The organism is Xanthomonas sp. NCPPB 3005, from assembly GCF_041228095.2.
GTDB classification, from domain to species: Bacteria; Pseudomonadota; Gammaproteobacteria; order Xanthomonadales; family Xanthomonadaceae; genus Xanthomonas_A; species Xanthomonas_A bonasiae.
The window spans coordinates 4,430,339-4,486,827 of sequence record NZ_CP166096.2; the positions used below are offsets into that span (position 1 = coordinate 4,430,339).

Genomic DNA, 56,489 nt, shown 5'->3' on the forward strand with positions numbered 1-56,489 from the left:
TCAGAGGCCTCGTGTTTACCGTCAATTTTCTCGCAGTGCTCGGCCTTTGGATCCTGGCAGTGGTGGCCGCGGACAAAGTGACTGCGAGCTGACATGCGACCGAGGGCTAGCGGCCTCTCTCACCTGTCATCTTCTCCCATCCGCGAGCAACTCGCAGAGATGGCCGATACGCTTTATGGCCGCCAATTCGCATTGCTCTCCCAGAACGCCACGCTGCGCCGGTAGGCCTCACGATCCAGCGCCACGCCCGAGCCGCCCTCTTCCACGCCCAGCGCGTTGCGCAGCATGGTGATCGGTGCCATCGGGATCTCCTGCGGTTCGGCGGTGTAGAGGCAACCGACCACGCCCCATTCTGCGTCGATCGGCGCACCCTCGCGCGCCAATTGTTCGCGGCTGTAGAGGATCGGCAGCAGATATGAAGCGACCGGCGGCTCGACGCCTTCGAACCAGCGCACCAGCACCGGCAACTCTTCCCTGCTGCGCGCTTCGTAGCCGGAACGCAGCAGGTGGCGATTGGCCTCGGTGATCGGCACGGTCAGGCAGCGGGTGGAGGTCCAGTTGGGATGCACGTGCAGCTTGCAGAACGGCGCGTAGCCGTCCAGCACCCGCAGCGGCGTGGCGTCGTTGAGCTGGCGCTCGAACTGTTCCGGCGTGCAGTCCTGGATCGCGTTGCGGCGCGCGTCGCGCGGGAACAGGCGGGTGCGGGCGAAGGGGGTCAGGACGATGGACATGGCGGCGACGGTCACGAGGAGAGATCAAGCGTAGCGCGCTCACCGGGCGATGCACACCATGGCCACCGCCCCCAGGCGGGGAGCGTCATCGCATCGATTCGGCCAGGCCGCCGTTGCGCACCGCGTTCTGCAGGAGGGGTTTCAACCCGGACGCCTTGCCGCTAGAGCCCCTGGTCGAAACCGATCCTGCAAAAGAGTCGGCGCGGCGATGCCTGCCAGTGCGCAGCCACGCAGCATGTGCCGACTTAAACGCCCCGCGTCTATTGCGGATGCGCCAACGCGTAGCCGATCGCCGCACGGATCGCCGCCACCTGCGCGGCATTGCATTGCTCCGGCGTCGCTGTTGGGCTGTCGGGGTAGACCTCGGTGGTCGTGGTGTAACGCGCATCGCTGATGCCCGCGCACAAGCCCAGCTTTTTCACCGGGTAGTTGATGACGCCATGCGCCACCACCGGCGAACCGATGATCTCGCCCTCGGCATCGGCGGGCGCGATATGAGTGACCTGCGCGACCGCGGCCACCACCGCCTGCTGGAACGCCGGCTGCGGATTCTCGCTGTCGCCGACCAGATAGAAGCCATCGGGAATGCCGCCAGGCTCGTAGGCGACGCCGTCGCGCGCGGCCAGCGCCGGCCGGAACTCGGATTCGTCGCTGTCGGTGGTTTCGTGCAGGTCGATGTGCATCGCGACGCGCCCGCGCAGCGGCGCGACCAAGCGCAGCAGCGCGGCCGATTCCTGCGCCGGGCTGTCCTCGCGGAACGACCGGTTGGGATCGATGGCGTCGGCATTCCAGCGATGGATGCGCTCGTAGGCCCATGGACTCACGCACGGCACCACCAGCAGGTTGACGCGGCCGGCGTGCTCGGACGCGTGGCGGTCGGCGAACTGCAGCGCACCATGCACGCCGCTGGTTTCGTAACCATGCACGCCGCCGGTCACCAGCATGCACGGCAACGCGTCGTCCCACGCGCGGCTGCGCAACGCCAGCAGCGGATAACGCTCCCCGGCGTACTCCAGCACACCGTACTCGACGATCTCCAGCGGCCCGCGCAAGCGTTCGATCGCCGCCACCACGTCCGTTTGATAGCTGCGCTGGCGACGCTGCCGCGCCAGCCACGCCGCCTTTTCCCCTTGCCCCCAGGGAATGCCGGGCGTGCCGATCGGATAGAAGGGATCGAGTGTCATCGTGCGAGTCCGCATGTACAGGTGAGGCGGATGACTTTAGCACCGGGAAACGCCGGCCACCGCGACCATGCAAACTCGCGGCGGCATCGACATGCATGCCTCGCATGCAATGCGCTCGCGCGTCGCACAGCGCCGACAGAACCGGATGCCGGTCCCGCTTTGCATCGGCCAATGCGATGAATACGTATGTAGCCCGCGCATGCTGCGCCGCGATGCGCGCTTAGCATCCACGCAGCGCCGCACGCCGTGTGCGGCGCGTCCGGAAGGGGGCCGGATTTCCCGACGCCACGCAGCGCGCACGGCATGCGCGGCGTCCCGACCGAAGGAGATCTGTGTGATGCGCGAACTGCCCGCCGCTGCAATCGCTCCATTGCGCCCGCACCGCTGGCGCCTGTTCCTCGTCGGCCTGCTGCTGACCCTGGCCACCGCCAGCGCCCAGGCCGATGTCATCCTGCACGCCTTCAACTGGCCCTATGCCACCGTGGAAGCGCGCGCGGCGCAGATCGCCGCGGCCGGCTATCACAAGGTGATGGTGGCGCCGGCCTACCGCTCGCAGGGCAGCGCCTGGTGGGCGCGCTACCAGCCGCAGGACATGCGCGTGATCGACAACCCGCTCGGCGACACCGAGGACTTCGCCAGCATGGTGCAGGCGCTGGCCGATGTCGGCGTGGAAACCTATGCCGACGTGGTGCTCAACCACATGGCCAACGAGGCGGCGACGCGCCCGGACCTGAACTATCCGGGCAGCGCGGTGCTGTCGCAGTACGCCGCGGATCCGTCGCGCTACGCATCGCTGCGGCTGTTCGGCGACCTGTCGGTGAACTTCCTCGGCGCCGGCGATTTCGGTCCGGCGCAATGCATCACCGACTACACCGACGCCTACCAGGTCCGCACCTACCGCATCTGCGGCGGCGGCAGCGATCCGGGCCTGCCCGACCTGGTCGGCAACGACTGGGTGGTGCAACAGGAGCGCAGCTATCTGCAGGCGCTGAAGGCACTGGGCGTCACCGGCTTCCGCATCGACGCGGCCAAGCACATGACCTTCGACCACCTCAACCGCGTGCTCGATGCCGGCATCCGTTCCGGGGTGCACGTGTTCGGCGAGGTCATCACCGGCGGCGGCAGCGGCAACGCCGACTACGACCAGTTCCTCGCGCCCTACCTGCAGGCCACGCCGCACGCGGCCTACGATTTCCCGCTGTTCAATTCGATCCGCAACGCCTTCGCCTACGGCGGCAGCATGGACCTGCTGGTCGATCCGGGCGCCTACGGCCAGGCGCTGCCCGGCAACCGCGCGGTGACCTTCGCGGTCACCCACGACATTCCCAACAACGCCGGCTTCCGCTACGCGATCCTCGACCCGGTCGACGAGACCCTGGCCTACGCGTATCTGCTCGGCCGCGACGGCGGCGTGCCGATGGTGTACTCGGACAACAACGAGAGCGGCGACAACCGCTGGGTGGACGCCTACCAGCGCGACGACCTCAAGCGCATGATCGGCTTCCACAACGCCGCGCAGGGCAGCGACATGCAGGTGCTGTCGCACGATGCCTGCCACCTGCTGTTCCGCCGCGGCGATCTGGGCATCGTCGGCATCAACAAGTGCGGTACCGCGGTCAGCGCCACGGTGGCGATGAGCGGCAGCGTGCTGCGCTGGAACGTGGACTACAGCGACGCGCTCGGCTCGGGCAGCGTGGTGCGCATTTCCAGCAGCAGCTACACCTTCAGCCTGCCGCCGCGGCAGGCGCGGATGTGGAAGCGCTGATCCTGGCGCACCTTGCGTAGCCGTGCGGCGGCGCCCGCTGCCGCACGGCTGTGCCGCAGCCGGTGCCATCCGCGCGATCCCGGCTGGCGTTTGCAGGCCGGCACTCACGAACAGCGGCGATTCGTGCGCACGCCATGCACATCGGTCGCAGCCGACTGCATTGCGCGCTTGCCACGGCGCCCATCGACCGTGCGATGACGCATATGGGCGGCATTTCGATCATCTTCCATGCAGCACCGCCGCTCGTGAGCCGGCCGGCCAGCGGACAGCCGGAATCAGACCTGATCGCACATCCATCCGGATGAAGAGATATACTCCGGCAATCACCTGACGCGCCGCGCCCATGACCGCCATCAGCTTCGAGTTCTACCCGCCCAAGACCGACGAACAGCGTGCGCAGCTGGACCGCACCGCCGCACGCCTGAAGACCTACGCACCGGAGTACGTGTCGTGCACCTTCGGCGCTGGCGGCTCGACGCTGAGCTACACCTCCGAGACGGTGCGCCATCTGAAGCAGCACCACGGCTTCGAGGCCGCGCCGCACCTGTCCTGCGTCGGCGGCAGCCGCGAAGAGATCCGCGAGTTGCTCAAGCTGTACCGCGCGATCGGCTGCCGGCGCCTGGTCGCGCTGCGCGGCGATCTGCCCTCGGGCATGGGCCACCCCGGTGACCTGCGCTACGCCGCGGACCTGATCGCCTTCATCCGCGCCGAGCACGGCGACGCCTTCCATCTGGAGGTCGGCGCGTATCCGGAGACGCATCCGCAGGCCAGCGACGCGTTGAGCGACCTGCGCCACTTCAAGGCCAAGGTCGACGCCGGCGCCGACGGCGCGATCACCCAGTACTTCTACAACGCCGACGCGTATTTCCATTTCGTCGACGCGGTGCGCAAGCTCGGCGTGCAGATCCCGATCGTGCCGGGGATCATGCCGATCTCCAATTTCAGCCAGCTGCGGCGTTTCTCCGAGCAATGCGGCGCGGAGATCCCGCGCTGGATCGGCAAGCGCATGCAGGCCCTGGGCGACGATGCCGAGGCGATCCGCGAGTTCGGCGCCGACCTGGTCGCGGCGCTGTGCGAACGCCTGCTCGCCGGCGGCGCGCCGTCGCTGCACTTCTACACGCTCAACCTGGCCAAGCCCACCGTCGGCGTGCTGTCGCGTTTGGCATGAGCGGCGTCTGCAGCTTCGGCGGCAATCGGCGAAGCTGCAGGCATCCCGATGTTGGACAGCGTCGGGACTGAAGTCCCTCCCACAAAAGCCTTCGCAGCGCCGCGCACAATCCCCTGTAGGAGCGGCTTCAGCCGCGACAAACGGAGTGGGAAACTTGGCCGGCGTCGGAACCGATCGGTCGGGGCTGAAGCCCCTCCTACAAGACTCCTGGCGCCCGCCCGGCCGAACCTTGTAGGAGCGGCTTCAGCCGCGACGAGCGAAGCAGTCAGGCACACGGTCCTCGCGAAGGATCAGGACAGATGCCCTTATCCCGCAGCAACCGCACTGACACGCCTCGCCAACGCTGCCGCCTGCATCTTCACCTGGCGCAGCTTCCCACACACCAGGCCTGCGGCTAGGCTGGCGCGATGCGCGCGCCCCCGTCGATCCTGTTGTTGCTGTGCCTGTGCGCCGCGCCTGCCGCCGCGCAGAAGGTGAATCGCTGCACCGGCGCCGACGGCGCCACGGTGTTCAGCGATCGCCGTTGCGAAGACCTGGGTGCGATCGACCGTTTGCCGCCGCGCACCGCGCCCAGTGCGGCCAGCGAAGGCGCCAGCGGCCTGTACCGGCCGCAATGCGTGCGCCGGCTCAGCGAACTGGCGCAGCAGATCCGCACCGCGGTGGACGCGCGCGACGTCAATCGTCTGTCCACGCTGTATTGGTGGAACGGGGTCTCGGACGAGGCGGCGCGGCGCATCCTCGACCGCCTCGACGCGATCACCCAGCGTCCGTTGGTGGCGATCGTGCCGGTGTTGCCGGACCCGTCGGCGCAGGCGGCTTACCCCGCGGCCACGCTCCCGGCGCCCGGCACGTTGGCCGCTGCCGAGCAACGCCCACCCGATGCCGCCGCCGGAACACCCCAAACATCGGCCGGCGACAACGCCGCACCGCCGCGCGCACGCGCGACCGGCTTGCGCCTGGAGCAGACCCTCGGCAGCAGCGCGACCCCGACATCGACGGTGCTGAGCCTGCGCCGCCAGTACAACTGTTTCTGGATCAGTTTCTAGCGCGCTTTCGGCTTGGGAATTCGCAATCGGCGCGATGCTGGAGGAGTTACTTCGATCGCGGCAGGCATCCCTTGTACTGCCCGTCGCGACTGAAGTCGCTCCCACAACCCCCGCTCAGGCGGCGTCCACGTCCAACGGCCACAGCCCACGGATCGCGGCGATTCCCTGGCCGCCATGGCGGCGCGCTTCGGCCACCTGCGCCGGCAGCAGGCCGCCGATCGGGTACAGCGGCAGCGCCACTTCCTCGCGCAGGCGCTCGAACGCCTCCCACCCCAGCGGCGCGGCGCCGGGATGGCTGGCGGTGGCGGCCAGCGGGCCGACCACGGCGAAATCGCAGCCGAGCCGCTGCGCCGCGTGCAGCTCTTCGACGCGATGGCAGGACGCGGCAACGCATAGCCCCGCCGGCAACGGACGCGCGTCGAACTGCGGCAACTGTTCCGCGCCGAGGTGCACGCCGACCCCCAACTCCTGCGCCAGCGCGAGATCGCGATTGACCAGCACCTGCGCGCCGCGCGCCGCACACAGCGCCGCCGCGGCCCGCGCCAGCGGCTGCCAGTGCCCGGCCGGCAGGCTGCGCGCACGCAACTGCACGCGCTGCACGCCGCCCTGCAGCGCGCGTTCCAGCGACGCCAGCCAGCGCTCGGGATCGACCGGCTCCGGCGTCACCAGATAGCGATCGGGCTGGCGCAGCATCGCCACCACCGGCTGGTCGGCCGGCGGCATCGCGTAGCGGCTCAGCTTGTCCGGCGCCACCCAGGTCAGCGCCTGGCCCTCGCGGCCGCGGGCGGTGCCCTTCCACGACAGTACCTGGCGCATCTCCAGGCGCAGCCGTTTGTCCGGATAGCGCTGCGGCACTTCCATCAGCTGCGCGCCGACCGTCGCCTCGATGCCCAGTTCCTCCTGCAGCTCGCGCACCAGGGCCTGCTCGGAGGTCTCGCCCGGTTCGCGCTTGCCGCCGGGGAACTCCCACAGGCCGGCGAGGTCGCGGCCCTCGGTACGCCGGGCGAGCAAGATACGGCCGCGGGCATCGGTGATGACCCCGGCGACGACATGGATGGATCTGAGCGGTTCGGACATGGCGCAAGCTTGCCGTCTTCGGCGGTGCCAACGCAATGAATCCGGTTCACATCGTCGGCGATCCGCGTATCGCGGCAGCGATCCGCACGCATTCGGCCAACGTACGGCGAGGCGACGGCCTGGACGACGCGGCAACAACGACGAAACCGACCGCATGCGGCCATGCGAATGGATACACCCACGGACAGCTGTGCCGGCGGTACCGCCACCGCCCGGACGCCCGCTCCCCGCTCACCCGGGCAAGTCGTGCCCGATCCGCCACAGCACCCCGCCCGGATCGTGCAGGGTGAAGTCGCGCATCCCCCACGGCCGATCCTCCGGCTCACCAAGGCGCGCGCCAAAGCGGCCGGACAGATCCGCGGCACCCAGCCGCCGCCACCAGGCATCGGCATCCTCCACCCACAGGTGCAGCATCAGGTTGTGCGCCAGTCCCTGCTCGTAGGAATCCTGCAGCAGGAACGCACAGCGCTCGCCATGGCGAAAACAGACGAGTCCGTCGCCAAGCGGCTCCGCCACGAACCCCACCTCGCGATAGAAATCCACGGACAGCGCAAAGTCGCGCGCCGGCACGAACACCTTCAATTCAAGACTGGCGGAACGCTCCACGGCATGCATCCAACGGCAATGGCGACACCCGGCACCCTACCCGCAGAACGCGCGACACGCCACACAGACAAGCCCCCGTCCGGGCCGCCCCCAAAACAAAGCGCCCCGCACAAGGCGGGGCTGCAGATACAAGGGTTTGACCAATCACCGCACCCCGTCTGGAGCCGAGCCCCCTTTAGTAAAGGGGGCGCGCCGATAGGCGCGGGGATTTGGGGAGAGATGAGCCGGGACCCACGTTTTGCGAAGCCAAACGTGGGGCTGTTGCGCGATTGCGCAACAGCGCTCTTAACTCAACTGCCCATGGCAATGCTTGTACTTCTTGCCGCTGCCGCACGGGCACGGATCGTTGCGGCCGACCTTGGGCGCCTCGCGGGTGACCTGCGCCACCTGCGGCGCGTTGGCGCCCAGCGCGACCTGCTCGGCTTCCTCGTCGGCGCTGTAGCCGCCGACGTCCTGGTGCTGGAACTGCGCCTGGCGCAACTGCGCCTCCATCTGCTGCCGTTCCTGCGCTTCCAGCGCCGCCACCTCTTCCTCGCTGCGGATGCGCACGCGCGCCAGCAAGGTCACCACCTCGCGCTTGGCGTGCTCGAGCATCTCCGAGAACAGTTCGAAGGCTTCCTTCTTGTATTCCTGCTTGGGCTGCTTCTGCGCGTAGCCGCGCAGGTGGATGCCCTGGCGCAGGTAGTCCATGCGCGCCAGATGCTCCTTCCAGCTCTGGTCGAGCACGGTCAGCATCACGTGCTTCTCCAGCGCGCGCATGGTCTCGCCGCCGACCGCGGTCTCCTTCTCCTGGAAGTGGCGATCGACTTCCTCGCGCACCTTCTCGGCGATGCCGGTCGCGTCCAGTTCCTCGTGGCGCTTGACCAGGTCGGTCAGCGACAGCGACAGGCCCAGGTCGCTGGCCAGGGTCGCTTCCAGCCCGGCCAGGTCCCACTGCTCGTCGATCGAATTCGGCGGCACGAAGCGCGCCACCAGGTCGTAGATCACGTCGTCGCGGATGCCGTCGACGTTGTCCTTGACCGACTCGGCGTCGAGCAGTTCGTCGCGCTGCGCGTAGATCACCTTGCGCTGGTCGTTGTTGACGTCGTCGAAGTCGAGCAGGTTCTTGCGGATGTCGAAGTTGTGCGCCTCGACCTTGCGCTGCGCCTTCTCGATCTGGCGGCTGACCATGCGGTCCTCGATGACGTCGTCTTCCTTCATGCCCATCATCCGCATCGCCTTCTGCACCCAGTCGGAGGCGAAGATGCGCATCAGGTTGTCTTCCAGCGACAGGTAGAAGCGCGAGGAACCCGGATCGCCCTGGCGGCCGGAGCGGCCGCGCAGCTGGTTGTCGATACGCCGCGACTCGTGGCGCTCGGTGCCGATGATGTGCAGGCCGCCGGCGGCCTTGACCGCGTCGTGGCGCTCCTGCCAGGCCGCCTTCAGGCGCGCGCGCTCGGCGTCGCTCAGGTCCTCGCCCAGCGCGTGCAGCTCCGCTTCCAGCGAGCCGCCGAGCACGATGTCGGTACCGCGGCCGGCCATGTTGGTGGCGATGGTCACCGCGCCCGGCTGGCCGGCGTTGGCGACGATCTGCGCCTCGCGCTCGTGCTGCTTGGCGTTGAGCACCTCGTGCTTGACCCCGGCCTTGCGCAGGTGCTCGGACAGCATCTCCGAGGTCTCGATCGAGGTGGTGCCGACCAGCACCGGCTGGCCGCGCTTGGCGCAATCCTCGATGTCGGCGAGCACCGCGTTGAACTTGCCCTGGCGGTTGAGGAACACCTGGTCCGGCCAGTCCTTGCGGATGGTCGGGCGGTTGGTCGGGATCACCACCACTTCCAGGTTGTAGATGCTCTGGAATTCGTAGGCTTCGGTGTCGGCCGTACCGGTCATGCCGGACAGCTTCTTGTACATGCGGAACAGGTTCTGGAAGGTGATGCTGGCCAGGGTCTGGTTCTCGCGCTGCACCGGCACGCCTTCCTTCGCTTCCACCGCCTGGTGCAGGCCGTCGGACCAGCGCCGGCCCGGCAGGGTGCGGCCGGTGAATTCGTCGACGATGACCACTTCGCCGTCGCGCACGATGTAGTCCACGTCGCGCTGGTAGATCGCATGCGCGCGCAGCGCGGCGTTGAGGTGATGCACCACGCTGAGGTTCTGCGCGCCGTAAAGGCGGTCCTCGTCGTTGGTCAGGATGCCGGCGGCGCGCAGCAGCTCTTCGGCGTGCTCCATGCCCGCCTCGGACAGGTGCACCTGCTTGCCCTTCTCGTCGACCCAGAAGTCGCCCTCGCCTTCCTCGGACTCCTGCTTGGTCAGCTGCGGCACGATGCGGTTGACGCGGATGTACAGCTCCGGCGAATCGTCGGCCGGGCCGGAGATGATCAGCGGGGTGCGCGCCTCGTCGATCAGGATCGAGTCCACTTCGTCGACGATGGCGTAGTTCAGGCCGCGCTGGTAGCGGTCGGCCTTGGACAGCGCCATGTTGTCGCGCAGGTAGTCGAAGCCGAATTCGTTGTTGGTGCCGTAGGTGATGTCGGCGGCGTAGGCGGCGTGCTTGTCGCTGTGCGGCATGCCCGGATAGACCACGCCCACGCTCAGCCCCAGCCAGTTGTACAGCTTGCCCATCTGCGCGGCGTCGCGGCGTGCCAGGTAGTCGTTGACGGTGACCACGTGCACGCCCTTGTCTTCCAGCGCGTTGAGGTACACCGGCAGCGTCGCCACCAGGGTCTTGCCTTCGCCGGTGCGCATTTCCGCGATCTTGCCCAGGTGCAGGACCATGCCGCCGATCAGCTGCACGTCGTAGTGGCGCATGCCGAGCACGCGGCGGCTGGCCTCGCGGCACACCGCGAACGCTTCCGGCAGCACCTTGTCCAGGCTCTCGCCGCCGGCGATGCGCCCGCGCAGTTCCGGGGTCTTGGCCTGCAGCTGCGCGTCGGAGAGCTGCTCCATCTCCGGTTCCAGCGCATTGACCTTGGCGACGATACGGTGGAGCTGACGCAGCTGGCGTTCGTTGCGACTACCGAAAACGCGAGTAAGCAGACTGTTGATCATTGAAGGAACCGGTTGGAAAGGAACGCCCATACGGCCCGATCCCCCAGGGAATCGGCGGGCCGCAAACGAAACAGGGCGCGAGGCGCCCTGTCGTGGCAAAGCCTATTGTAGCTTGGGGCGGGCTCCGGCGATTCAAGCGCCGGCATCGCCGCCCCAGCGCTGCGTCAGCCGCGGCCGCGGCGGCCCACCGGCGTGGCGCCATCGCCGAGGAACTTGGCCGGATTCATCACCACGCCGTCCTTCCACACCTCGAAATGCACGTGCGCGCCGGTGGAACGGCCGGTGGAGCCGGCCTTGGCCACTTCCTGGCCGACCCGCACCAGGTCGCCGACCTTCACCGACAAGCGCGAATTGTGCGCGTAGCGGGTGACATACCCGTTGCCGTGATCGACCTCGACCACGTTGCCGTAGCCGCCGCGCACGCCCGAGTAGCTGACCACGCCATCGGCCACGGCCAGCACCGGGTCGCCGACGTTGGCGTGGAAGTCGATGCCCTTGTGGTTGCCGGCGCCGCGGCCGAACGGATCGGCGCGGCCGCCGAAACCGGAGGTGATGTAGCTGTTGCGGATCGGCATCCGCGACGGCACCGCGTTCTGGTCGAGCTGGTGGTCGAACAGCAGCGATTCGAGCACCGACAGCTGCTGGCCGGAGGTGGCGAACTGCTGCTGCAGCCCGTCCAGTTCCTTGCTCAGCTGCGGCGCCGGCATGTCCTGGCTGACCTCGTCGTCGCCGCCACCGACGCCGACCGGCTGGTCGAAGTCGAATTCGCCGTCCTGCAGCTTGCCCATGCGGGTCAGGCGTTCGCCCAGCGCGTTCAGGCGCGTGGCCTGCGCCTGCAGCTCGCCCAGCCGCGCGGCCAGCGCGTTGACCTGGGTCTGCGCGTCGCGGCGCACCTGCGCCAGCTCCGCGTCCTGCCGCTCCACCTTGGCCCGCAGCTGCGCCGAACCGACGAAACCGGTCGCGGCACTGACGCCGATGCCGAGTACCATGCCCACCGCCAGCACCGTGCCCAGCACGGCCAGGGGACGCCGGTCTGCGAACTCGCGCAGCCGCCACGGCAGGTCCTTTATCCCCTTTTCACGCGAATTGATTACGATCTTCTTAAACGCCATATGAGTTTTCATGTCTAAGCGAAAGTCCGGCGAGGGCCATACCACCGCGCCGATGCCGGCGTTGGACGCCGCATTGGCGGACAAGGTGGGCGACCCGTTGCGGCGTGCCTTGTGGCTCGACGCGCTGGACCGACAGTTGCGCCCCCATCTGCCGCCGAACCTGGCCTCCCGGTGTCGGTTGGCCAATGTGAACGGCGAACAGCTCGTTTTTCTCGTTGACTCTCCGGTCTGGCACGCCCGGGTAAGGCTCGCCGAGGCCGATATCCTCGCTGCGGCCCGGTCCCTCGGGCTGAAGGCCACCAGGGTGACCGTCAAGATTGCGACTGCATCCGCGCATTCCCCAATGCAACAGGCAAGAAGCAAGCCAGCACCGGTTTCCGCGGCGACGCACAAGGGATTGCGCGACGCGCTGGCGTCCTTGCAGGACGTCGATTCCACGACGCCTGAAGCAGCGACGGCCTCCGGCCGGCGCGGTCTGCGTACGTAGACACGCACGTCACGACCCGACGCATCCTAGCGGGCGCCGGCGTCGAGGTCGTTATCGATTCGTTAAATAGAAGTTAAGAGGGGTCAAAGGTGCGACGGATCGCCCATTCCGTGATCCCGGACCGCCCCCGGCCGCGGGGCGGAAAACTTTAGGCGTAAGCCACGGCCCCGTAGGCCACCGGTGCCGGCACGGCCTTGGAATCGAAGCTCACCCACTCCCACGCGGCCTGCTCGGCGAGCAGCGCGCGCACCAGCTTGTTGTTCAGCGCATGGCCGGATTTGTAGCCTTCGTAGGCACCGAGAATGGCGCCGCCGGCCAGGTACAGATCGCCGATCGCATCGAGGATCTTGTGCCGCACGAACTCGTCGGCGTAGCGCAGGCCATCGTCGTTGAGCACGCGGAACTCGTCGAGCACGATGGCGTTGTCCATCGACCCGCCCAGGCCCAGATTGCGCTCGCGCATGTACTCCAGGTCGCGCATGAACCCGAAGGTGCGCGCGCGGGAGATTTCCTTGATGTAGGCCATGGTCGAGAACTCGATTTCCTGGCGCGACTGCTTGGCCGGGATCATCGGGTGGTCGAACTGGATGGTGAAGCCCAGCTTGTAGCCGTCGTACGGCTCGAAGCGGGCGATCTTGTCGCCGTCGCGCACTTCCACCGGACGCTTGATGCGGATGAAGCGCTTGGGCTTGCCCTGCTCGACGATGCCTGCCGACTGCAGCAGGAACACGAACGGGCCGGACGAGCCGTCCATGATCGGCAATTCGGCCGAGGACAGCTCGACGATGGCGTTGTCCACGCCGAGGCCGGCCATCGCCGACATCAGGTGTTCCACCGTCTGGATCTTGGCGTCGCCGCGACTGAGTCCGGTGCACAGCGTGGTCTCGGTGACCAGTTCGGCATCGGCCGGCACTTCCACTGCCGGTTCCAGGTCGACGCGCCGGAACACGATGCCGTGATCGGCCGGCGCAGGACGCAGGGTCATGTACACCTTGTCGCCGCTATGCAGGCCCACGCCGGTGGCGCGGATCGTGTTCTTGAGGGTGCGTTGCTGGGTCATGGGAGACAGTCTGGGAACGTCCGCTCAGACGGGAACTGAACGGAATTGAGAATATCACGCGTTTAGCCAAATTTTAACAAGACGGTCACAGCGTCCTATTTGCGCAACGCTGGCGCAGGCCGGCGTCGCGGTCGCAAAAACCTGCCGGGTCGAAACGACCCGGCAGCAAAGGACACGGCGCGCCGCCCGGGCGGACATGCCCGATCGGCGGTGTTGCGGCCGGCGCAGGGCCGGCCTGGCGAAACGTCAGTCGGCCTGGCGGCGCAGGGCGGGCGGCGTGCTTGCGAAGCACTGCTTCGCACGCCGACCCGCGCCTGGCCACGGATGGCCAGGCTGGGCCATCCGCAAGCCGACCTGTCGCGCCAGGGACGGCATCAGTCGGCCTGGCGACGCAGGAACGCGGGAATATCCAGGTAATCGTTGGGCAGATCGGCCGCCGCCGGTGCCGGTGCCGAAGACCCCATCGCATCGCTGCTCGGGCGCCGCAGGCCCAGGCCCATCGCGCCGCCGACCGCCTTGGACACGGCGTCGCCGCCATGCTCGAAGTCGCCGAATTCCGGCTGGCCGGTGGTCGCGTTGCGCACCAGCTTGATCGGCGCGCGCTGCTCCGGACGCTGGGTCTGGCGCGACACGGCACGGTTCAGGCCGGTGGCGACCACGGTCACGCGCACTTCGTCCTGCATGTCCGGGTCGAGCACGGTGCCGACCACGACGGTCGCGTCTTCCGAGGCGAAGCCTTCGATGGTGCGGCCGATCTCGTCGAACTCGGCCATGGTGAAGTCCGGACCGGCGGTGATGTTGACCAGGATGCCGTTGGCGCCGGCCAGGTTGACGTCGTCCAGCAGCGGATTCTGGATCGCCGCTTCGGCCGCGGCCTGCGCGCGGTCGTCGCCGCGGGCCGAGCCGGTGCCCATCATCGCCAGGCCCATTTCCGACATCACGGTGCGCACGTCGGCGAAGTCGACGTTGATCAGGCCCGGACGCACGATCAGGTCGGCGATGCCCTGCACGGCGCCCTGCAGCACGTCATTGGCGGCGCGGAACGCCTGGATCATGGTGGCATTGCGGCCGAGCACGGTGATCAGCTTCTCGTTGGGGATGGTGATCAGCGAGTCGCAATGCTGGCTCAGTTCCTCGATGCCCTTCAGCGCGACCTGCATGCGCCGGCGGCCTTCGAACGGGAACGGCTTGGTGACCACGGCGACGGTCAGGATGCCCATCTCCTTGGCCAGCTGCGCGACCACGGGGGCAGCGCCGGTACCGGTGCCGCCGCCCATGCCGGCGGTGATGAACACCATGTCCGCGCCCTGCAGCGCGTCCATGATGCGCTCGCGGTCTTCCAGCGCGGCCTGGCGGCCGACTTCCGGGTTCGCGCCGGCGCCCAGGCCCTTGGTGACGTTGGTGCCAAGCTGCAACTGCAGCTTGGCGCCGCAGTTCTTGATCGCCTGCGAGTCGGTGTTGGCGGTGATGAACTCCACGCCGTCCACGCTGCTGCTGACCATGTGCGCGACCGCGTTGCCGCCGCCGCCGCCCACGCCGACCACCTTGATTACCGCGTTGGGTGCCATCTTTTCAATCAGTTCGAAATGCGCCATGTCCGTGTCCTCTTTGAGCTGTGAATGGGGAATCGGGAATGGGGAATCGGATCGCTCCGTTCGCCGGCCCGACACCCGCATTTCAGCGAGTGTTGTTGTTTGAAAGCTGGGGGTGGGGAATCGGGAATGGGGAATCGCAACAGCGCATCTCCAATCCCGTGCCCGCTCCTCAGCGGAATCACTAAAAAACTAGTCTTACCTACCGTCTCTCTCTCACCGCTCTCCACCTATCTCCACCGCAGCACCGCGTTTGCCTTGCTTTTGCTCTTACCCATTCCCAATTCCCGATTCCCCACTCACGGCCCTCAGAATTCGCCGCGATACCAGTTCTTCAATTTCTTGAACAGGCTGCCGGCGCGCCCGGTGGGCAGCGAGGGGCGGCGCGGGTGTTCGATCTGGCTGCCCATCAGCAGCAGGCCCACGCCGGTGGCGTGCACCGGGTTGCCGACCACTTCGCCCAGGCCGGTGACGTGCTGCGGGATGCCCACGCGGACCGGCATCTGCACCATTTCCTCGGCCAGTTCGACCACGCCTTCCATCTTCGAGGCGCCGCCGGTCAGCACCATGCCGGCACGCACCAGTTCCTCGAAACCGGAGCGGCGCAGTTCGGCCTGCACCATCTCGAAGATCTCCTCGTAGCGGCCCTGCACCGCCTGCGCCAGCGAATGGCGCGGCATGCGCCGCGGCGGTCGGTCGCCGACGCTCGGCACCTGGATGCTTTCCTCGGCGGTGGCCAGCTGCGCCAGCGCGCAGGCGTAGCGCACCTTGATCTGCTCGGCTTCCGGGGTGGGCGTGCGCAGCATGTGCGCGATGTCGTTGGTGACGTGGTCGCCGGCGATCGGCAGCGAGGCGGTGTGGCAGATCGCGCCCTGCACGAACACCGCCAGGTCGGTGGTGCCGGCGCCCATGTCGACCAGCACCACGCCCAGCTCGCGCTCGTCGGCGGTCAGCACCGCGACCGAGGACGCCAGCGAGGACAGGATCAGATCGTCCACCTGCAGGCCGCAGCGCTGCACGCACTTGCTGATGTTAGCTGCGGCCGACTGCGCGCACACCACCAGGTGCGCGTGCACCTCCAGGCGCACGCCGGTCATGCCGACCGGATTGCGGATGCCTTCCTGCGAATCGTCGAGCACGTACTCGCGCGGGATCGCGTGCAGGATGCGCTGGTCGGCCGGGATCGCCACCGCCTTGGCCGCTTCCAGCACCCGGTCCAGGTCGTTCCAGGTGACCTCGCCGTCGCGGATCGGCACGATGCCGGGCGAGTTCTTGCATTGCACGTGGTTGCCGGAGATCGACGCGTACACCGAGCGGATCTCGCAGCCGGCCATCAGCTCCGCCTCCTCGACCGCGCGCTGGATCGACTGCACGGTGGATTCGATGTCCACCACCACGCCGCGCTTGAGCCCGCGCGATTCGTGCGAACCGATGCCGATCACCTCGATCGGATTGCCGGGCGAGTACTCGCCGACCAGCGCGACGACCTTGGAGGTGCCGATGTCCAGTCCAACGATTAGGGATTTGTCGCCTTTGCGGTTCATGTCTTGGAGCCGGGAATAGAGAATGGGGAATGGGGAATGGGGAAGAGCGGGCTCATGCGCGGGGATGGAGGGTCGGCCAATGCCGCATGGCGCGCGGGTTGGGTCGGAGCCGTGGGCTTTTTCTCCATTCCCGGTTCCCGATTCTCGATTCCCCGCTCCACCGTGAATCCATTGGTGTAGCGCAGGTCGGCGCGCGCGATCGGCGCCTGTTCCGGCGTGGCCAGTTGCGGCAGCACGCGGGCGAAGCGCGCCAGGCGGGCGCGGGCGTCGTCGCGGCCGACCACGACCTGCACGCCGTTGCCCAGCTGCAGCGACCAGCTGCCGCGCGCGTCCATCGCCACGCCGTCGACCTGCAGCCCGGCCGGCGCGAACAGCGCGCGCGATTCGTTGTACAGCGCGACCACGTCCTGCGCCTTGGCGTCCGGGCCGGCCAGTTGCGGCAACGCCATGCCGCGCAGTTCGCTCGGCAGCGCGAAGATGCGGCCCTGCTCGGACAGCATGCGGTCGCTGCCCCAGCGCGCGAACGGACGGTGTTCGGTGACGCGCACTTCCAGCACGTCCGGCCAGCGCTTGCGCACCCGCGCGCTTTCCACCCACGGCAACCGTTCGATCGCGTCCTGCGCGTCCTGCAGGCGGACCGCGAAGAACCCGCGGCGCGCATACGGCAGCACCACCTGGCGCAACTGCTCGGCCGGCACGCGCTTGAAATCGCCGCTGACCTGCAGCCGGCTCAGCGGCCAGCGCTCGGCACCGACCCAGCCGTTGAGCACCGCCACCACCGGCAGCGCGACCAATGCCAGCGCCAGCAGCCAGGCGAGGATGCGCAGGAGGGCGCTCATCGGCGCACCTCGCGGTGCGCGGGAATGGGGAATCGGGAATAGGGAATCGGCAACGCGAAAGCCGGCGCGCACAGCGCACCGCTCTTCCCCATTCCCTTTTCCCGATTCCCGATTCCCTGCTTCACAGCGTCTGCTCCAGCACGCGCCACACCAGCTCTTCGAAGCCGATGCCGGCCTGGCGTGCGGCCTTGGGCACCAGCGAGTGGCTGGTCATGCCTGGGGCGGTGTTGGCTTCCAGCAGGGCGAAATCGCCGCTGGCGCCGTCGCGCATCACGTCCACGCGGCCCCAGCCGCGGCAGCCGGCGGCGCGGAATGCGGCCAGCGCCAGTTCGCCCAGGGCAAGCTCGTCCTCGCCGTCCAGGCCCGGGCACAGGTACTGGGTGTCCTCGGCCACGTACTTGGCGTGGTAGTCGTACCACTGGCCCTTGGGCACGATGCGGATCGACGGCAGCGCGGTGTCGCCGAGGATGGCCACGGTCAGTTCGTCGCCGACGATCATCTGCTCCATCAGCAGTTCGCCGTCGTAGCGCGCGGCCAGCGCCACCGCCTCGTCCAGCTGCGCTGGCTCGAACACGCGGGTCACGCCGACGCTGGAGCCTTCGTTGGCCGGCTTGACGATCACCGGCAGGCCCAGCTGCGCGGCCGCGGCGCGGATCGCGTCCGCCTGCGCGGTCGCCGCCAGGCGCACGTAGCGCGGCGTCGGCAGGCCCAGCGACAACCACACCTGCTTGGTCCGCACCTTGTCCATGCTCAGCGCCGAGCCGAGCACCGGCGAGCCGGTGTAGGGCACGCCGAACGCGTCCATCAGACCCTGCACGATGCCGTCTTCGCCGCCGCCGTTGTGGCCGTGCAGCACGTTGAACACGCGGTCGAAGCGCTTGTCGACCAGCGCCTGCGCCAATGCCGGGATGCCGTCCACCGCCACCGCATCGACGCCGCGCGCGCGCAGCGCCTCGAGCACGTTGCGGCCCGAATCCAGCGACACCTCGCGTTCGCTGGAAGTACCGCCGAGCAGCACCGCGACGCGGCCGAACACGGCCGGGTCGGTGTGGCGCGGCGGCGGGAAGTTCTGCGCGCTCATGACTTGGCTCCGACGACGAACCCGTCCTGCGCGATGTGCTGGGCGACGTAGCCGATATCGCCGGCGCCCATCATCAGCAGCAGATCGCCGTCCTGCAGCACGTCCGGCAGCACTTCGCTCAGTTCGGCGACCTGCCCGACCACCACCGGCTCGCTGCGCCCGCGCGCACGGATCGCGCGCGCCAGCGAACGCGCGTCGGCGCCGGGGATCGGCGCTTCGCCGGCCGGATAGACCTCGCTGAGCACCAGTGCGTCCACTTCCGACAGCACCGCGGCGAACGCGTCGAACTGGTCGCGGGTGCGGCTGTAGCGGTGCGGCTGGAACGCGACCACCAGGCGCTTGTCCGGCCAGCCGCCGCGCGCGGCGGCGAACACCGCCGCCAGTTCGCGCGGATGGTGGCCGTAGTCGTCGACCAGGCGCACGCGTGCGCCGGCGGCGGTGGTCACTTCGCCCAGGTCGTTGAAGCGGCGGCCGATGCCGGCGAAGCCCTGCAGCGCGCTGGCGATCGCCTCAGGCGCCACGCCCAGCTGCCAGCCGATCGCGGCGGCGGCCAGCGCATTGAGCACGTTGTGCCGGCCCGGCAGGGCCAGCGTCACCGGGGTGCTGCTGCCTTCCGGCAGGCGCAGGGTGAAGCGCATGCGCGGGCCGTCCTGGACCACGTCCTCGGCGCGCACGTCGGCGTTCTCGCTGAGCCCGTAGCTCATCACGTGGCGCGGGGTCTTGGCGGCCAGCGCGGCCACTTCCGGATCGTCGATGCACAGCACCGCCAGGCCATAGAACGGCAGGCGCTGCAGGAATTCGGCGAACGCGGCCTGGACGCGGGCGAAATCGTTGCCGTAGTTCTCCAGGTGATCGGCGTCGATGTTGGTGATCACCGAGATCAGCGGATTCAGGCGCAGGAAGCTGCCGTCGCTCTCGTCGGCTTCGGCCACCAGCCACTGGCCGCCGCCAAGCTTGGCGTTGGCGCCGGCGGCGAGCAGCTGCCCGCCGATCACGAAGGTCGGATCCAACCCACCTTCGCTGAGCACCGCCGCAGCCAGGCTGGTGGTGGTGGTCTTGCCGTGCGTGCCGGCCACCGCGATGCCGCGGCGGAAGCGCATCAGCTCGGCCAGCATCGCCGCGCGCGGCATGATCGGGATGCGCTGGCTGCGCGCCTCCATCAGTTCCGGGTTGTCGTCGCGGATCGCACTGGACACCACCACGCAGTCGGTGCCGAGCACGTTGGCCGCCGAATGCCCGCGCATCACCCGCGCGCCGAGCGTGACCAGCCGCCGCGTCGCCGCGTTGTCGGCGTTGTCCGAGCCGGACACCTCGTAGCCCAGGGTCAGCATGACCTCGGCGATCCCGCTCATGCCGGTGCCGCCGATGCCGACGAAATGCACGCGCGGAAACGCGCGGACCAGGTCGCCGGTGTCGTGGAGACGGCGGATCATTGTTTGCCTCCTGCGGAGGCGGGAATCGCGAATGGGGAATGGGGAATGGGGAAAAGCGAAGCGCCGGCGGCAATCCGCGCCTGCCGCGTGCTCGTGTCTGCGTGCATCACTGTGTGTTCCTGCGTTTGATCTGGCTTGTACCCATTCCCCATTCCCGACATCCCATTCCCAGCCTCTTCCAGAATGATGTCCGCGATCCGCTCGGCCGCATCCGGCTTGGCCAGGCTGCGGGCGGCGTCGGCCATCGACAGGCGGCGTGCGGGGTTGCCGAGCAGGTCGCGCAGCACGCCCTGCAGGTTGGTCGCCAGGGCGTCGTCCTGCTTCAGCAGCACCGCGGCGCCGCGCTCGACCAGGTATTCGGCATTGCGGGTCTGGTGGTCGTCGACGGCGGCGGCGAACGGCACCAGCACGCTGCCGATGCCGACCGCGCACAGTTCGGCCAGGGTCGAGGCGCCGGCGCGGCACACGATCAGGTCGGCCCAGGCGTAGGCGGCGGCCATGTCGCCGATGAAGGCTTCGACGCTGGCGGCGACGCCGGCCTCGGCATAGGCCTGGGCCGCTTCGTCGCGCAATTTCTCGCCGCACTGGTGGCGCACTTCGACCTGCGCACCGAGCGCGGCCAGCGCGCGCGGCAGCGCCTGGTTCAGCGCGCGCGCGCCCTGGCTGCCGCCGAGCACCAGCAGGCGCACCGCGCCGTCGCGCGCGGCGAAGCGCTGCGCCGGCGGCGCCAGCGCGGCGATCTCGGCGCGCACCGGATTGCCCACCGCTTCCTCGCGCGCGGCGAAGCTGCCCGGAAACCCGGTCAGCACGCGCCGCGCGACGCGCGACAGCACCTTGTTGGTCAGGCCCGGCGCGCGGTTCTGTTCGTGCACCAGCAACGGCAGTTTCAGCAGGCGCGCGGCGATGCCGCCGGGGCCGGCGGCGAAGCCGCCGAAGCTGACCACCGCGCGCGGCATGCGCCGGCGCAACACGAAGCCGGCGGCGCGGATCGCGCGCATGACCCGCAGCGGCGCGCCGAACAACGCCAGCGCGCCCTTGCCGCGCAGCCCGCCGATTTCGATGGTGTCGATCTCGATGCCGTGCTGCGGCACCAATTGCGTTTCCATGCGCCCGGCTGCGCCCAGCCACACCACCGGCACGCCGCGCGCGCGCAGCACCTTGGCCACCGCCAGCGCCGGGAAGATGTGCCCGCCGGTGCCGCCAGCGAGGATCATCACCGGACGCGACGCAGCGTCGGTCATGGCGGTGCCGGTCATCGGCACGGACACACTCATCCCAGCCTCCCGAAGGTCGGCTCGACCCGCGGCTGCATGCGGCTGGTGCCGCGCGCCGGGGTGCCGGCCTGGATCGCCGCGGCCACCGCGCTGGCGCTGGCCTCGCGTGCGGCCTGCAGGTCCTCGGCGCTGTCCACGGTCTGCCTGACCGGCGGCGCGGCATCGCTGCGCACCTTCGCCACCTGGCGTTCGGCGCGATCGAGTTCGTAGGACACGCGCAGCAGCAGGCCCATCGCCACGCAGGTCATCAGCACGCTGGAACCGCCGGCGGAGATCAGCGGCAGGGTCAGGCCCTTGGTCGGCAGGATGCCCAGGTTGACGCCGACCGAGACGAAGCTCTGCAGGCTGATCCACAGGCCGATGCCGAAGGCGATGTAGCCGGAGAAGTGGCGCTTCATTTCCACGCAGCGCATGCCCAGCCAGAACGCGCGCCCGACCAGCAGCGCGTACAGCGCGATGATCAGGCACACGCCGGTGAAGCCCAGTTCCTCGGCGATCACCGAGAAGATGAAATCGGTATGCGCCTCGGGCAGGTAGTTGAGCTTCTGCACCGAACCGCCCAGGCCGACCCCGAACAGTTCGCCGCGGCCCACCGCCATCAGCGCATTGGACAACTGGTAGCCGGAACCCAGCTGGTCGGCCCACGGGTCCAGGAACGAGGTGATGCGGCGCAGGCGATACGGTTCCAGGATCGCGATGAAGGCGAACACCGGCAGCCCGATCACGATCGGCATCGACATGCGCGGCAGGTTGACCCCGCCCAGCACCAGCATGCCGGCGGTGATCGCCAGCAGCAGCGTGGAGGAACCGAAGTCCGGCTGCAGCAGCAGCAGGCCGACCAGCGCCACCGCCACGCCCAGCGGCTTGAGCATCGCCGGCCAGGTGGCGTTGACCTCGTCGCGGAAGCGCACCAGGTAGCTGGACAGCCACACGATGTACAGCACCTTCACCGCTTCCACGGTCTGGAAGCGGGAGATGCCCAGGTTGATCCAGCGCCGCGCGCCGTTGACGGTGCTGCCCAGCCCCGGCACGAACACCACCAGCAGCAGGCCGAAACAGGCCAGCAGCAGCAGCTGGTTGTACTGCTCGATGTTCTTCAGCTCGGTGCGCATCGCCCAGATCGCCAGGCCGATGCCGCCGGCCAGGAACAGCAGGTGCCGGGTCAGGTAGTAGAACGGGCTGACGGTCAGCTCGATCGAGCTGGAACCGACCATCACCACGCCCAGCGACGCCAGCGCCACCACGGCGCCGAGCAGCCACGGGTCGTAGCGGCCGCCGATGGCCTCGAGTCGGGTTGCCTGGCGCGCGGCGTCGTTCATCAGCGCACCTTCAACGTGGCCAGGCCGACCAGCACCAGCACCACCGAGATGATCCAGAAGCGCACGATCACCCGCGGCTCGGGCCAGCCCTTCAGTTCGAAGTGGTGGTGGATCGGCGCCATGCGGAACACGCGCTTGCCGGTGAGCTTGAACGAGGCAACCTGGATCATCACCGACAGCGTCTCGACCACGAACACGCCGCCCATGATCACCAGCACCAGTTCCTGGCGCACGATCACCGCGATGGTGCCGAGCACCGCGCCCAGCGCCAGCGCGCCGATGTCGCCCATGAACACCATCGCCGGATAGGTGTTGAACCACAGGAAGCCCAGGCCCGCGCCGGCGATCGCCGCGCAGATGATGATCAGCTCGCCGGCGCCGGGGATCGAGGGAATCTTCAGATAGGCGGAGAACACCGCGTTGCCCGAGGCGTAGGCGAACACGCCCAGCGCGCAGGCCACCAGCACGGTCGGCATGATCGCCAGCCCGTCCAGGCCGTCGGTCAGGTTGACCGCGTTGGAGAAGCCGACGATCCAGAAGTAGGCGATGGCGACGAAGCTGATCCCGGCCAGCGGCAGCGCGATCGACTTGAACATCGGGATGTAGAAGGTGATCGCGGCCGGCACGTCGGCGCTGTAGTACAGGAACAGGCCCGCGGCCAGGCCGAAGATCGACTGCAGCAGGTACTTCCAGCGCGACTTCAGCCCGTTCGGGTCGCGGCGCACGATCTTGATCCAGTCGTCGTACCAGCCGATCACGCCGAACGCCAGCATCACCGCCAGCACCAGCCACACGTAACGGTTGCGCAGGTCGCCCCACAGCAGCACCGACAGCAGCACGGTCAGCAGGATCATCGAGCCGCCCATGGTCGGCGTGCCGGCCTTGGAGAAATGGCTCTGCGGGCCGTCCTGGCGGATCGGCTGGCCGCCCTTGAACTGCGCCAGCTTGCGGATCACCGCCGGGCCCAGCCACAGCGACAGGAACAGCGAGGTCAGCGCCGCGAGGATGCCGCGGAAGGTGAGGTAGCCGAACAGCCCGAACAGGCTCTCCAGCTGCTGCAGCCAGCGGGACAGTTCAAGCAGCATGCGGCGCCTCCTCTCCCTGCGCCAGCAGCGCGCTCACGATCTTGTCCATGGCGCTGCCGCGCGAACCTTTGATCAGGAGGGTGGGAGGAGCCGGGAATCGGGAATCGGGAATCGGGAGTCGGGGGGGCAAAACGTCGTCTGCCACCGCGCCGGTGTTCTCATCCATCAGCTCTGTTTCCTGCTCTTGATCTTGCTCTTCACGAATCCCCAATCCCGCTCGCTGTTCGACAGCCGCAGGCTGGCCATCCCTACTCCCGGCCGCACGCAGATCCGCACGCAGCGCGGCGATCAGCGCCGCATGGCTGTCGAACACGCGTCCGTTCTCGCCGAAGGCCTGCGCGGCGACGGCGCTGAGCGGGCCCAGCGCGTACAGCCGGGTCAGGCCGGCGTCGCGGGCGCGGCGGCCGCCGCTGGCGTGCAGCGCTTCGGCACCGTCGCCGAGTTCGCGCATGTCGCCCAGCACCAGCCAGCGCTCGCCGCCGGCGGCGGCCAGCGCGTCGATCGCCGCGGCCAGCGAACCGGGGTTGGCGTTGTAGCTGTCGTCGATCAGCACCGCGCCGCCGGGCAGCGTATGCGCGATCTGCCGGCCCGGCACCGGCTGCACCTGCGCCAGGCCCGCGGCGATCAGCGCCGGCGCGATGTCCAGCGCCAGCGCCAGCGAGGCGGCGGCCAGTGCGTTCATCAGGTTGTGCCGGCCCGGCAATGGCAGCGTCGTTTCGATCTCGCCCTGCGGGGTGACCAGCACGAACTGCGAGCGGTCCGGCCGCATGCGCAGCTGCGTGGCGGTGACCTCAGCGCTGGCCTGCAGGCCGAAGCGCAGCACGCGCGGGGCCAGCGGCGCCGGCAGGCGCTGCTCGAACCACAGCCCGAACGCGTCGTCGGCATTGATCACCGCGGTGCCGTCGGCGGTCAGCGCGGCGTAGATCGCGCCCTTGGTCGCGGCGACGCCGAGCAGGCTGCCCATCCGCTCCAGATGCGCCGGGGCGATGTTGTTCACCAGCGCCGCATGCGGGGCCACGATGTCGGTCAGGTAGGCGATGTCGCCCGGCTTGCCCGCGCCCATCTCGTAGATCGCGTAGTCGGCCGCGTCCGGCGCTTCGATCACCGCCAGCGGCAGGCCGATCTCGTTGTTGCGGTTGCCGGGATTGGCGTAGACGCTGCCGCCCTGGACCCGGCAGGCATGCTGCAGGATCGCCAGCAGCAGCGCCTTGACGCTGGTCTTGCCGTTGCTGCCGGTGATCGCAGCCACCCGCGTGGCGCGGCCGCGCTGCATGCCGGCGGCGATCCGCGCCAGTGCCAGCTGGGTGTCGGCGACCAGGATCTGCGGCAGTTCGCTGTGCGGCTGCAGCAGCTCCACCAGCAACGCGCTGGCGCCGCGCGCGGCGGCATCGGCGACGAAGTCGTGGCCGTCGAAACGCTCGCCGCGCAGCGCCACGTACAGGCTGCCCGGCGCCAGCGTGCGGGTGTCGTGGGCGATCGCGTCGATCGCCACGTCGTCGCCGTGCAGCTCGGCGCCGGCCCAGTGCGCGATCATCGACAGCGGCAGACGCTTCATCGGGCGTGCTCCACTGGCATTGCGGCGCGCGCCTGCAGCGCGTGCGCGGCGATCTCGGTGTCGTCGAACGGATGCTGGATGCCGGCGATCTCCTGGTACGGCTCGTGGCCCTTGCCGGCGATCAGCACGATGTCGTCGGGGCCGGCTTCGGCTACGGCCAGGGCGATGGCCTGCGCGCGGTCGCGCTGCACGCGCACCGCCTGCAGGTCGGTGAACCCGGCCAGGATGTCGGCGACGATGCGGTCGCCATCCTCGCCACGCGGATTGTCGTCGGTGACGATCACCGCATCGGCCAGGCGCTGCGCGATCGCCGCCATCTGCGGGCGCTTGCCGGTGTCGCGCTCGCCGCCGCAGCCGAACACGCACAGCAGGCGGCCGTGGGCGTGGCCGCGCAGGCTGTCCAGCGCCTGCTCCAGCGCGTCCGGGGTGTGCGCGTAGTCGATCACCAGCAGCGGCTGCGCGTCGCTGCCGCCGAGGCGGTTCATGCGCCCGCGGATCGGCTGCAGCTGCGACAGCGTCGCGGCGATGCGCGCCGGCGCCACGTCCAGCGCGTGCAGCGCGCCGGCCACCGCCAGCAGGTTGTCCACGTTGAAGCGGCCGAGCAGCGGCGACTGCAGCGGATGCCGCGCCTCGCCGATCAGCAGGTCGAAACCGATGCCGCGCGCGTCCAGGCGCAGCGCCTCGGCGCGCAGCGTGGCATCGGCCTGGCCGCGCGAGCTGACGCCGATGCGGCGCAGCGCCGGGTCCAGCGTCGCCAGCAGCTCGCGGCCGAACGCGTCGTCGAGATTGACCACCGCCGCCTTCAGCCCCGGCGTGGCGAACAGGCGCGCCTTGGCTGCGCCATAGCCGGCCATGTCGCCGTGGTAGTCCAGATGGTCGCGGGTGAGATTGGTGAACACCGCCACGTCGAAGTGCACCGCATCGACGCGGCCCTGGTCCAGCGCGTGCGAACTCACTTCCATCGCCACCGCCTGCGCGCCGGCGTCGCGCAGCTGCGCCAGCAGCGCGTGCGTCTGCAGCACCAGCGGCGTGGTGAAACCGGTCGGCACCACGTCGCCGTACAGGCCGACGCCGAGCGTGCCGATGCTGCCGCTGCGCGTGCCCAGGCACTGCCAGGCCTGCGCCAGCAACTGCACGGTGGAAGTCTTGCCGTTGGTGCCGGTGACCCCGACCATGGTCATCGTCTGCGACGGATGGCCGTGGAACTGGTCGGCCATCGCGCCCATGCGCGCGCGCAGGCCCGGCACCGCGATCGCGTCGGCCGGCGCCGGCAATTCGGCCGGGGCCGGCGGTTCGAACAGGATCGCCGCGGCGCCCTTGGCCTGCGCCTGCGCGACGAAGCCCAGCCCGTGCGCGCCAAACCCGGCGATCGCCACGAACGCATCGCCGGCGCGCACCGCGCGGCTGTCCATGACCAGCCCGGACACCTGCACGTCGCGCGCCAGCGCCACGTCCGGCAGCAGCTGCGACAGCGGCAGCGCGCGGCTCACTGGCGGGTCTCCTGCAACGGCACCGGCTGCGCGGCCGGCGGCGGCGTGACGGCACGGGCGATGGGCAGCGCCGCTTCCACTTCGGCGGCGGCATCGGGCACCACGGCCGGATCCGGCTCCACCGGCGCCGGCGGCGGCGCATGGCCGCTCTTGCCGGCGGCCTGCGCCGCCAGCCACGCCTGGATGTCGTCCGGCGGCACGTCCATCAGCCGCAGCGCGCCTTCCATCACGTTGTGGAACACCGGCGCCGAAACCAGGCCGCCGTAGTACTTGGCGCCCTGCGGATCGTTGATCACGATGACCGTGGCGAAGCGCGGATTGGTCGCCGGCACCAGGCCGGCGAACAGCGCGTTGTAGTGGCCGCGGATATAGCCGCCGGGACCGTTCAGGCGCGCGGTGCCGGTCTTGCCGGCGACGTGGTAGCCGAGGATCGCCGCGCCCTTGGCGCCGCCCTGGGTCACCACGGTTTCCATCATCGACACCACTTCCTTGGCGATCGCCGGGCTCAGCACTTCCTTGGTGTCCTCGTGCTGGCCCTTGACGAAGGTCGGCGTGACCAGCTTGCCGCCGTTGCCCAGCGCGCAGTACGCGCGTGCGATCTGCAGCGGCGTCACCGACAGGCCGTAGCCGTAGGACATGGTGGTCTTGGACGACCCGCTCCAGCGTGCCGGCGAGGGCAGCACGCCGGCCGATTCGCCGGGGAAGCCGCTGTGCGGGGCGCTGCCGTAGCCGTAGCTGTGGATCTGGTCGTAGAAGGTCTGGTCCGGCAGCTTGGCCGCGATCTTGGCCGCGCCGATGTTGGAGCTGCGGGTGATCACGCCGGTCACGGTCAGCACGCCGTTGTTGCGCGGCACGTCCTTGATGGTGAAGCGGCCGATCGCCATGTAGCCCGGGTTGGTGTCGATCAGCGTGTCCTTGGTCACCACCCCGGCCTTGAGCGCGGTGGAGATGGTCAACGGCTTCATCGTCGAACCCGGCTCGACCAGGTCGGTGACCGCGCGGTTGCGGCGCGCATCGGAATTGACCCCGGTGACCGAGTTCGGGTTGTAGGTCGGCAGGTTGACCATGGCCATGATCTCGCCGGTGGCCACGTCCATCACCACGATCGAACCGCCGGCGGCGTTGTTTTCCACCAGCGCGTTGCGCAGTTCCTTGTAGGCCAGGAACTGGATGCGGCGATCGATGCTGAGGGTCAGGTCCTTGCCCGGCTCGGCCGGCTTGACCAGATCAATGCTTTCCACGATCGCGCCCTTGCGGTCGCGGATCACGCGCTTGGAACCGGGCTTGCCGCGCAGCCATTCGTCGAACGCCAGCTCCAGCCCTTCCTGGCCGCGGTCGTCGATGTTGGTGAAGCCGAGCACGTGCGCCATCGCTTCGCCCTGCGGGTAGAAGCGGCGGAACTCGCGCTGCGAGAACACGCCCGGGATGCCCAGCGCGACCACCGCATGCGCCTTGTCCGGATTGATCCGGCGCTTGAGGTACATGAACTCCTTGTCCGACTTCTGCGACAGCTTGGCGGTCAGCTCGTCGCTGGGCAGTTCCAGCGCCTGCGCCAGCTGCGGGATGCGGTCGGGATTGCGCAGCAGCTCCTGCGGATTGACCCAGATCGACTCCACCGGCGTGGACACCGCCAGCGGCTCGCCGTTGCGGTCGGTGATCATGCCGCGCGAGGTCGCGATCGGCAGCTCGCGCAGGTAGCGCGCCTCGCCCTGGCGCTGGTAGAAGTCGCTGTTGATGATCTGCACGTAGGCGGCGCGACCGATCAGGGTGACCGAGCACAGGCTCAGCGCCGCACCGACCAGCACCAGCCGGCCACGGAGATTGAAGTTGCTGCGCGGGCGGTTGCGGCCGGTCTTGCTCATGGCCGCACCACCACGATGTCGCCGGTTTCCGGAAACTTCATGCCCAGCCGCTCGCGCGCGACCTGGTCGACGCGATTGCTTTCGGCCCAGGTCGCCTGCTCCAGCTGCAGCCGGCCGAACTCGATGTTCAGCTCGTCGCGGTTGTGCTCCAGCCGCGACAGCTCGACGAACAGCTGGCGATGGCGATGGCGCATGTACACCACCCCGATCGCCGAGGCGATGGTGCAGGCGAGCAGGACGATCAACAGCAGCCGGCTCATGGCGCGCTCCTGTGGAGCGCGTCATGTGCCGGCGGGAATGGAGAATGGGGAATGGGGAATGGGGAAGAGCCGGTGGCCTGCGCCCGGAAACCGTCCGCGCCGGGAAGCGAGCTCTTGCTTTCGCCTTTACCGATTCCCGATTCCCGATTCCCGATTCCCAGCTTCTCGGCCACCCGAAGCACCGCGCTGCGCGCGCGCGGATTGAGCGCCAGCTCGGCGCCGTCGGCCTTGATCGCGCCGCCGTGCAGTTGCAGGGTCGGCACGAACGGCTGCGCCTCGGGCAGGCGGCGGTTGCTCGGCGGGGCCTTGGCGTGGCGGTTCATGAACTGCTTGACGATGCGGTCTTCCAGCGAATGGAAGCTGATCACCGCCAGGCGCCCGCCCTGCTTGAGCTTGGCCAGCGCCGCGTCCAGCCCGGCTTCGAGGTCGGCCAGTTCGCGGTTGATGTGGATGCGGATCGCCTGGAAGCTGCGCGTGGCCGGATGGGTCTTGCTGTCGCCGCGCGGCATCACGCTGGCGATCAGGTCGGCCAACTGCGCGGTGCGGGTCAGCGGCTGCTCGGCGCGGCGCGCCACGATCGCGCGGGCGATGCGCCGGCTCTGGCGTTCGTCGCCATAGGTCCACAGCACGTCGGCGATGTCGCGCTCGCTGGCGTGAGCCAGCCACTGCGCGGCGCTCTCGCCGGCGTCCGGATCCATGCGCATGTCCAGCGGGCCGTCCTTGCCGAACGAGAAACCGCGCTCGGCCACGTCCAGCTGCGGCGAGGACACGCCCAGGTCGAACAGCACGCCGTCCAGATCGGCGGCGGCGTCCCACTGCGCCAGTTCGGCGAAGCTGCCGCGGCGGATGCGCACGCGCGCGTCGCCACCGAACGCATGTTCGGCTTCGGCGATCGCCTCGGGATCCTTGTCCATCAACAGCAGCCGGCCTCCTGGGCCGAGTTTGTGCAGCACCCCGCGCGCGTGTCCGCCACGCCCGAACGTGCCATCCAGATAGATTCCGTCTTCGATCACCTGCAGCCCGTCCATGACCTGCGCGAACAACACCGGCACATGCGCCGCCGGCGGTTGCGACACCGGAAGGTGACCGGCCTGCGCCTGTCCGCGCATCCGGACACCCCGGCTCACAACTTCAGATCGAGCAATCCATCGCCCAGATCCTCGTCAGACAATGTCTGCTGGATCAGTGCGCGATGAGCCTGCTCGCTCCATAGTTCGAACTTGTCGCCCATGCCCAACAGCACGGCGCGCTTTTCGATGCCCACCGCGGCGCGGTGGCTCGGCGGGATGGTGATGCGGCTGTTGGCGTCCAGCTCCAGCGCGGCCGAGGAACCGACCAGCTTCTGCTGCAGGACCCGCACCACGCGCTGGGTGTTGGGCTTGGCCATGACGTCGTCACGGACCCGCTCCCATTCCTTTTCCGCGTACAGCCACAGGCATCCGGCCTCGAACGGGTTGTAGGTCAGCACCAGCCGATTGCCGCTCGCACGCACGACGAGGTCGCGGTACGCGGTGGGAACCGCCATACGCCCCTTGTCGTCCACTGTGATTGCGGTCTCGCCCTGAAACACGACGCCTACACCTTTCAAATCCGCCTGGACGGTCATTGAACCACGAAAAACCACAAAAAACCCGGTTTTCCCTCGAGTGCCCACCTTAGCAGCGCGCGAAAGGTTGTCAACAACTTTGCGAGCGATAAATCGCTAGCCACATCAATGGCTTGCGCCATTCTTTAGAGACTTGTTCAAAGCTTATCCACAAGTTGCTGTTTCGTCTCATATTTTGAGATTGAGCGGAAATTCAGCCCTGTGCACAAGGCGTTAAGACAGCGGCCAGCTGTCGCGGCCACGACCGACCGGCTCGCCTGCCGCTGCGCAAAACCGCACAATCGGCGGCCTATGTGCCTCGTCGCCCTCGCCCTCGAATCGCACCCGCGCTGGCGCCTGCTGCTGGTCGGCAACCGCGACGAATTCCATGCCCGCCCGACCGCGCCGCTGCAGCGCTGGGCGGCGCCGGCGCAGCGCGTGCTGGCCGGGCGCGACCTGCGTTCCGGCGGCAGCTGGGTGGGCCTGGACGACGCCGGCCGCTGCACCGTGGTCACCAACGTGCGCGACCCGCTGGCGTCGATGTCCGGCGCCTCGCGCGGCGCCCTGGTCGCCGACTACCTGGCCGGCGCCGCGCCGGCGGGCGCGTTCGCCGACGCACTGGCGCTTCGCGCCGACGCCTACCCGCCGTTCAACCTGCTGCTGGCCGACGCCGAAGGCGCGCAATACCTGGGCAACCACCCGCCTGCCCGGCAGCGCCTGGCGCCCGGCATCCACGGCATGTCCAATGGCGCGCTGGACGCGCCATGGCCGAAGACCGTGCGCCTGTGCGAGGTCCTGGCGGGATGGATCGCCGCTGGCGACGAGGACCTGTCCCCGCTGTGGCGCGCGCTGGCCGACGAGACCATCGCCGCCGACGCGCAGTTGCCCGACACCGGCGTGGGCCTGGAACTGGAGCGGCGCCTGTCGCCGGCCTTCATCCGCGGCCACGACTACGGCACCCGCGCCAGCACCATCGTCGCGGTGGACGGCGACGGCCGCGGCTGGATCCACGAGCGCCGCTTCGGCGCCGATGGGGTGTTCCTGGGGGAGACGCGGCTGGAAACGCCCTAGCACTCGGCAGCCTGGGGTGGCGGTCGAGCGTCGCAGCGAGCCGCATGAGCATCCGCGCAAGCAGCGCCATTGGCGGATCAGCCTCCTGCAGCCGCGGGACTGAAGCCCCTCCCACACAAAGCGAAGCCAGAGCGGCGATCAGTCAACGGAAAGCGCCATGGCAACGGCGCGCCGCATCTGAGCAGATGCCACGCCAAACATGGCCTGGAGCGAAGCACTACACCACGTCGCTGCTTCTGGACCAAAGCCCCCTTTAGTAAAGAGGGAGCGGCGAAGCCGCGGGGATTTGGCAGGTCAAGGGCCTGGGGCCCAAACTTTTGCCACGCAAAAGTTTGGGGATTTTTTCGCGCGACGCGCGAAAAAAGCGGCGGAGCCGGCCGATAAGCCGGGTTCTGTCGTGGACAGTCATTCTTCTAGGCGCCGCGTCACCGCGGCGCTCGAGCAACCTACCCGGACCCGACGCGGGCAGCGCCATGAGGTCCCTATTTGGTCTTGCTCCAGGTGGGGTTTGCCGTACCGGTCCGTTACCGGACTCGCGGTGCGCTCTTACCGCACCATTTCACCCTTACCGGCCTGCTTGCGCAGACTTAGGCGGTATCTTTCTGTTGCACTTTCCGTCGGCTCGCGCCGCCCAGGCGTTACCTGGCACCTTGCCCTATGGAGCCCGGACTTTCCTCGGCACCGCGCTACACCGAAATGCACTGCGATGACGCGACTGTCTGGCCGACTCCGCCGCGCGCATTGTCGCACGTTTCCTAATCAGAAACCGATGCCATCCCCCTCTCGTGAAACAAGCAATACGCGCGAGAAACGGCTTTCCAAGCGCCACTCGGCGGCGTTCCGCGGTATCGACAAACTAGCCGCCATGGGCCACAAATCGCAAACGACCAAGAGCCATACGTTGTCGCAACACCCCAGGTAGCCGTCAATTCTTTTATCTTTCTTGGAAACCGCAGCCTGCAGCATGGCTTGGGTCAAGCTTGGCGTACTCCAAACCGAACCACCGATCCAGCGAGAAGGCTCATCTGATTCTCGAATACAGATCGTTAATCCCTGTAGCCACTCAGGCAGGAGAGTCCGGGCTCGGGCCTCTAACGCAAGCACTTGGAACATGCCGCCCGCTTCAGGGCGATGTCTCTCAATGAGCTCTACCAGTTCGCGAGCCGCTGCCTTATTTGCAGGTGGAGCACCACTCTTGAACGAAGCATTGATGAACAAACGACGTCCATAGAAGGCTTCATACAGCTGTCTGGCCTCAGCGAGAATGTTGCGCTGAGCAGCCTCGATTTCTCGAACAGGGATACGCAACGCTGCGTCGTCGAGCTGAAAGAGCTGAGTGACCTCGATGCCCAGCACCCCGCTGTCGCTTCTAATTAGGAGGTCCGGGGCGGGGGGTTGCAGTTGCTCCACTACCCCATCAGGAATTGCCTCCGGCATGACGGTTCTGGCGAGGTTGAGCCAAGCCAGCTCCCTCGCCTTCTGACGCGCAGCCTTGCTAGCCGCCCCCATACAACGCCTTGCGCGGCGCCCCGGTGATCTCCGCGGCCAGCTTGGCGGCGGTGGACGGCGGCAGGTGCGCGCTCAGCGTGGCATAGACGCGGCGGCCCTCGGCCAGTTGCGCGTCGGCATCGTCGCCGGCGCCCTGCACGATCAGCACGAACTCGCCCTTGCGCTGGTTGTCGTCGGCTTCCACCTGCGCCTGCAGCTCAGCCAGGCTGCCGTCGAGCACGGTCTCGAACAGCTTGGTCAGCTCGCGCGCCAGCACCGCCGGCCGCGCGTCGCCGAACGCGGCGCGGCAATCGGCCAGGGATTCGACGATGCGGTGCGCCGATTCGTAGAACACCAGGGTGCGCGGCTCGCCGGCCAGGCGCGCCAGGCGCTCGCGGCGGCCGGAGGCCTTGGCCGGCAGGAAGCCCTCGAAACTGAAACGGTCGCTGGGCAGGCCGGCCACGCTGAGCGCGGCGATCGCCGCGCAGGCGCCGGGCACCGGGCTGACCCGCACCCCGGCCTCGCGCGCCGCGCGCACCAGCCGGTAGCCGGGATCGCTGACCAGCGGGGTGCCGGCATCGCTGACCAGGGCCAGCGACTCGCCGCCGAGCAGGCGCGCGACGATGCGCTGCGCCAGCGCGTCCTCGTTGTGCTCGTGCAGCGCAACCAGCGGCTTGTCGATGCCGAAATGCGCCAGCAGCTGGCCGCTGCGGCGGGTGTCCTCGGCGCAGATCGCGGCGACCGCGCGCAGCACCTCCTGCGCGCGCGGCGTCAGGTCGGCGAGATTGCCGATCGGCGTGGCGACGACATGCAGGGTTCCGGGCTGGGCGCTCATCTACGGCTTTCCATGGTCAAGGGTAGAATCGTAGCGGTTTTCCCCGGCGCGCCTCGGCGTGCCCTGCCGAATGGACCAGAAATGAACAAGCGATTCGCAAGGATTTCCGCCCTGTCGCTGCTGGCGCTGCTGTTCGCCGGCTGCGCCACCACCAGCGTGACGCAGAGCGCGTCCTCGCCGGCCCAATCCGCGGCGCTGGCGCTGCTCGACCAGGGCAAGCCGCGGGAAGCGGCGCAGCAGCTCGAGGCGCAGGCCGCCACGGCCACCGGCAGCGAGCGCAACCAGCTGCTGGCCGATGCCGCCTTCGCCTGGTACGAGGGCGGCGACGTCGCCCGCGCGCGCAGCCTGGCCGCGCAGGTGCAGCCGCGCCAGCTGTCGGGCCTGAGCAAGGTGCGGCTCGCCCTGGTCAACGCCGAACTGGCCCTGGTCGACCGCCAGCCGGCGCAGGCGCTGCAGGCGCTGGGCAGCGATCCGCAGGCGGTGCCGCAGAACCTGCGCGCGCGCTGGCACCTGGCCCGCGCGCAAGCGCTGGAAGGCACCGGCGACGCCACCGCGGCGCTGGACGAACGCGCCCGCGCCGATATCGGCCTGACCGGCCAGGCGCGCAGCGACAACCAGCGCGCCATCGTGCGCCAGCTGGCGGCGTTGAACGACGCCACGCTGCAGGCGCGCGCCGCCGCGCTGCCGGCCGGCGATCCGCTGTACAACTTCGCCGGACGCGCGCTGATCAGCCGCGGCCTGGCGCTGCCGCGGCCGTTCGACCGCAGCGAGCAGTGGGGCTTCGACACCAGCAAGCGGCCGCCGGCCGAGCGCGACGGCTACCGCCCGCCGGCCAAGCTGGCGGTGCTGCTGCCGCTGAGCGGCACCCTGGCGACCGCGGCCGCGCCGGTGCGCGACGGCCTGCTCGCCGGCTACTACGGCGAGACCCGGCGCCGTCCGGAGATCAACTTCATCGACACCACCGGCACCCCCGCCGGCGCGCTGGCCGCCTACCAGAAGGCGATCGACGGCGGCGCCGACTTCGTGGTCGGCCCGCTCGGCCGCGACGAGGTCACGGCGCTGTTCGCGCGCGACGCGCTGCCGGTGCCGCTGCTGGCGCTGAACCGCGGCACCGGCGCCCCGCCCGCCGGCAGCGCCGGCTTCTCGCTGGCGCCGGAAGACGACGGCATCGCCGCCGCCGAATACCTGCTGGCGCACGAGCGCCGCAACGCGCTGGTGATCGGCAGCAACGACGACAACGGCCGCCGCGCGGTGGCCGCGTTCCGCGAGCGCTTCAGCGAGCGCGGCGGCAAGGTCGCCGCCAGCGTCAGCGTGGCCGAGGTGCCGGGCGATGTCGGCGCGCAGCTGCGCAACGCCGGTGCCGCCGACGCGGTGTTCCTGGCGGTGAAGGGCAGCACCGCGCGCGCGCTGGCGCCGCAGCTGGCGCTGGCCGGTTTCGCCGGCAAGAGCCGGGTGGCGACCTCGCAGCTGGTGCTCGGCACCGGCAAGCCGGAGGACGACCTGGTGCTGGATGGCATCGCCTACCCGAGCGAACTGTGGAGCGTGCGCGGCGTCGGCGGCCTGCCGGCGGCGACCAGCGTGGCCGAGACGCTGCCGACCGCGCGCGGCCCGGCCGCGCGCCTGTTCGCGTTCGGCTACGACGCCTGGCAGATCAGCGCCTACCTGGAGAAGCTCGCCACCGGCGCCGAGGCCAACCTGCGCGGCGCCACCGGCGTGCTGCACCTGGACGGCTTCGGCAACATCCTGCGCACCCCGGCCTGGTCCACCTTCAGCGGCGGGCGCGCGACGCCGCTGCCCGATGGGCGTTGACCGCCGGCAACGCGGCAACGAGGTGGAAGCGGCGGCGCGCGCCGAACTGGAGCGCGCCGGCCTGCAACTGATCGCCGCGAACGTGCGCTATCGCGGTGGCGAACTGGATCTGGTGATGCAGCAGGCGCAGTGCCTGGTGTTCGTCGAGGTGCGCTACCGGCGCAACGACGCGTTCGGCGGCGGCGCCGCCTCGGTCGACCTGCGCAAGCGCCGCCGGCTGGTGTTGGCGGCGCAATTGTTCCTGGCCGCGCATCCGCACTACGCGGACTGGCCGTGCCGCTTCGACGTGGTCGAGGCCGAAGGCGAACCGCCGCGGCTGACCTGGCTGCGCGACGCGTTTCGCGCCGACGACTGCTGACGTGCCCAGCATCTTCACCCACGCCGCGATCCCGCTGGCGCTTTGGGCCGCCGCCGATCGCGGACGCATTTCCGCGCGCCTGCTCGGCGCCGGCATCGGCGCATCGATGCTGCCCGATCTGGACGTGGTCGCGTTCGCCCTGCACATTCCCTACGCCGATGCGTTCGGCCATCGCGGCGCCAGCCATTCGCTGCTGTTCGCCGCGGCGCTGGGCGTGTTGGGTGCCCTGCTGCACCGACCGCTGCGTGCCGGCGCGCTGCAGGCGGCGACCTGGATGTTCGTCTGCACGCTCTCGCACCCGCTGCTCGATGCGCTGACCTCCGGCGGCCTCGGCGTCGCCCTGGCCTGGCCGTGGAGCGAGCAGCGCTGGTTCGCGCCGTGGCGGCCGATCCGCGTCTCGCCGTTCGCCAACGGCTTCTTCGGCGCGCGCGGCATGGCCACGCTGTTGTCCGAGTTGCGCTGGGTGTGGCTGCCGCTGGCGCTGGCGGTCGGCACCTGGAAACTGTTGCAACCGCCGCCCTCTTCCGCTTCGCGATCCCAGCCATGACCACGCCGCTGCCAGCCGCCCTGACCGACACCCTCGCCGCACTGCTCGGCGCCGACGGCTGGCGCACCGACGACGCCAGCCGGCGCAGCTACGGCGAGGACGATTCGCGGCGCTGGGCGCTGGCCGACGCGGTGGCGCTGCCGCAGACCCGCGACCAGGTGCAGGCGATCGTGCGCGCCTGCCGCGCACACCGCGTGCCGATCGTCGCGCGTGGCGCCGGCACCGGCACCGCCGGCGCCGCGGTGCCGTTCGACGGCGGCGTGGTGCTGTCATTCGCGCGCATGAACCGCATCGTGCAGCTGCGCCCGCAGGACCGATGCGCGGTGGTCGAGCCGGGCGTGCTCAACGGCGACCTGCAACAGGCGCTGGCGCCGCACGGCCTGTTCTGGCCGCCGGACCCGTCCAGCGCCGAGATCTGCAGCATCGGCGGCAACCTGTCGACCAACGCCGGCGGCCCGCGTGCGGTGAAGTACGGCGCCACCCGCGACAACGTGCTCGGCGTGGTCGCGGTGACCGGCGCCGGCGAACTGATCCGTTGCGGAGGCGCCTACACCAAGGACGCCACCGGCTACGACCTGACCCACCTGCTGGTCGGCAGCGAAGGCACCCTGGCGCTGATCGTGGAGGCCACGCTGAAACTGTCGCCGCGGCCGCTGGCGCAGGCCGGGCTGCGCGCGTTCTACCGCGATGCCGGCAGCGCCGCGGCGGCGGTGTCGCGGCTGATGGCGCAACCGACCACGCCGGCGATGCTGGAATTCATGGACCGTAGCGCGATCGCGCTGCTACGCCGCAACGGCAGCGACGTGCCCGAGGCCGGCGCGATGCTGTTGATCGAGGCTGACGGCGACCACGACACCCTGCCCTACGCGCTGCAGGCGCTGGGCGCCGCCGCCGAGGGCGACGGCCTGCTGTCGCTGGACGTGGCCACCGACGGCGCCGCGCGCGACCGGCTGTGGGCGGCGCGCCGCGCGCTGTCGCCGGCGCTGCGCACGATCAAGCCGGGCAAGATCAACGAAGACGTGGTGGTGCCGGTGTCGCGCATTCCCGAGCTGGTCGCAGGAGTCGAGGCACTGGCGGCGGAATTCGAGCTGCCGATCGTCGCCTTCGGCCACGCCGGCAACGGCAACCTGCACGTCAACATCATGTACGCACCCGACGATGCCAGCGAGACTGCGCGTGCGCACGCCGCGCTGCCGCGCCTGTTCGCGCTGGTGCTGGCGCTGGAAGGCACGCTGTCGGGCGAGCACGGCATCGGCGTGGCCAAGCGCGACTACATGGCGCAGGCCTTCGACGCGGCCACGCTGGACGCGATGCGCGCGGTGAAGCGCGCGCTGGACCCGGACGGCATCCTCAATCCGGGCAAGGTGTTGCCGGACAGATAGCGGGACTCGGGACTCAGGACTCAGGACTCAGGACTCGCAAGAATCCGCCCGATACCGCGCGCAGGCGACCGGCGACCGCTTTTTGTAGGAGCGGCTTCAGCCGCGACGAACGAAGTGGAAAAAGCTGACGACCTGGGAATCTGTCGGGGCTGAAGCCCCTCCTACAGTGCATCGGCCACCTTGCAGGAGCGGCTCAGCCGCTGCGCTCGCTCACGCCGATGAAGCGCAGGCCCACGCCAGGTTCGGTGGCGATGTAGCGCGGCGCCACCGCGCTGTCGCCGAGTTTCTGCCGCAGTTTGCCGACCAGGATGCGCAGGTAGTGGGTGTCTTCCTGGTGGGTCGGCCCCCACACTTCGCGCAGCAGTTGCGGCTGGGTGAGCACGCGCCCGCTGTGCCGCAGCAGCAGCGCGAGCAGCGCGTATTCCTTGCGGCTCAGCGGCAGCGGCTCGCCGTCCAGGCGCACCTCGCGCAGGCCCAGGTGGATGTGCAGGTGGCCGTCGTCGAACACCGGCTCGGCTTCGCCGGCGGCCGGCTGCATGCGCAGCAGCACGCGGATGCGCGCCATCAGTTCCTGCACGCCGAACGGCTTGGTCACGTAGTCGTTGGCGCCGGCGTCCAGCGCCTGCACTTTCTCCGCTTCGCCGGCGCGCACGGTGAGCATGATCACCGGCACCGCGGACCACTGCCGCAGTTCGCGCAGCACGCTGTGTCCGTCCTGGTCGGGCAGGCCCACGTCGAGCACCACCAGTTCGGCGCCGTGCGCGGCCAGCTGCGCCAGGCCGTCGCCGCCGGTGGCCGCCTGCAGCACGCGGTAGCCCTGCGCGCGCAGGCTGATGTCCAGGAAACGCCGGATCTGCGGCTCGTCGTCGATGACCAGCACGCGCGGCGGCGGAATCGGATCGGCGTGGGACTCAGTCGGCATCGGGGCGGGGCGGCGGGGCGGCGGGTTCGATCAACGGCAGAGTAATGCGGATCGTGGTGCCGCAGCCATCGGCGCCGGGCAGCGCCTCGACGCTGCCGCCGTGCGCGCCGATCATGCCCTGGCAGATGGTCAGGCCCAGGCCGGTGCCGTGGCGGCCGCGGTCGCCGCGTTCGACGCTGTAGAACATGTCGAAGATGCGCGCGCGCTCGTCCTCGGGAATGCCCGGGCCGCGGTCGCCGATGTCGATGCGCAGGCGCCCGTCGACCATCGCCGCGGCGACGCGGATCGCCTCGCCCTCCGGCGAAAATTTCGCCGCGTTCTCCAGCACGTTGAAGATCGCCTGTTCGACCAGCGCCGGATGCACCCACAGCGTCGGCAGCTCGGCGGCCAGGGCGATGTCCAGCCTCACCTGCGGCTGGTAGCGCTGCAGCCGCCGCGCGGCCGAGCCGATCAGTTCGTCCACGTCGATCCAGTCGCGGTTCAAGGTCAGCCCGGTGTGGCCGAGCCGGGTCATGTCGAGCAGGTTCTGGATGTAGCGGTCCAGGCGCTCGCCTTCCAGCTGGATCGTCTCCAGCAGGCTGCGGCGGTCGTCGGCGTCCATCGCCTGGCCGTAGCTGGACAGGCTGCTGGCCGCGCCGATCATCGCCGCCAGCGGCGAGCGCAGGTCGTGCGACACCGACGACAGCAGCGCCGAGCGCAGGCGTTCGGTCTCGCCGCTGACCCGCGCGCTTTCCAGGTCGGCGACCAACCGCGTGCGCAGCGCGGCCTGGCCGATGTCCTCGACCATGGCTTCGGCCAGGCGCTGCTGCTCCAGCCCGGGACGCTGCACGCCGGCGGCGAATTTCAGCCCGACCACGCCGATCGCGCCGCGCTCGTGGCGCACCGGCAGGAACCACCAGCTGGCGCCGGCCAGGGTGTCGGTGAAGCGGCCGGTGGCCTGGCCGTGGCGCTGCGCCCAGTCGGCGGCGCTGCGGTCCACCGCCGCCATCGACGCCGCGTAGTCGTGCGCGCCGTCCTGCGCAGCGGCGTGCGCCGCCTCCAGCGGCTGCAGCCGCACCCAGGCCTCGGCCTCGAGCGTGGCGGCCAGCGCGCGGCGCCCGGCCTCCAGCACCTGGCCCAGGTCGGCGGCGCTGGTGAGTTCGCGGCCCAGCCGCTGCAGTGCGGTGGTCTGCGCGTTGGCCGCGCGCAGCGCCAGCACCTGCATGCGCAGCCGCGACGCCAGGCGCCCGGCGACCAGCGCCGCGACCAGGAACAGCAGCACCGTGACCACGCCCTGGCGCGCGCCGATGTGCAGCGTGTAGCGCGGTTCGATGAAGAAGAAGTTGTAGGCGAAGAAGCTCAGCAGCGCCGACAGCACCGCCGCGGCCATGCGCGTCTTCGCCGCGACCATCACCACCGCGACGATGAACACCATCGACAGGTCGTCGATGCCGACCCAGCGCTCGGCGATCCAGCCCACCGCCACCGCCAGCAGCGAGGCGACGGTGGCGAACACCAGGTCGTCGCGCGACAGCCAGTGGCCGGGACTGCGCCAACGCCGCCGCGCACGCGCGCGCGCCTCCGGCGAACTGATGATGACCAGCTCGTAGTGCGCGCCGCGCTGCAGCAGTTGCTGGGTCAGCGTGCGGTTGATCATCCGCGCCAGCGGCCGTTCGCGGGTGCGGCCGAGCAGCAGCGTGGACACGCCGTTGTGCGCGGCATGGTCGAGCAGCGCGTCGGCGACGCTGGCGCCGTGCAGCAGCGCCGCGTCGCCGCCGAGCCGCCGCGCCAGCGCGAAGGCGCGGTCGATCTCCAGCAGCCAGGCCTCGTCCGGCTGCGCGCGGGTCTGCACGGTGACCACGCTCCACGGCGCGCCGCGGCGTTCGGCCACGCGCCGTGCCACCCGCACCAGATACTCGGACTGGCCGCACCCGTCGATCGCCACCAGCACCCGCCGCCGCAGCGCCACGCCGGTGCGACCCTGCGCGGCCTGCACGTCGCGCAGGTCGTTGTCGACGCGGTCGGCCGCGGTCTGCATCGCCAGTTCGCGCAGCGCGGCCAGGTTCGACGGCGAGAAGAACGCCTGCAGCGCCTGTCCCGCCTGCTCGGGCAGATACACCTTGCCCTGCTGCAGGCGTTCGATCAGTTCGCGCGGCGGCAGGTCGACCAGCACGATGTCGCGCAGCCGGTCGAAGATCGCATCGGGCACGGTCTCGCCGACGCGGATGCCGGTGATGCGGTGGACCACGTCGTTGAGGCTTTCCAGGTGCTGGATGTTGACCGTGCTGTAGACGTCGATGCCGGCGTCGAGCAGCTCCTGCACGTCCTGCCAGCGCCGCTCGTGGCGGCTGCCGGGCGCGTTGCGATGGGCCAGTTCGTCGACCAGCACCAGCGGCGGGCGCCGCGCCAGCAGCGCGTCCAGGTCCATTTCCTCGAGGGTACGGCCGCGGTACTCCACGCGCTGCCGCGGCTGCACGACCAGCCCGTCCAGCAGCGCCGCGGTTTCGGCGCGGCCATGGGTCTCGACCACCCCGACCACCACCTCGCTGCCCTGCTGCTGCAGCTGGCGCGCGCGCGACAGCATCGCGTAGGTCTTGCCGACGCCGGGCGCCGCACCCAGAAACACGGTCAGCCGTCCACCGCGTTCGCGCTGGAGTGCGCCGATCAAGGCGTCGGCCTGCTGGGTACGGGGATCGGACATTTGAAGGCTGGGAATGGGGAATGGGGAATGGGGAATCGCAAAGCCTACAGGGTCGGGGCCCAGGCTTTACCGCTTTTGCTCATCCCCATTCCCGATTCTCTTTTCCCCATTCCCGGCTTCCCCGGCATCCAATGCCAGATTCAGCGCCAGCACATTGACCCGCGGCTGACCGAGCACGCCGAACTGGCGCGGCTGCGCCTGCGCGGCGAGCAGCGCGGCGACGGTCGCCACCGGCAATTCGCGCGCCTTGGCCACGCGCGCGACCTGCTGCTGCGCCGCGGCCACGCTGATGTCCGGGTCCATGCCGCTGCCGGACTGGGTCAGCAGGTCGTCCGCCACCTGCGCCGGGGCGACGCCGTCGCGCGCGGCCACGCTGGCGCGCGCGTCGGCGATGCGCTGCTGCAGCTCCGGATTGCTGCGCGCCTGGTTGCTGCCGGCTGCGGCCATCGGGTCGAACTTGGCCGCCGAGGGCCGCGGCTGGAAATAGCCCGGCGCGGCGAACGGCTGCGCGACCAGCGCCGAGCCGAGCACGCGGCCATCGCGTTGCAGCAGGCTGCCGTTGGCCTGCGCCGGGAACAGTGCGCCGGCGAGCAGGGTGGACAGCAGCGAGTACAGCGCGGCGGCGCCCAGCACCAGCAGCGGCAGCAGCAGCGCCGCGCGCCAGCGCAGCGGTTCGCGGTAGGAAGAGGAAACCGGGGAAACGTTCATCGCAGGTGGTCCGGAAAGGAAGCGGAAGATCGGCGCCGGGCTCAGCCCAGCGCCACCAGCAGCAGGTCGATGAGCTTGATCCCGACGAACGGCAGCAGCACGCCGCCGACGCCGTAGATCAGCATGTTCCGGCGCAGCAGCGAGGTCGCCGTGGCCGGGGTGAAGCGCACGCCGCGCAACGCCAGCGGGATCAGCGCCGGAATCACCAGCGCGTTGAAGATCAACGCAGCCAGCACCGCATGCACCGGGCTGGACAGGCGCATCACGTTCAGCGCCGCCATCTGCGGGATCGAGGCGGCGAACAGCGCCGGCAGGATCGCGAAGTACTTGGACACGTCGTTGGCCAGCGAGAAGGTGGTCAGCGCGCCGCGGGTGATCAGCTGCTGCTTGCCCACTTCCACCACCGCCAGCAGCTTGGCCGGATCCGAATCCAGGTCGACCATGTTGCCGGCTTCCTTGGCCGCCTGCGTGCCCGAGTTCATCGCCAGGCCGACGTCGGCCTGCGCGAGTGCCGGCGCATCGTTGGTGCCGTCGCCGACCATCGCCACCAGCCGGCCGCCGGCCTGCTCGGCGCGAATGCGCGCGAGCTTGTCTTCCGGCGTGGCCTCGGCGATGTAGTCGTCGACGCCGGCCTCGGCGGCGATCGCCGCGGCGGTGAGCGGGTTGTCGCCGGTGATCATCACCGTCTTCACCCCCATCGCGCGCAGCCGTGCGAACTTCTCGCGCACGCCATGCTTGACCACGTCCGACAGCTCGACCACGCCGAGCACGTGCCGGCCCTCGGCCACCACCAGCGGGGTGGCGCCGCTGCGCGCGACCTGCTCCACGCGGCCCTTCAGTTCCGCCGGCACCAGCCCGCCCAGCGCGGTGACGTGGCGGATCACCGCATCGGCCGCGCCCTTGCGGATCGAACGCGGCGGCTGTTGCCCCTGCGCGGCCAGATCGACGCCGGACATGCGCGTCTGCGCGGTGAAGGCAACGAAGCTGGCGCCGTCCGGATCGGCCGGCGGCATGCCCTGCTCGCGCGCCAGGCGCACGATCGACTTGCCTTCCGGGGTCGGGTCGGCCAGCGAGGACAGCATCGCCGCCTCGCGCAGTTGCACCGCATCGACGCCGCTGAGCGCATGGAACGCGGTGGCCTGGCGGTCGCCGTAGGTGATGGTGCCGGTCTTGTCCAGCAGCAGCACATCGACGTCGCCGGCCACTTCCACCGCCTTGCCCGACTTGGCCAGCACGTTCGCCGACAGTGCGCGGTTCATGCCGGCGATGCCGATCGCCGGGAGCAGCCCGCCGATGGTGGTCGGGATCAGGCACACCAGCAGCGCGATCAGCAGCAGCGGATCGATGCGCACGCCGACGTAGCCGGCGATGACCGGCAAGGTCGCGACCACGATCAGGAAGGTCAGGGTCATCGCCGCCAGCAGCATGGTCAGCGCGATCTCGTTCGGGGTCTTCTGCCGGTTGGCGCCTTCGACCAGCGCGATCATGCGGTCCAGGAAGCTGTGGCCAGGCTCGGCGGTGACCTTCACCACGATCTCGTCGGACAGCACCTTGGTGCCGCCGATCACGCCGGAACGGTCGGTGCCGGCCTCGCGCAGCACCGGCGCCGATTCCCCGGTGACCGCCGCTTCGTTGATCGTGGCCACGCCGTGCACGATCTCGCCGTCGGCCGGGATCAGTTCGCCGGCGGAGATCACCACCAGGTCGCCTGGCTTCAGTTCGGCGGCAGGAATGCTGGTTTCGCCGTCCAGTTGCGCGCTGCTCACCCGGCGCGCCACCAGGTCCTTGCGCGCGCGTCGCAGCGAGGCGGCCTGGCCGCGGCCGCGCGCCTCGGCCACCGCTTCGGCGAAATTGCCGAACAGCACGGTGATCAGCAGGATCGCGGTCACCGTCCAGCCGAACGCGGGCGCGCCCTGCCCGGCCACGGTGATCAGGGCCGACAGCAAGGTGCCGGCGAACACCACCGCCATCACCGGACTGCCGAGCAGGTGACGTGGCGAGAGTTTCAGCACGCTGGCGCGCAGCGCCGCACGCAGTGCGGGGCCGTCGAGCAGACCGGGCTTGTGGACGGAGGAAGAAGCTTGCGGAAGCGGGGTGCTCATGGTCGTGGTCTCAGTGCGCGGCAAGCGTCAGGTGATCGGCGATCGGGCCCAACACCAGTGCCGGCGTGAATTGCAGAACGGTCAGGACCGCGATGACCGCGATCAGGGTCAGCGCGAAGGTCGGCGTTTCCACCTGCAGGCTGCCGCCGGTTTCCGGGGCCACGCGCTTGCGCGCCATCTGCGCGGCCACGATCAGCGGCACGATCAGCGCCGGATAGCGGCCCAGGATCAGCACCAGCGTGCAGGTCAGGTTCCACCACGGAATGCCGTCGCCGAGGCCTTCGAAGCCGGAGCCGTTGTTGGCGAAGGCCGAGGTGTACTCGTAGAACACCTGGCTGATGCCGTGGAAGCCGGGATTGGAGGTGGCGGTGATCGCCGCCGGCATGGCCAGGGTCAACGCGGTGAAGCCGAGCAGCACCAGCGGCTGCAGCAGGATCAGCAAGGCCAGCAGGCGCACTTCGCCGGCTTCGATCTTGCGCCCGAACAGTTCCGGCGTGCGCCCGGTCATCAGCCCAGCCAGGAACACGCTGAGCAGCAGGTACACCAGGAACTGCTGCAGGCCGCAGCCGATGCCGCCCCAGATCGCGTTGACCAGCATGTTGACCATGGCCACGCCGCCGGTCAGCGGCGCCAGCGAATCGTGCATCGCATTGACTGAGCCGTTGGAGGTCTGCGTGGTCAGCGACGACCACGCCGCCGAGGCATCGGCGCCGAAGCGCACTTCCTTGCCTTCCATCAGTGCCACGCTGGCGGTACTGGCCGAATGGCCTTCGGACCACACCGACACCGCGGTGGAGGCCAGCGACATCGCCAGCATGCTGCCGAACACCAGCACGGTGAATTTGCGGCGCCCGGTGAACGGACCGACCATGAACGCGATCGCCACCGGGATCAGCACGATCGCCAGCATCTCCAGCAGATTGGAGAACGGGGTCGGGTTCTCCAGCGCCATCGCGCTGTTGGGGCCGTACCAGCCGCCGCCGTTGGTGCCGAGCTGCTTGATCGCCACCATCGCCGCGACCGGGCCGAGCGGGATCTTCTGCGCGGCCATGCCGGCGCTGGCGTCCAGCGGCGTCGCGGTGGGGCCGGCGGCCAGCGTGGACGGCACGCCCTGCTGGGTCAGCAGCACGGTCCACAGCAGGCACAGCGGCAGCAGGAAGCGCAGCGTCGGCCGGATCACGTCGGCCCAGTAGTTGCCGACGTCGGCTTCGTCGACGCTGAGCGTGGTGTGCTGCAGTGGTGCTACAGCGGTTGCGTGCTGCCGTCCATGGCGCGACGGCGTCGGCTCCGGATCCTCCTGCCCGGCCATCCATGGCCGGGCGCTCCCGGTCGCAGCCGATGCCGATAGGGCATCGGCTGAGCTTGCGACCGCTCGCCCGCCGAACAACGCGCGCAGCGTCGCCACCACCAGCGCCAGGCCCATCATCGGGGTGACGAACTGCAGCCCGACCACGCCCACCGCCTGCGACAGATACGACAGCTGCGCCTGGCCGGAGTAGTGCTGCTGGTCGGTGTTGGTCAGGAACGAGACCATGGTGTGCAGGGCCACGTCCCAGCGCATGTTCGGCACCGCATCGGGATTCAGCGGCAGCCACGCCTGGGTCACGAACAGGGCGAACACCAGCGCGCCCAGCACCAGGTTGCTGGCCAGGAACGCGCCGGCATAGCCGCGCCAGCTCATGCCGCGCGCCGGATCGGTGCCGAGCAGGCGGTACAGCGGGCGTTCGATCCAGCCGAACAGCGCGTCGCCGCGCATCGGCGCCCCGCGCATCACCTTGGCCAGGTACAGGCCCAGCGGCCAACCCAGCAGCAGCGCGAGCGCATAGACAAGCAATGTATCGATCATGGCAGTAGCACTCGGCTCAGAAATCTTCGGGACGCAGAATCACGTACAACAGGTAGCCGGCGGCGACGATCACCGCCACGCCGCAGATCAGCGATAGCCAGGTCGGCATGTCATCTCTCCTCAGGACTCAAAAGGTGGCTTGCAGCGCGGCTTCGACCCGCGTGCCGGCCATGTCGGGGAACAGCCGCTCGGCGGCGCGGTCGGTGTCGTGCGCGGTCAGCCGCAGCTCCAGTCCCGGTCCGCCCTGGCGAATGCCGGGCAGGGTGAACACGGCGCTGACCAACCCATGCGTGTAGCTATCCGCATAGCTGCTGGCGAGCCAGTAATGGCCCACCGCCGCCTCGACGCGGAAGCGCTCGTTGAACGGGTAGCGCGCGCCGAGCTGCGCGTAGGTGCCGGTGGTGTCGCTGGCCAGCGCATCGTCGGACCAGCCCAGTTGCGCCCACACGCGCTGCTTCCAGGTCACGGTGGCGCCCAGCTCGGTCCAGTTCAGCGCGGCGGCCGAGGGGTATTGGTAGCGGGTCAGGTTCGCGTCCCAGGCCCAGTCCGGCGTCCACTGGCCGCGCCAGCCGAGCACGCCGTCGACTTCGGTGCTGGCGTGCGGGGTGCTGTCGAACTTGATCGACGAGGCCCACAGCGACGCATACGCGCCGTTGTCGGCGGCCAGCGCCAGACCGGCCTGCACGGCAGGATCGCCGTCGCTCTGGGTGCTGCCGCGCCAGACGTAGTCGCTGGTGAGCGTGGCATTGCCGCTGACACTGGCGGCGTTGGCCGCTGCGCTGCCGGCAAGGAGAAAAAGCGCAAGCGCGCCGCGCGACAGGAGTCGGCGGGCGGCACAGGAAAGCGGGGAACGCATGACGTCGGATCCAGGGCGGAACCATTCCGCCGACCTGGTCATGTTCCGGCGCGGGGCCGTAAAGTCGCTATCGGCCGATGCCGGCGGCCGCGTAAATTCCGCGTAATTTCCGCGGCCGTGCGGCTACGGCAAGACGCGGGAAAGGCCGGCATTGCGCCGGCCTTTCCGTCAAACGCAGGTCAGTGCAGCGGCACGCTCAGGCTCGACGGCGCGGCCGCGGGCGAACTGAAGCTGACGCTGCCGCCGAAGCGGCTGGCCGAGGTGTAGCGCGGATCGGTGGTGTCCACCACCAGCACCAGGCGGTTGCCGGCCGGGATATCGACCGCGGTCGCCTGCAGCGGCAGGTCGATCGTGGTCGCCACGCCCGGGGTCGCGTTGCGCAGCGAGTACGGCGCGTGGCTCAGCAATTGCGCCACGCCGAGCCCGTTCATGCTGTACAGGTAGGCGAACAGCGACACGTTGGCCTGGCTCGGGGTCACCGTCACCCGCAGCGATGGGCTGCCGGCCAGGCGCTTGGCGCTGGTGTACACCGGCCCGCTCCATACCGCCGCGCCGTTGCGGTCCACCAGCGGGATCGAGGTGGTGACCGGCTGGCCCAGGCCCTGCAGCAGGCCGCTGACCAGCAGCACGCCCGAATCGGCCAGGGTCGGTACGCCGGTGGCGATGCCCTTGCTCCAACCGGTGCTGGTGCCGGTGCTCAGCGCACCGGTCGCGATCAGGCCGCTCGGGCGGGTCAGGCCATAGCGCGTGGCGCCGGCCTGCACGCTGTTCCAATCGGCGTAGCGCAGCCAGGTGCCGTCGAGCGTGGCCAGCTGCACCGGCTGCTCGCTGTCCACGCCGTTGGCCTGGCCCTTGAGGTAGTGGTCGAACCAGCGGGTGGTTTCCGTGTACACCTCGTTCGGCAGGCCGAGCGCGCCCGGCAGTTCGGCCGTGGCGTGATCGCCCTGGCTAAACATCAGGTGCTTGGGCACGCTCAGGCGGTTGTACAGGTCGATGTACTGGTTCGGCGGGAACAGGCCGTCGTTGAACGCATTGGCCATCAGCACCGCAGGGCCGTTGCGGTTGAGCGCCTGCACTTCGTTGATCACGCTGCGCTCGCCGGCCTTGGGCAGGAAGCCCTGCACCGCGCCGTCGTAGTCGCCGACCGCGACCCGCGCGCTGATCTGCGCCAGGTCCGGCCCGGGCCGGCCGGTGATCGCGCCGGAGGCCACCAGCAGGGCGACGCCCTGTTCGCTGACCGTGGCGTTCGCGTACAGCGAGGCCTGCAGGTCGGCCCAGCCGCTGAGCGCGGCCACCGCCTTGATCCGCGGATCGCGCGCGGCGGCGAGCAGGCTGGTGCCGGCGCCGTAGGAAATGCCGGACACGCCGATCGCCTTGGCGTTGGCCGGGGTATTGGCCAGTGCCCAGTCGATCACCGTGCTGACGTCTTCCACCGTCGGCGCCCCGGCGATGTCGATCACGCCCGCCGAATCCCAGAACCCGCGCGAGGTGTAGCTGACCACCACGTAGCCGTTGCTGGCCAGCTCGCTGGCGCGGCCCACGTATTCCAGGTTGGGCAGCGACCAGCTGGCCGGCATCACCACCAGCGGGAACGGCCCGGTCCCCTGCCCCTGCGGCACCAGCACCAGTGCGCCGAGCTTGGTGCCGTCCCAACTGGAAATGGTCTGGTACTGCTTGCTGAAACCTCCGGCGGACGCGGCGGCGGAGAACAACAGCATCGCGCACAGGGCGATGCAGCGGGACACGGACATACGCATGTACTGCCTCCCAAACGGCGCCGGGTCGGAATGGCCCAGCTGCCAGAAACGGTTACGGGTGCGCGACGTGGGGATCGGACGTCGCGACCATACCAGCCGGTACGGACAACTTCACGCCGCAGTGCGGCACGGTATGGTGGGCCTTTTGTGGCGGCCCAGTAGGTCCGCTGTGGTCCACCGTCTCTGCTTCGGCCGGACCCTCATCCGCCCCTGCGGGGCACCTTCTCCCGAGGGGAGAAGGGAACGGCCGCGGCGTGCTTTAGCCCCTCTCCCACCGGGAGAGGGGTTGGTGTGAGGGTACGGCGCGAAGCGACTCGCGGAGTTGGGTGCACGAGGCTGCGCCCGGACCCTCGTCCGCCCCTACGGGTCACCTTCTCCCGATGGGAGAAGGGAACGGCCGCGGCGTGCTTTAGCCCCTCTCCCACCGGGAGAGGGGTTGGGGTGAGGGGACGGCGCGAAGCGACTCGCGGAGTTGGGTGTACGAGGCTGCGCCCGGACCCTCATCCGCCCCTGCGGGGCACCTTCTCCCGAGGGGAGAAGGGAACAGCCGCTAGCCCCTCTCCCGCCGGGAGAGGGGTTGGGGTGAGGGTCCGGCGCGAAGCGACTCGCGGACTTCCGCTAACCGGCGAAAAAATGCTCGTAGCCGCGCCGCGGCGGCTGCCACGGCTGACCGTCCGCGTCGCGCACGACGATGCCGCCGCCGGCGACGATGCGCCCGATCGGCGTCGCCTGTTCGCCGATCGCCTGCAATGCCTGCACGATCGCCGCGCGTTGCGCCGGCGCGGCGGTGAAGCACAGCTCGTAGTCGTCGCCGCCGCCCAGTTGCCAGGCGTGCACCTGCGCGGCGCTCGCCTCCGCCGGCGCGGCGACCACCGGCAACGCGGCCAGCCACAGTTCGGCGCCGACGCCGCTGCGCGCGCAGATGTGGTCCAGGTCGGCCAGCAGGCCGTCGGAAATGTCCACGCAGGCGTGCGCCAGGCCGCGCAGGCGCCGCCCGGCCTGCACCCGCGGCGACGGCCGCAACAGGCGCTGGCGCAGATGCTCGTGGACGGGATCGGCGGCGGCACGGGCCACATCCAGGCGCCCGGCCTGCCACAGCGCCAACGCCGCGGCAGCCTCGCCCGGACGGCCGCTGACCCAGATCTCGTCGCCCGGCTGGGCGCCGTCGCGGCGCAGCGCCGCGCCGGGCGCCACGCTGCCGATCGCGGTGACCGACAGCGACAGCGGCCCGCGCGTGGTGTCGCCGCCGGCCAGCACGATGCCGTGCGCATCGGCCAGCGCGAAGAAGCCGTCGGCGAAGGCGTCGATCCAGCGCGCATCCTCGTGCGGCAACGACAGCGACAGCGTGCACCAGCGCGGCTGCGCGCCCATCGCGGCGAGGTCGGACAGGTTCACCGCCAGCGTCTTCCAACCGATATCGGCAGGCGCGGTCTCAAGCGGAAAGTGCACACCGGCGTTGAGCGTGTCGGTGGTGATCGCCAGCTGCTCGCCCGGCGGCGGCTGCAGCAGCGCCGCATCGTCGCCGATGCCCAACGGCACGTCCGCATGCGTCCCGATCCGGGCACGCAGGCGATCGATCAGATCGAATTCAGGCATTTTGGGAGCCGGGATTGGGGATTCGGCATTGGGGATTGGCGACAGCCAGGCCACAGCCGTGGCTCGGGAGGGAATGCAGCGCCTGCGAATCCCCAATCCCAAATGCCCAATCCCGCGCCGTTAGGCGCCCGCGCCACCCGACTCCACCGTGCGCCATTCCAGCGCGGCGCGGTCGAGCACGCCGTTGACGTAGGTGTGGCCGTGTTCGGAGCCGAAACGCTTGGCGGTCTCGATGGCTTCGTTGATCACCACGCGGTACGGCACGTCGTGGCGGTGCAGCAGTTCGTAGGCGGCCAGGCGCAGCACCGCGCGCTCGATCGCGTCCACTTCCTCGACGGTGCGGTCGAGGTAGCCGACCAGCGCCGCATCCAGTTCGGCGCGGTGCTTGAGCACGCCTTCGACCAAGTTCTCGAAGTAGACCAGGTCGGCGATCTCGTGCGCCTGCTCGTGCGCGAACTGCGCGATCACGTGCTGCGCGGTGCCGCCGGCGATCTGCCAGGCGTAGATCGCCTGCAGCGCACGCCGGCGCGCGCGCGAACGCAGCACCGGATCGACGCCGTCGCGGCGGACATGCTTGTGGCCAGCGGGCTTGTTCATGGCAGCAGCTCCAGGAGATTGACCATTTCCAGCGCGGTCAGCGCCGCTTCCTCGCCCTTGTTGCCATGGCTGCCGCCGGCGCGCGCCTCGGCGTCCTCGACCTGCTCCACCGCCAGCACGCCGTTGAGCACCGGGATGCGGAAGTCCAGCGACACCCGCAGCAGGCCTTCGGCGCAGCCATCGGCCACGTGTTCGTAGTGGCGGGTGTCGCCGCGGATCACGCAGCCCAGCGCGATGATCGCCGCGTGCTGGCCGGCGGCGGCCAGGCGCGCGGCGGCCAGCGGCAGTTCCCACGCGCCGGGCACGCGGATCACGTCCACCGCGTCGTCGGCGATGCCGTTGCCGGACAGGCTCGCGCGCGCGCCGGCGACCAGCACGTCGGTGATGCGCGCGTTCCAGCGGCTGGCGATGATCGCGAAACGGGCCGCTTCGGGAGCGCGGAGGTCGCCTTCGTAGTGGGTCATGGCGGTGGCAGGTTCAGTGGGTGGGAGAGTTTAGCAGGCGGCGTGTTCCGGGCTCGGGCCCCGGAAGCGCTTGCAGCGCCGATAGCGAAGCAGCGTAAGCGAATCAGCCTTTCCCGACTCCCGACTCCCGACTCCCCAATCCCGGCTCCAACTCCACATGCTCCACCACCTCCAGCCCGAACCCGGCCAGGCCGACCTGGCGGCGCGGCGTGCCCAGCACACGCAGCTTGCCCAGGCCCAGGTCGGCCAGGATCTGGCTGCCGGCGCCGTTGCGACGCCACTGCCCCACGTCCTTGCTGTTGGCGGCCACGTCGGGCTGCTTGCGCAACCGCGCCAGCAGCGCCTGGCTGTCGCGCGGCGCCGACAGCACCACCATGACCCCGCTGTCGGCCGCGGCGATCGCGCGCAGCGCGTCGCTGGCAGCCACGCCGAAATCGTCGCGGCGCCAGTGCAGCAGGTCGGCCAGCGGGTTCTCCACCTGCACCCGCACCAGGGTCGGCGTTTCGGCGTCGGGAGTGCCGCGGACCAGCGCGAAATGCAGGTCGTGGGCGATGCGGTCGCGGTAGGTGACCAGGGAGAAGCTGCCGAACTCGGTCTCGATGGGGCGCTCGTCGATGCGCTCGACGGTGTGCTCGGTGGCCAGGCGGTAGGCGATCAGGTCGGCGATCGAGCCCATCTTCAACCCGTGCAGGCGCGCGAATTCCTCCAACTGCGGGCGCCGCGCCATGCTGCCGTCGGGATTGAGCACTTCCACCAGCACCCCGGCCGGTTCCAGCCCCGCCAGCAGCGGCAGGTCGCCGGCCGCCTCGGTGTGGCCGGCGCGGGTCAGCACGCCGCCGGGCTGGGCGATCAGCGGGAAGATGTGGCCCGGCTGGCTCAGGTCGTGCGGCTTGGCGTCGGGTTTGACCGCGGTGCGCACGGTATGCGCGCGGTCGTAGGCCGAAATGCCGGTGGTCACGCCCTCGGCGGCCTCGATGCTGACGGTGAAGTTGGTATGGAACTGCGCGGTGTTGTGCTGGACCATCGGCGCCAGCCCGAGCTGCGCGCAGCGCTCGCGGGTCAGCGACAGGCACACCAGGCCGCGCGCATGGGTGACCATGAAATTGATGTCCGAGGGCTTGACCAGCTCGGCGGCCATGATCAGGTCGCCCTCGTTCTCGCGGTCCTCGTCGTCGACGATGACCACCATGCGGCCGGCGCGGATTTCCTCCAGCAGTTCGGGGACGGGGGCGAAGTTCAGGCTAGGGGCGGTGGATGGCGACATGAGGGACTCGCAGAAGACGGAAAGCGCCGCGCGCCGCCGCGGGCAGCGGCGACGGCACGGCAGACGACGGGAAGGCGCAGGTCAGTCCTGGCGGCCGTGCAGCAGGCGTTCGACGTAGCGCGCGACCAGGTCGATTTCCAGGTTCACCGCCGATCCCACCGCGGTGTGCGCGAACGCGGTGTGCGCCACCGTGTGCGGGATCAGCGCCACCTCGAAGCCGGCAGCGTCCACTTCGTTGACGGTCAGGCTGACCCCGTCCACGCAGATCGAGCCCTTCTTGGCGATATAGCGCAGCAGCGCCGGCGGCGCGGCGAAGCGCCAGCGTTGCGCGCGCGCGTCCTCGTGGATCGACAGCACGCTGCCGAGGCCATCGACATGGCCGCTGACCAGATGCCCGCCGAGCCGGTCGGTCGGACGCATCGCCCGCTCCAGGTTCAGCGCCGCGCCTTCGGCGAGCGCGCCGAGCGTGGTCAGGGACAGGGTTTCGGTGGACGCATCGGCCTGGAACGACGCCGCGTCGAAGGCGACGACGGTCAGGCACACGCCGTTGACCGCGATGCTCTCGCCGAGCTGCACGTCGGCGAACGGCAGGCTGCCGGTGGCAAAGGTGAAGCGGATATCGCCGCCCTGCGGCTGGCGCGCGGCCAGGCGGCCGACCCCTTCGATGATTCCGGTGAACATAAACGTTTCTCGCAAGCATGGTGAGCGAAAAACGCCACAAGGCAAACAGGCACGCGCACAGCCGCAAGGCTGCGCGAAGGCCGTCTTCTTTCATCCGGACTATACCGTCGGCTCCGGCATCTGACCGGATCTGCTGACCTTGCGTCCCCGAACCGCACCTGCGTGCCGGCCCGACGACCCAAGCGCTCGCGGGCTCGTGCGCGAACGCACCTACCGCCGGTGGGGAATCGCACCCCGCCCTGAAGACGTTTGTGGTTGCCGGCGAACCGGCTCGCGCATTCTAGCAGGGGTGTTCGGCGCGACGAGCGTCCATCCCTGCAATGCCGATAGGACGCTGCATCGCGTCGGGAAATCCCTGATGGTCTGTCTTGTGAAAAATCGGTTAAGGTGCGCGCCGCGACGGGAGACGTCGCTTTTTTTGCCTCGCAACGAGGCAAAGACACGGACATCAATTCGGAGAGAAGCACTCAATGCGCAACACCCTGATTCTTGCTGCCATGCTGGCGGCCGCCCCGTTCGCCGCTCACGCCGAAGGCCTGAGCTATACCTATGTCGAAGCTGGCTACTCGCGTCTGGATCCGAAGTCGGACGATCTCGATGGCGCCTACGTCCGCGGCTCGTTCGCCATCGCCCCGCAGGTTTTCGTTTTCGGCGGCTACACCCGCGTCACCGACACCCAGCGCTACTCGATTTTCGGCGATGGCAGCAACGACTTGAACGAAAAGTACATCAGCAGCGATGCCGAGCTGGGCATCGGTTACCACATGGAACTCACCGAGAAGCTGGACTTCGTGACCGATGCTGCGTTCCAGCGCAGCGAAGCGGAAATCAAGTCGAACTTCCTCGGCGACCGACAGACGGTAAAGGGCCACGCCAACATCGGCCAGGTCACCGCCGGCGTTCGCGGCAAGCCGTCGGCACGCACCGAAGCCTGGATCAAGGGCGGTTATTTCGACAGCAATGCGCTGGACCAGGGCAAGTTCCTCGGCGTGCTTGGCGGCCAGGTCAACTTCACTCGCACCTGGGGCCTGGTCGCCGAATTCCAGTTCGTCGAGCACAGCAACCAGGGCTGGCTGGGCGTCCGCGCAAGCTTCTGATCGCTGCGCAAGCATCACCTGGAAAGGTCCCGCACGGGACCTTTCTTTTTGGCGCGCGACCGGCCATCTGCGACGCAACGTCGGTCGCCCGAAACGCGGAGCCGCCGCGACCACACGCTGCTTTCAGGCGTCCGTCGCCGCCGGCCGCAGCAGCAGGCGCAGGTCATCGCCGATCTGGCGCGTCTCCAGCAGCTGCAGCGGCACGCGCTGCGCCATCGTGTCGATGCCCAGCCCGGCCAGCAGCGGGCGCGCGGCGTCGCCGAGCAGCAGCGGCGCCAGGTACAGCAGCAGCTCGTCGACCAGGCCGGCGCGCAGCAGCGCACCGCTCAGGGTCGCGCCGGCCTCGACCTGCACCTCGTTGATGCCGCGCGCGGCGAGCAACTGCAGCACCGCGCCCAGATCGAAGCGGCCGGCCTGCAGCGCGACCGCGGCGAACTCGACCCCGGGCAGCGATGGCGGCGCCACGCCCGGCGCATGCAGGTACAGGGTCGGCGCCGCGGAGTCGCGTACCTTGGCCTGCTGCAGCGTGCGCAGCTGCGCATCCAGCACCACGCGCAGCGGCGGCACGACCTCGGCGCCGTCGTCCAGGCGCACGCTCAGCGACGGGTCGTCGGCCAGCACGGTGCCGGCGCCGGTGAGGATCGCCCCGGCGCGCGCGCGCCAATGCTGCACGTCCTGGCGCGCGGCCGTGCCGGTGATCCATTTCGATTCGCCGCTGGCCAGCGCGGTGCGCCCGTCCAGGCTGGCGCCGAGCTTGACCCGCAGCCACGGCCGGGCGCGTTCCACCCGCGACAGGAAGCCGCGATTCAGCGCGCGCGCCTGCGCTTCCATCAGTCCGAAGCGAACCTCGACGCCGGCCTCGCGCAGCAGCGCGAAACCGCCGCCGTTGACCTGCGGAAACGGATCGGCCATCGCCGCCACCACCCGCGTCACCCCGGCTTCGATCAGCGCCAGCGCGCACGGCGGGGTGCGCCCGTAGTGCGCGCACGGTTCCAGGGTCACGTAGGCGGTGGCGCCGCGCGCGCCCGCGCCGGCGGCGCGCAGCGCGAACACCTCCGCATGCGGGCCGCCTGCGCGCTGGTGGAAGCCCTCGCCCACCACGGCGCCGTCGCGCACGATCACGCAGCCGACCATCGGATTGGGACGCGTGGTGTAGGCGCCGCGCTCGGCCAGGCGCAGCGCCTGCGCCATGTGCCGATGATCGTCGGCGGAGAAATGGCTCATGACGTCCGCGCTCATGACGTTCGCGCTCACGACGTCCGCGCTCATGCGGTCTGCGCCGGTGCCGCCAACGCGCCGGCGTCGATGCGCATCACCGTCACCTGCAGCGGGCCCAGCGGCAGCTGCACATGCGGCTGCCAGCCCAGGCCTTCGTAGTACGGCACCAGCCGCGGTTCGCAATACAGATACAGATACCCCACCTGCAGCCGCGCCGCGGCCTGCACGCAATGCGCGACCAGCCTCGCGCCGACGCCGCCGCTGCGCGCCTGCGGGCGCACGTACAGCGTCGCCAGCCACGGCGAGAACTGGCGGATGCGCGCGTCGTCGTTCTGCAGCAGGCTGACCGAACCGAGCCAGTCGTCGCCCTCGAGCGCGATCCAGCTGGTCGGGATGCGGCTGTCGCAGCGATGGCTGCGCAGGTCGGCCTCGGCATCGACCACGTTCCACTCCGGCAGCATCTCGCCGAAGGCCTGCAGGTGTTCGCGGGCCAGCGCCGGAATGTGCTGCGGCGCCTCGGCCAGGCAGACGATGCGCATGCCGCCCTCAGCGCTTGCCGGACTTGTCGCCCGGCTTGTCGGCGCGGACCAGCTCCAGCAGCGGCAACTGCTCGCTGCCCACCGGCAGCTCGCGCTCGAGCTTCTCGATCTCCTCGCGGAAATCGGCCACGTCCTGGAAGCTGCGGTAGACCGAGGCGAAGCGCACGTAGCCGACGTGGTCGAGCTTGCGCAGCTCGGCCATGACGTACTCGCCGACGCGGATCGACGGCAATTCGCGCTCGCCGGACATGCGCAGCTGGTGCACCACCGCGCGCACCGCCGCCTCGATCTGCTCCTCGGCCACCGGCCGCTTCTGCAGCGCGCGATCGAAGCTGGTGCGCAGCTTGCGCGCATCGAAGGCCTCGCGGCCGCCGTCGCTCTTGATCACCGTCGGCAGCTTCAGCTCGATCGTCTCCAGCGTGCTGAACCGTTCGCCGCACGCCTCGCACTCGCGGCGGCGACGGATCGTCGCGCCGTCCTCGGACACCCGCGA

General features: G+C 69.7%; 50 protein-coding genes, 1 other RNA gene and 1 riboswitch (2 of these 52 running past the window's edge). Of the genes, 11 read left to right on the forward strand and 40 right to left on the reverse strand.

The genetic code is table 11. The annotated features are described in order from the left end of the window. On the forward strand, positions 1-92 hold the final stretch of the coding sequence (locus AB8810_RS19215) for an MAPEG family protein (RefSeq protein WP_369914561.1). Its footprint begins 322 nt before the window's first position; 92 of the gene's 414 nt are visible here — the last part of the coding sequence; its start codon lies off the left edge, out of view; it ends in the stop codon at positions 90-92. An 81-nt stretch (positions 93-173) separates the two neighbouring features. Here AB8810_RS19215 and AB8810_RS19220 read toward each other — a convergent pair whose 3' ends face one another. Continuing rightward, positions 174-731: a DUF3228 family protein gene (locus AB8810_RS19220; protein WP_179568357.1), complete on the reverse strand. Its 558-nt coding sequence runs from the start codon at positions 729-731 to the stop codon at positions 174-176. A 260-nt stretch (positions 732-991) separates the two neighbouring features. Further along, the gene (locus AB8810_RS19225) at positions 992-1,915 is read right to left on the reverse strand and encodes a M14 family metallocarboxypeptidase (RefSeq protein ID WP_369914562.1); all 924 of its coding nucleotides are present in this window, start codon (positions 1,913-1,915) and stop codon (positions 992-994) included. Positions 1,916-2,252: 337 nt separating this feature from the next. On the opposite strand from AB8810_RS19225, the gene AB8810_RS19230 reads away from it, so the two are divergent. The 3 genes from AB8810_RS19230 (at position 2,253) to AB8810_RS19240 (ending at position 5,894) form a co-directional block, all read left to right on the forward strand. Continuing rightward, positions 2,253-3,680 (forward strand): alpha-amylase family protein, encoded by a 1,428-nt coding sequence (locus AB8810_RS19230; RefSeq protein ID WP_369914563.1) that lies wholly within the window; start codon positions 2,253-2,255, stop codon positions 3,678-3,680. A 343-nt stretch (positions 3,681-4,023) separates the two neighbouring features. Then, complete coding sequence (metF, locus tag AB8810_RS19235; RefSeq protein ID WP_179568363.1) at positions 4,024-4,848, forward strand: methylenetetrahydrofolate reductase [NAD(P)H]; 825 nt, start codon at positions 4,024-4,026, stop codon at positions 4,846-4,848. A gap of 407 nt (positions 4,849-5,255) precedes the next feature. After that, positions 5,256-5,894 (forward strand): DUF4124 domain-containing protein, encoded by a 639-nt coding sequence (locus AB8810_RS19240; RefSeq protein WP_369914564.1) that lies wholly within the window; start codon positions 5,256-5,258, stop codon positions 5,892-5,894. 114 nt (positions 5,895-6,008) lie between these two features. On the opposite strand, the gene AB8810_RS19245 is transcribed toward AB8810_RS19240, so the two are convergent. The 4 genes from AB8810_RS19245 to AB8810_RS19260 all read right to left on the reverse strand — a co-directional run bounded on the left by AB8810_RS19245 (position 6,009) and on the right by AB8810_RS19260 (position 11,713). Beyond that, positions 6,009-6,971: a Nudix family hydrolase gene (locus AB8810_RS19245; RefSeq protein WP_369914565.1), complete on the reverse strand. Its 963-nt coding sequence runs from the start codon at positions 6,969-6,971 to the stop codon at positions 6,009-6,011. Between the two features lie 231 nt (positions 6,972-7,202). Further along, positions 7,203-7,586, reverse strand: a complete 384-nt coding sequence (locus tag AB8810_RS19250; RefSeq protein WP_369914566.1) for a VOC family protein — start codon at positions 7,584-7,586, stop codon at positions 7,203-7,205. A gap of 276 nt (positions 7,587-7,862) precedes the next feature. Then, positions 7,863-10,601, reverse strand: coding sequence for a preprotein translocase subunit SecA (secA, locus tag AB8810_RS19255; RefSeq protein ID WP_369914567.1), 2,739 nt, complete (start codon positions 10,599-10,601; stop codon positions 7,863-7,865). A 164-nt stretch (positions 10,602-10,765) separates the two neighbouring features. Then, positions 10,766-11,713, reverse strand: coding sequence for a M23 family metallopeptidase (locus AB8810_RS19260; RefSeq protein ID WP_179568373.1), 948 nt, complete (start codon positions 11,711-11,713; stop codon positions 10,766-10,768). Positions 11,714-11,723: 10 nt separating this feature from the next. On the opposite strand from AB8810_RS19260, the gene AB8810_RS19265 reads away from it, so the two are divergent. After that, positions 11,724-12,200 carry a DciA family protein gene (locus AB8810_RS19265; RefSeq protein ID WP_369914568.1) on the forward strand — a complete coding sequence of 159 codons (477 nt, stop codon included), beginning with the start codon at positions 11,724-11,726 and terminating at the stop codon, positions 12,198-12,200. Between the two features lie 148 nt (positions 12,201-12,348). On the opposite strand, the gene lpxC is transcribed toward AB8810_RS19265, so the two are convergent. The 15 genes from lpxC to AB8810_RS19340 form a co-directional block, all read right to left on the reverse strand. Next, positions 12,349-13,260: a UDP-3-O-acyl-N-acetylglucosamine deacetylase gene (gene lpxC / locus AB8810_RS19270; RefSeq protein ID WP_179568377.1), complete on the reverse strand. Its 912-nt coding sequence runs from the start codon at positions 13,258-13,260 to the stop codon at positions 12,349-12,351. Positions 13,261-13,634: 374 nt separating this feature from the next. Further along, positions 13,635-14,855 (reverse strand): cell division protein FtsZ, encoded by a 1,221-nt coding sequence (gene ftsZ / locus AB8810_RS19275; RefSeq protein ID WP_179568378.1) that lies wholly within the window; start codon positions 14,853-14,855, stop codon positions 13,635-13,637. A 305-nt stretch (positions 14,856-15,160) separates the two neighbouring features. Next, a complete protein-coding gene (gene ftsA, locus AB8810_RS19280) occupies positions 15,161-16,396 on the reverse strand; it encodes a cell division protein FtsA (RefSeq protein WP_003465508.1) in 1,236 nt (411 codons plus the stop codon). Continuing rightward, the gene (locus tag AB8810_RS19285) at positions 16,393-17,235 is read right to left on the reverse strand and encodes a cell division protein FtsQ/DivIB (RefSeq protein ID WP_369914569.1); all 843 of its coding nucleotides are present in this window, start codon (positions 17,233-17,235) and stop codon (positions 16,393-16,395) included. Before AB8810_RS19285 ends, ftsA begins: the two co-directional genes overlap by 4 nt. A gap of 121 nt (positions 17,236-17,356) precedes the next feature. Then, entirely contained in the window at positions 17,357-18,316 is a 960-nt protein-coding gene (locus AB8810_RS19290; RefSeq protein WP_191825495.1) for a D-alanine--D-alanine ligase, read from the reverse strand. Further along, complete coding sequence (gene murC / locus AB8810_RS19295) at positions 18,313-19,749, reverse strand: UDP-N-acetylmuramate--L-alanine ligase (protein ID WP_206230561.1); 1,437 nt, start codon at positions 19,747-19,749, stop codon at positions 18,313-18,315. Before murC ends, AB8810_RS19290 begins: the two co-directional genes overlap by 4 nt. Next, positions 19,746-21,023: an undecaprenyldiphospho-muramoylpentapeptide beta-N-acetylglucosaminyltransferase gene (gene murG / locus AB8810_RS19300; RefSeq protein ID WP_369914571.1), complete on the reverse strand. Its 1,278-nt coding sequence runs from the start codon at positions 21,021-21,023 to the stop codon at positions 19,746-19,748. Before murG ends, murC begins: the two co-directional genes overlap by 4 nt. After that, positions 21,020-22,342: a putative lipid II flippase FtsW gene (gene ftsW, locus AB8810_RS19305; RefSeq protein WP_179568388.1), complete on the reverse strand. Its 1,323-nt coding sequence runs from the start codon at positions 22,340-22,342 to the stop codon at positions 21,020-21,022. The genes murG and ftsW overlap by 4 nt, the downstream gene beginning before the upstream one ends. Then, positions 22,342-23,427, reverse strand: coding sequence for a phospho-N-acetylmuramoyl-pentapeptide-transferase (mraY, locus tag AB8810_RS19310; RefSeq protein ID WP_179568390.1), 1,086 nt, complete (start codon positions 23,425-23,427; stop codon positions 22,342-22,344). The genes ftsW and mraY overlap by 1 nt, the downstream gene beginning before the upstream one ends. Beyond that, positions 23,417-24,982, reverse strand: a complete 1,566-nt coding sequence (gene murF, locus AB8810_RS19315; protein WP_179568393.1) for a UDP-N-acetylmuramoyl-tripeptide--D-alanyl-D-alanine ligase — start codon at positions 24,980-24,982, stop codon at positions 23,417-23,419. Before murF ends, mraY begins: the two co-directional genes overlap by 11 nt. Further along, entirely contained in the window at positions 24,979-26,472 is a 1,494-nt protein-coding gene (locus AB8810_RS19320) for a UDP-N-acetylmuramoyl-L-alanyl-D-glutamate--2,6-diaminopimelate ligase (RefSeq protein WP_369914572.1), read from the reverse strand. The genes murF and AB8810_RS19320 overlap by 4 nt, the downstream gene beginning before the upstream one ends. Further along, a complete protein-coding gene (locus AB8810_RS19325; protein WP_179568397.1) occupies positions 26,469-28,334 on the reverse strand; it encodes a penicillin-binding protein 2 in 1,866 nt (621 codons plus the stop codon). Before AB8810_RS19325 ends, AB8810_RS19320 begins: the two co-directional genes overlap by 4 nt. Continuing rightward, positions 28,331-28,594 (reverse strand): cell division protein FtsL, encoded by a 264-nt coding sequence (ftsL, locus tag AB8810_RS19330; RefSeq protein ID WP_009576670.1) that lies wholly within the window; start codon positions 28,592-28,594, stop codon positions 28,331-28,333. The genes AB8810_RS19325 and ftsL overlap by 4 nt, the downstream gene beginning before the upstream one ends. Then, positions 28,591-29,703: a 16S rRNA (cytosine(1402)-N(4))-methyltransferase RsmH gene (rsmH, locus tag AB8810_RS19335; protein WP_369916686.1), complete on the reverse strand. Its 1,113-nt coding sequence runs from the start codon at positions 29,701-29,703 to the stop codon at positions 28,591-28,593. Before rsmH ends, ftsL begins: the two co-directional genes overlap by 4 nt. Positions 29,704-29,717: 14 nt before the next feature. Next, entirely contained in the window at positions 29,718-30,200 is a 483-nt protein-coding gene (locus AB8810_RS19340) for a division/cell wall cluster transcriptional repressor MraZ (RefSeq protein ID WP_179568399.1), read from the reverse strand. A 291-nt stretch (positions 30,201-30,491) separates the two neighbouring features. On the opposite strand from AB8810_RS19340, the gene AB8810_RS19345 reads away from it, so the two are divergent. Continuing rightward, entirely contained in the window at positions 30,492-31,250 is a 759-nt protein-coding gene (locus AB8810_RS19345; RefSeq protein ID WP_369914573.1) for an NRDE family protein, read from the forward strand. 365 nt (positions 31,251-31,615) lie between these two features. On the opposite strand, the gene rnpB is transcribed toward AB8810_RS19345, so the two are convergent. The 3 genes from rnpB to rsmI all read right to left on the reverse strand — a co-directional run bounded on the left by rnpB (position 31,616) and on the right by rsmI (position 33,573). Continuing rightward, an RNA gene (rnpB, locus tag AB8810_RS19350) (RNase P RNA component class A) lies at positions 31,616-31,981 on the reverse strand. A 28-nt stretch (positions 31,982-32,009) separates the two neighbouring features. Then, positions 32,010-32,687 (reverse strand): hypothetical protein, encoded by a 678-nt coding sequence (locus AB8810_RS19355; RefSeq protein ID WP_369914574.1) that lies wholly within the window; start codon positions 32,685-32,687, stop codon positions 32,010-32,012. Between the two features lie 58 nt (positions 32,688-32,745). Further along, positions 32,746-33,573 (reverse strand): 16S rRNA (cytidine(1402)-2'-O)-methyltransferase, encoded by an 828-nt coding sequence (rsmI, locus tag AB8810_RS19360; protein ID WP_369914575.1) that lies wholly within the window; start codon positions 33,571-33,573, stop codon positions 32,746-32,748. An 81-nt stretch (positions 33,574-33,654) separates the two neighbouring features. Between rsmI and AB8810_RS19365 the strand changes: the two genes are divergently transcribed. From AB8810_RS19365 to AB8810_RS19380, 4 genes are read left to right on the forward strand one after another with little or no spacing between them, the layout of a single operon-like run. After that, positions 33,655-35,382, forward strand: coding sequence for a penicillin-binding protein activator (locus AB8810_RS19365; protein WP_369914576.1), 1,728 nt, complete (start codon positions 33,655-33,657; stop codon positions 35,380-35,382). After that, the gene (locus AB8810_RS19370) at positions 35,372-35,740 is read left to right on the forward strand and encodes a YraN family protein (protein WP_369914577.1); all 369 of its coding nucleotides are present in this window, start codon (positions 35,372-35,374) and stop codon (positions 35,738-35,740) included. Before AB8810_RS19365 ends, AB8810_RS19370 begins: the two co-directional genes overlap by 11 nt. Before the next feature lies 1 nt (position 35,741). Next, the gene (locus tag AB8810_RS19375; protein WP_369914578.1) at positions 35,742-36,287 is read left to right on the forward strand and encodes a metal-dependent hydrolase; all 546 of its coding nucleotides are present in this window, start codon (positions 35,742-35,744) and stop codon (positions 36,285-36,287) included. Continuing rightward, on the forward strand, positions 36,284-37,669 hold the full coding sequence (locus tag AB8810_RS19380; RefSeq protein WP_369914579.1) for an FAD-binding oxidoreductase: 1,386 nt from the start codon (positions 36,284-36,286) through the stop codon (positions 37,667-37,669). The genes AB8810_RS19375 and AB8810_RS19380 overlap by 4 nt, the downstream gene beginning before the upstream one ends. Positions 37,670-37,862: 193 nt before the next feature. Here the strand turns inward: AB8810_RS19380 and AB8810_RS19385 are convergent, their stop codons facing one another. The 13 genes from AB8810_RS19385 to AB8810_RS19445 all read right to left on the reverse strand — a co-directional run bounded on the left by AB8810_RS19385 (position 37,863) and on the right by AB8810_RS19445 (position 53,142). Further along, a complete protein-coding gene (locus tag AB8810_RS19385) occupies positions 37,863-38,591 on the reverse strand; it encodes a response regulator (protein ID WP_179568413.1) in 729 nt (242 codons plus the stop codon). After that, positions 38,581-41,271 carry an ATP-binding protein gene (locus tag AB8810_RS19390; protein WP_369914580.1) on the reverse strand — a complete coding sequence of 897 codons (2,691 nt, stop codon included), beginning with the start codon at positions 41,269-41,271 and terminating at the stop codon, positions 38,581-38,583. The genes AB8810_RS19385 and AB8810_RS19390 overlap by 11 nt, the downstream gene beginning before the upstream one ends. 66 nt (positions 41,272-41,337) lie before the next feature. Continuing rightward, positions 41,338-41,979 carry a potassium-transporting ATPase subunit KdpC gene (kdpC, locus tag AB8810_RS19395; protein ID WP_369914581.1) on the reverse strand — a complete coding sequence of 214 codons (642 nt, stop codon included), beginning with the start codon at positions 41,977-41,979 and terminating at the stop codon, positions 41,338-41,340. Positions 41,980-42,020: 41 nt separating this feature from the next. Then, positions 42,021-44,081, reverse strand: coding sequence for a potassium-transporting ATPase subunit KdpB (gene kdpB / locus AB8810_RS19400; RefSeq protein WP_369914582.1), 2,061 nt, complete (start codon positions 44,079-44,081; stop codon positions 42,021-42,023). A 10-nt stretch (positions 44,082-44,091) separates the two neighbouring features. Continuing rightward, entirely contained in the window at positions 44,092-45,927 is a 1,836-nt protein-coding gene (gene kdpA, locus AB8810_RS19405) for a potassium-transporting ATPase subunit KdpA (RefSeq protein ID WP_369914584.1), read from the reverse strand. A 16-nt stretch (positions 45,928-45,943) separates the two neighbouring features. Then, positions 45,944-46,036 (reverse strand): potassium-transporting ATPase subunit F, encoded by a 93-nt coding sequence (locus tag AB8810_RS19410; protein ID WP_046977662.1) that lies wholly within the window; start codon positions 46,034-46,036, stop codon positions 45,944-45,946. Positions 46,037-46,054: 18 nt separating this feature from the next. Further along, a complete protein-coding gene (locus tag AB8810_RS19415; RefSeq protein WP_369914585.1) occupies positions 46,055-46,783 on the reverse strand; it encodes a TorF family putative porin in 729 nt (242 codons plus the stop codon). Between the two features lie 179 nt (positions 46,784-46,962). Further along, a complete protein-coding gene (locus AB8810_RS19420) occupies positions 46,963-48,540 on the reverse strand; it encodes a CocE/NonD family hydrolase (protein ID WP_179568425.1) in 1,578 nt (525 codons plus the stop codon). A gap of 618 nt (positions 48,541-49,158) precedes the next feature. Continuing rightward, positions 49,159-50,136 (reverse strand): thiamine-phosphate kinase, encoded by a 978-nt coding sequence (gene thiL, locus AB8810_RS19425; RefSeq protein WP_206256676.1) that lies wholly within the window; start codon positions 50,134-50,136, stop codon positions 49,159-49,161. Positions 50,137-50,256: 120 nt separating this feature from the next. Next, positions 50,257-50,733, reverse strand: coding sequence for a transcription antitermination factor NusB (nusB, locus tag AB8810_RS19430; RefSeq protein ID WP_179568429.1), 477 nt, complete (start codon positions 50,731-50,733; stop codon positions 50,257-50,259). Then, positions 50,730-51,197 carry a 6,7-dimethyl-8-ribityllumazine synthase gene (gene ribH / locus AB8810_RS19435; RefSeq protein ID WP_179568431.1) on the reverse strand — a complete coding sequence of 156 codons (468 nt, stop codon included), beginning with the start codon at positions 51,195-51,197 and terminating at the stop codon, positions 50,730-50,732. The genes nusB and ribH overlap by 4 nt, the downstream gene beginning before the upstream one ends. A 103-nt stretch (positions 51,198-51,300) precedes the next feature. After that, a complete protein-coding gene (gene ribB / locus AB8810_RS19440) occupies positions 51,301-52,437 on the reverse strand; it encodes a 3,4-dihydroxy-2-butanone-4-phosphate synthase (RefSeq protein ID WP_179569399.1) in 1,137 nt (378 codons plus the stop codon). A gap of 105 nt (positions 52,438-52,542) precedes the next feature. Then, positions 52,543-53,142: a riboflavin synthase gene (locus AB8810_RS19445; RefSeq protein ID WP_369914586.1), complete on the reverse strand. Its 600-nt coding sequence runs from the start codon at positions 53,140-53,142 to the stop codon at positions 52,543-52,545. Between the two features lie 78 nt (positions 53,143-53,220). Next, positions 53,221-53,393: riboswitch (FMN riboswitch) on the reverse strand. 219 nt (positions 53,394-53,612) lie between these two features. Between AB8810_RS19445 and AB8810_RS19450 the strand changes: the two genes are divergently transcribed. Further along, a complete protein-coding gene (locus tag AB8810_RS19450; RefSeq protein WP_369914587.1) occupies positions 53,613-54,239 on the forward strand; it encodes a hypothetical protein in 627 nt (208 codons plus the stop codon). 123 nt (positions 54,240-54,362) lie between these two features. Here the strand turns inward: AB8810_RS19450 and ribD are convergent, their stop codons facing one another. The 3 genes in view from ribD to nrdR are tightly spaced (at most 26 nt apart) and all read right to left on the reverse strand, a layout consistent with a single transcriptional unit that may run on beyond the window. Further along, positions 54,363-55,478, reverse strand: coding sequence for a bifunctional diaminohydroxyphosphoribosylaminopyrimidine deaminase/5-amino-6-(5-phosphoribosylamino)uracil reductase RibD (gene ribD, locus AB8810_RS19455; protein WP_369916687.1), 1,116 nt, complete (start codon positions 55,476-55,478; stop codon positions 54,363-54,365). Positions 55,479-55,504: 26 nt separating this feature from the next. Then, positions 55,505-55,996, reverse strand: coding sequence for a GNAT family N-acetyltransferase (locus AB8810_RS19460; RefSeq protein ID WP_369914588.1), 492 nt, complete (start codon positions 55,994-55,996; stop codon positions 55,505-55,507). Positions 55,997-56,003: 7 nt separating this feature from the next. Then, positions 56,004-56,489: the 3' portion of a transcriptional regulator NrdR gene (gene nrdR, locus AB8810_RS19465; protein ID WP_009576486.1), read on the reverse strand. 45 nt of this gene lie beyond the right edge of the window; 486 of the gene's 531 nt are visible here — the last part of the coding sequence; the start codon falls outside the window, past its right edge — the gene reads right to left on this strand; the stop codon is at positions 56,004-56,006.

Bases quoted from the DNA above. Each gene is read 5' to 3' on its own strand.
- ftsA (WP_003465508.1), bottom strand. From the start codon at position 16,396: ATGAACCGCAAAGGCGACAAATCCCTAATCGTTGGACTGGACATCGGC.
- AB8810_RS19380 (WP_369914579.1), top strand. From the start codon at position 36,284: ATGACCACGCCGCTGCCAGCCGCCCTGACCGACACCCTCGCCGCACTG.
- thiL (WP_206256676.1), bottom strand. From the start codon at position 50,136: ATGCCTGAATTCGATCTGATCGATCGCCTGCGTGCCCGGATCGGGACG.
- AB8810_RS19285 (WP_369914569.1), bottom strand. From the start codon at position 17,235: ATGAGCGCCCTCCTGCGCATCCTCGCCTGGCTGCTGGCGCTGGCATTG.
- kdpC (WP_369914581.1), bottom strand. From the start codon at position 41,979: ATGAACGTTTCCCCGGTTTCCTCTTCCTACCGCGAACCGCTGCGCTGG.
- AB8810_RS19325 (WP_179568397.1), bottom strand. From the start codon at position 28,334: ATGAGCAAGACCGGCCGCAACCGCCCGCGCAGCAACTTCAATCTCCGT.
- murF (WP_179568393.1), bottom strand. From the start codon at position 24,982: ATGAAGCGTCTGCCGCTGTCGATGATCGCGCACTGGGCCGGCGCCGAG.
- rsmH (WP_369916686.1), bottom strand. From the start codon at position 29,703: ATGCGCGGACAGGCGCAGGCCGGTCACCTTCCGGTGTCGCAACCGCCG.
- AB8810_RS19450 (WP_369914587.1), top strand. From the start codon at position 53,613: ATGCGCAACACCCTGATTCTTGCTGCCATGCTGGCGGCCGCCCCGTTC.
- ftsZ (WP_179568378.1), bottom strand. From the start codon at position 14,855: ATGGCGCATTTCGAACTGATTGAAAAGATGGCACCCAACGCGGTAATC.
- secA (WP_369914567.1), bottom strand. From the start codon at position 10,601: ATGATCAACAGTCTGCTTACTCGCGTTTTCGGTAGTCGCAACGAACGC.
- AB8810_RS19240 (WP_369914564.1), top strand. From the start codon at position 5,256: ATGCGCGCGCCCCCGTCGATCCTGTTGTTGCTGTGCCTGTGCGCCGCG.
- AB8810_RS19260 (WP_179568373.1), bottom strand. From the start codon at position 11,713: ATGGCGTTTAAGAAGATCGTAATCAATTCGCGTGAAAAGGGGATAAAG.
- AB8810_RS19220 (WP_179568357.1), bottom strand. From the start codon at position 731: ATGTCCATCGTCCTGACCCCCTTCGCCCGCACCCGCCTGTTCCCGCGC.
- ribD (WP_369916687.1), bottom strand. From the start codon at position 55,478: ATGAGCGCGGACGTCATGAGCCATTTCTCCGCCGACGATCATCGGCAC.
- AB8810_RS19420 (WP_179568425.1), bottom strand. From the start codon at position 48,540: ATGCGTATGTCCGTGTCCCGCTGCATCGCCCTGTGCGCGATGCTGTTG.
- ribH (WP_179568431.1), bottom strand. From the start codon at position 51,197: ATGACCCACTACGAAGGCGACCTCCGCGCTCCCGAAGCGGCCCGTTTC.
- kdpA (WP_369914584.1), bottom strand. From the start codon at position 45,927: ATGATCGATACATTGCTTGTCTATGCGCTCGCGCTGCTGCTGGGTTGG.
- AB8810_RS19225 (WP_369914562.1), bottom strand. From the start codon at position 1,915: ATGACACTCGATCCCTTCTATCCGATCGGCACGCCCGGCATTCCCTGG.
- lpxC (WP_179568377.1), bottom strand. From the start codon at position 13,260: ATGACCCAGCAACGCACCCTCAAGAACACGATCCGCGCCACCGGCGTG.
- AB8810_RS19250 (WP_369914566.1), bottom strand. From the start codon at position 7,586: ATGCATGCCGTGGAGCGTTCCGCCAGTCTTGAATTGAAGGTGTTCGTG.
- AB8810_RS19365 (WP_369914576.1), top strand. From the start codon at position 33,655: ATGAACAAGCGATTCGCAAGGATTTCCGCCCTGTCGCTGCTGGCGCTG.
- ftsW (WP_179568388.1), bottom strand. From the start codon at position 22,342: ATGAACGACGCCGCGCGCCAGGCAACCCGACTCGAGGCCATCGGCGGC.
- nusB (WP_179568429.1), bottom strand. From the start codon at position 50,733: ATGAACAAGCCCGCTGGCCACAAGCATGTCCGCCGCGACGGCGTCGAT.
- AB8810_RS19410 (WP_046977662.1), bottom strand. From the start codon at position 46,036: ATGCCGACCTGGCTATCGCTGATCTGCGGCGTGGCGGTGATCGTCGCC.
- rsmI (WP_369914575.1), bottom strand. From the start codon at position 33,573: ATGAGCGCCCAGCCCGGAACCCTGCATGTCGTCGCCACGCCGATCGGC.
- AB8810_RS19390 (WP_369914580.1), bottom strand. From the start codon at position 41,271: ATGTCCGATCCCCGTACCCAGCAGGCCGACGCCTTGATCGGCGCACTC.
- AB8810_RS19265 (WP_369914568.1), top strand. From the start codon at position 11,724: ATGTCTAAGCGAAAGTCCGGCGAGGGCCATACCACCGCGCCGATGCCG.
- AB8810_RS19290 (WP_191825495.1), bottom strand. From the start codon at position 18,316: ATGAGCGCGCAGAACTTCCCGCCGCCGCGCCACACCGACCCGGCCGTG.
- metF (WP_179568363.1), top strand. From the start codon at position 4,024: ATGACCGCCATCAGCTTCGAGTTCTACCCGCCCAAGACCGACGAACAG.
- AB8810_RS19415 (WP_369914585.1), bottom strand. From the start codon at position 46,783: ATGCGTTCCCCGCTTTCCTGTGCCGCCCGCCGACTCCTGTCGCGCGGC.
- murC (WP_206230561.1), bottom strand. From the start codon at position 19,749: ATGATCCGCCGTCTCCACGACACCGGCGACCTGGTCCGCGCGTTTCCG.
- mraY (WP_179568390.1), bottom strand. From the start codon at position 23,427: ATGCTGCTTGAACTGTCCCGCTGGCTGCAGCAGCTGGAGAGCCTGTTC.
- kdpB (WP_369914582.1), bottom strand. From the start codon at position 44,081: ATGAGCACCCCGCTTCCGCAAGCTTCTTCCTCCGTCCACAAGCCCGGT.
- AB8810_RS19460 (WP_369914588.1), bottom strand. From the start codon at position 55,996: ATGCGCATCGTCTGCCTGGCCGAGGCGCCGCAGCACATTCCGGCGCTG.
- AB8810_RS19445 (WP_369914586.1), bottom strand. From the start codon at position 53,142: ATGTTCACCGGAATCATCGAAGGGGTCGGCCGCCTGGCCGCGCGCCAG.
- AB8810_RS19385 (WP_179568413.1), bottom strand. From the start codon at position 38,591: ATGCCGACTGAGTCCCACGCCGATCCGATTCCGCCGCCGCGCGTGCTG.
- AB8810_RS19355 (WP_369914574.1), bottom strand. From the start codon at position 32,687: ATGCCGGAGGCAATTCCTGATGGGGTAGTGGAGCAACTGCAACCCCCC.
- ftsL (WP_009576670.1), bottom strand. From the start codon at position 28,594: ATGAGCCGGCTGCTGTTGATCGTCCTGCTCGCCTGCACCATCGCCTCG.
- murG (WP_369914571.1), bottom strand. From the start codon at position 21,023: ATGAGTGTGTCCGTGCCGATGACCGGCACCGCCATGACCGACGCTGCG.
- AB8810_RS19230 (WP_369914563.1), top strand. From the start codon at position 2,253: ATGCGCGAACTGCCCGCCGCTGCAATCGCTCCATTGCGCCCGCACCGC.
- AB8810_RS19340 (WP_179568399.1), bottom strand. From the start codon at position 30,200: ATGACCGTCCAGGCGGATTTGAAAGGTGTAGGCGTCGTGTTTCAGGGC.
- AB8810_RS19245 (WP_369914565.1), bottom strand. From the start codon at position 6,971: ATGTCCGAACCGCTCAGATCCATCCATGTCGTCGCCGGGGTCATCACC.
- AB8810_RS19345 (WP_369914573.1), top strand. From the start codon at position 30,492: ATGTGCCTCGTCGCCCTCGCCCTCGAATCGCACCCGCGCTGGCGCCTG.
- AB8810_RS19370 (WP_369914577.1), top strand. From the start codon at position 35,372: ATGGGCGTTGACCGCCGGCAACGCGGCAACGAGGTGGAAGCGGCGGCG.